The 40,918-nt window shown below is 70.7% G+C and carries 36 protein-coding genes, 3 tRNA genes and 1 pseudogene; 13 read left to right on the forward strand and 27 right to left on the reverse strand.

The window, feature by feature from the left end; all coding sequences use genetic code 11:
- The first annotated feature begins 446 nt into the window (after positions 1-446).
- Both ACFYXS_RS39025 and ACFYXS_RS39030 read left to right on the forward strand, forming a co-directional pair.
- Positions 447-728, forward strand: a complete 282-nt coding sequence (locus ACFYXS_RS39025) for a hypothetical protein (RefSeq protein ID WP_389256561.1) — start codon at positions 447-449, stop codon at positions 726-728.
- Positions 729-777: 49 nt separating this feature from the next.
- A complete protein-coding gene (locus tag ACFYXS_RS39030) occupies positions 778-1,314 on the forward strand; it encodes a hypothetical protein (protein ID WP_389256562.1) in 537 nt (178 codons plus the stop codon).
- A 12-nt stretch (positions 1,315-1,326) separates the two neighbouring features.
- Here ACFYXS_RS39030 and ACFYXS_RS39035 read toward each other — a convergent pair whose 3' ends face one another.
- The 3 genes from ACFYXS_RS39035 to ACFYXS_RS39045 form a co-directional block, all read right to left on the reverse strand.
- The gene (locus ACFYXS_RS39035) at positions 1,327-1,533 is read right to left on the reverse strand and encodes a hypothetical protein (RefSeq protein ID WP_389256563.1); all 207 of its coding nucleotides are present in this window, start codon (positions 1,531-1,533) and stop codon (positions 1,327-1,329) included.
- A gap of 2 nt (positions 1,534-1,535) precedes the next feature.
- Positions 1,536-1,712 carry a DUF4326 domain-containing protein gene (locus ACFYXS_RS39040; RefSeq protein WP_389256564.1) on the reverse strand — a complete coding sequence of 59 codons (177 nt, stop codon included), beginning with the start codon at positions 1,710-1,712 and terminating at the stop codon, positions 1,536-1,538.
- A 76-nt stretch (positions 1,713-1,788) separates the two neighbouring features.
- A complete protein-coding gene (locus ACFYXS_RS39045) occupies positions 1,789-4,254 on the reverse strand; it encodes a PA14 domain-containing protein (RefSeq protein WP_389256565.1) in 2,466 nt (821 codons plus the stop codon).
- Positions 4,255-4,695: 441 nt separating this feature from the next.
- Between ACFYXS_RS39045 and ACFYXS_RS39050 the strand changes: the two genes are divergently transcribed.
- Positions 4,696-5,241 (forward strand): hypothetical protein, encoded by a 546-nt coding sequence (locus ACFYXS_RS39050; RefSeq protein ID WP_389256566.1) that lies wholly within the window; start codon positions 4,696-4,698, stop codon positions 5,239-5,241.
- A gap of 314 nt (positions 5,242-5,555) precedes the next feature.
- Here the strand turns inward: ACFYXS_RS39050 and ACFYXS_RS39055 are convergent.
- Positions 5,556-5,639: transfer RNA gene (locus ACFYXS_RS39055), tRNA-Leu, on the reverse strand.
- A gap of 362 nt (positions 5,640-6,001) precedes the next feature.
- Here ACFYXS_RS39055 and ACFYXS_RS39060 point away from each other — a divergent pair.
- From ACFYXS_RS39060 to pknB, 6 genes are all read left to right on the forward strand, one after another.
- Positions 6,002-6,862, forward strand: a complete 861-nt coding sequence (locus tag ACFYXS_RS39060; protein ID WP_389256567.1) for an FhaA domain-containing protein — start codon at positions 6,002-6,004, stop codon at positions 6,860-6,862.
- Positions 6,863-6,872: 10 nt separating this feature from the next.
- Positions 6,873-7,394, forward strand: coding sequence for an FHA domain-containing protein (locus ACFYXS_RS39065; protein ID WP_319663319.1), 522 nt, complete (start codon positions 6,873-6,875; stop codon positions 7,392-7,394).
- 57 nt (positions 7,395-7,451) lie between these two features.
- Entirely contained in the window at positions 7,452-9,023 is a 1,572-nt protein-coding gene (locus ACFYXS_RS39070) for a PP2C family protein-serine/threonine phosphatase (protein ID WP_389256591.1), read from the forward strand.
- Positions 9,024-9,051: 28 nt separating this feature from the next.
- Entirely contained in the window at positions 9,052-10,440 is a 1,389-nt protein-coding gene (locus ACFYXS_RS39075; RefSeq protein ID WP_389256568.1) for an FtsW/RodA/SpoVE family cell cycle protein, read from the forward strand.
- A complete protein-coding gene (locus ACFYXS_RS39080) occupies positions 10,437-11,897 on the forward strand; it encodes a peptidoglycan D,D-transpeptidase FtsI family protein (RefSeq protein WP_389256569.1) in 1,461 nt (486 codons plus the stop codon). The genes ACFYXS_RS39075 and ACFYXS_RS39080 overlap by 4 nt, the downstream gene beginning before the upstream one ends.
- Positions 11,898-12,048: 151 nt before the next feature.
- Positions 12,049-14,043 carry a Stk1 family PASTA domain-containing Ser/Thr kinase gene (gene pknB, locus ACFYXS_RS39085; protein ID WP_389256570.1) on the forward strand — a complete coding sequence of 665 codons (1,995 nt, stop codon included), beginning with the start codon at positions 12,049-12,051 and terminating at the stop codon, positions 14,041-14,043.
- A gap of 78 nt (positions 14,044-14,121) precedes the next feature.
- On the opposite strand, the gene ACFYXS_RS39090 is transcribed toward pknB, so the two are convergent.
- Genes ACFYXS_RS39090 through ACFYXS_RS39115 form a run of 6 tightly spaced genes read right to left on the reverse strand, consistent with a single transcriptional unit; the run spans position 14,122 to position 18,671 of the window.
- Positions 14,122-14,850: a class E sortase gene (locus tag ACFYXS_RS39090; RefSeq protein ID WP_389256571.1), complete on the reverse strand. Its 729-nt coding sequence runs from the start codon at positions 14,848-14,850 to the stop codon at positions 14,122-14,124.
- Positions 14,851-14,881: 31 nt separating this feature from the next.
- Complete coding sequence (locus tag ACFYXS_RS39095; protein WP_389256572.1) at positions 14,882-16,339, reverse strand: class E sortase; 1,458 nt, start codon at positions 16,337-16,339, stop codon at positions 14,882-14,884.
- A 4-nt stretch (positions 16,340-16,343) separates the two neighbouring features.
- Positions 16,344-16,979, reverse strand: a complete 636-nt coding sequence (locus ACFYXS_RS39100; RefSeq protein WP_389256573.1) for an aminodeoxychorismate/anthranilate synthase component II — start codon at positions 16,977-16,979, stop codon at positions 16,344-16,346.
- On the reverse strand, positions 16,976-17,152 hold the full coding sequence (locus ACFYXS_RS39105) for a hypothetical protein (RefSeq protein WP_389256574.1): 177 nt from the start codon (positions 17,150-17,152) through the stop codon (positions 16,976-16,978). Before ACFYXS_RS39105 ends, ACFYXS_RS39100 begins: the two co-directional genes overlap by 4 nt.
- Before the next feature lie 41 nt (positions 17,153-17,193).
- Positions 17,194-17,904, reverse strand: a complete 711-nt coding sequence (locus tag ACFYXS_RS39110; protein WP_389256592.1) for a class E sortase — start codon at positions 17,902-17,904, stop codon at positions 17,194-17,196.
- On the reverse strand, positions 17,904-18,671 hold the full coding sequence (locus ACFYXS_RS39115) for a DUF881 domain-containing protein (RefSeq protein ID WP_389256575.1): 768 nt from the start codon (positions 18,669-18,671) through the stop codon (positions 17,904-17,906). The genes ACFYXS_RS39110 and ACFYXS_RS39115 overlap by 1 nt, the downstream gene beginning before the upstream one ends.
- A gap of 135 nt (positions 18,672-18,806) precedes the next feature.
- Here ACFYXS_RS39115 and crgA point away from each other — a divergent pair, with 135 nt between their 5' ends.
- Entirely contained in the window at positions 18,807-19,061 is a 255-nt protein-coding gene (gene crgA / locus ACFYXS_RS39120; protein WP_319663327.1) for a cell division protein CrgA, read from the forward strand.
- Positions 19,062-19,302: 241 nt separating this feature from the next.
- Here the strand turns inward: crgA and ACFYXS_RS39125 are convergent, their stop codons facing one another.
- Together ACFYXS_RS39125 and ACFYXS_RS39130 are read right to left on the reverse strand one after the other, a co-directional pair.
- Entirely contained in the window at positions 19,303-20,169 is an 867-nt protein-coding gene (locus ACFYXS_RS39125; RefSeq protein WP_389256576.1) for a rhomboid family intramembrane serine protease, read from the reverse strand.
- A gap of 73 nt (positions 20,170-20,242) precedes the next feature.
- Positions 20,243-20,770, reverse strand: coding sequence for a peptidylprolyl isomerase (locus tag ACFYXS_RS39130; RefSeq protein WP_389256577.1), 528 nt, complete (start codon positions 20,768-20,770; stop codon positions 20,243-20,245).
- A gap of 216 nt (positions 20,771-20,986) precedes the next feature.
- On the opposite strand from ACFYXS_RS39130, the gene ACFYXS_RS39135 reads away from it, so the two are divergent.
- On the forward strand, positions 20,987-21,754 hold the full coding sequence (locus ACFYXS_RS39135; protein WP_389256578.1) for a DUF5324 family protein: 768 nt from the start codon (positions 20,987-20,989) through the stop codon (positions 21,752-21,754).
- Positions 21,755-21,834: 80 nt separating this feature from the next.
- On the opposite strand, the gene ACFYXS_RS39140 is transcribed toward ACFYXS_RS39135, so the two are convergent.
- The 4 genes from ACFYXS_RS39140 to ACFYXS_RS39155 all read right to left on the reverse strand — a co-directional run bounded on the left by ACFYXS_RS39140 (position 21,835) and on the right by ACFYXS_RS39155 (position 27,385).
- On the reverse strand, positions 21,835-23,427 hold the full coding sequence (locus tag ACFYXS_RS39140) for an MFS transporter (protein ID WP_389256579.1): 1,593 nt from the start codon (positions 23,425-23,427) through the stop codon (positions 21,835-21,837).
- Between the two features lie 56 nt (positions 23,428-23,483).
- The gene (locus tag ACFYXS_RS39145) at positions 23,484-26,801 is read right to left on the reverse strand and encodes a BTAD domain-containing putative transcriptional regulator (RefSeq protein ID WP_389256580.1); all 3,318 of its coding nucleotides are present in this window, start codon (positions 26,799-26,801) and stop codon (positions 23,484-23,486) included.
- 35 nt (positions 26,802-26,836) lie between these two features.
- Entirely contained in the window at positions 26,837-27,211 is a 375-nt protein-coding gene (locus ACFYXS_RS39150) for a VOC family protein (RefSeq protein ID WP_389256581.1), read from the reverse strand.
- Positions 27,212-27,312: 101 nt separating this feature from the next.
- Positions 27,313-27,385: transfer RNA gene (locus ACFYXS_RS39155), tRNA-Ala, on the reverse strand.
- Between the two features lie 109 nt (positions 27,386-27,494).
- Between ACFYXS_RS39155 and ACFYXS_RS39160 the strand changes: the two genes are divergently transcribed.
- Positions 27,495-28,073, forward strand: coding sequence for a helix-turn-helix domain-containing protein (locus tag ACFYXS_RS39160; RefSeq protein WP_389256582.1), 579 nt, complete (start codon positions 27,495-27,497; stop codon positions 28,071-28,073).
- Positions 28,066-29,331, forward strand: a complete 1,266-nt coding sequence (locus ACFYXS_RS39165; protein ID WP_389256583.1) for a serine/threonine-protein kinase — start codon at positions 28,066-28,068, stop codon at positions 29,329-29,331. The genes ACFYXS_RS39160 and ACFYXS_RS39165 overlap by 8 nt, the downstream gene beginning before the upstream one ends.
- A gap of 24 nt (positions 29,332-29,355) precedes the next feature.
- Here ACFYXS_RS39165 and ACFYXS_RS39170 read toward each other — a convergent pair whose 3' ends face one another.
- The 11 genes and pseudogenes from ACFYXS_RS39170 to ACFYXS_RS39220 all read right to left on the reverse strand — a co-directional run.
- On the reverse strand, positions 29,356-30,582 hold the full coding sequence (locus ACFYXS_RS39170; RefSeq protein ID WP_389256584.1) for a hypothetical protein: 1,227 nt from the start codon (positions 30,580-30,582) through the stop codon (positions 29,356-29,358).
- Positions 30,579-32,060: a hypothetical protein gene (locus ACFYXS_RS39175; RefSeq protein WP_389256585.1), complete on the reverse strand. Its 1,482-nt coding sequence runs from the start codon at positions 32,058-32,060 to the stop codon at positions 30,579-30,581. The genes ACFYXS_RS39170 and ACFYXS_RS39175 overlap by 4 nt, the downstream gene beginning before the upstream one ends.
- Positions 32,061-32,216: 156 nt before the next feature.
- Positions 32,217-32,357 carry a DLW-39 family protein gene (locus tag ACFYXS_RS39180; RefSeq protein ID WP_319132034.1) on the reverse strand — a complete coding sequence of 47 codons (141 nt, stop codon included), beginning with the start codon at positions 32,355-32,357 and terminating at the stop codon, positions 32,217-32,219.
- 281 nt (positions 32,358-32,638) lie between these two features.
- Positions 32,639-33,067, reverse strand: a complete 429-nt coding sequence (locus ACFYXS_RS39185; RefSeq protein ID WP_389256586.1) for a hypothetical protein — start codon at positions 33,065-33,067, stop codon at positions 32,639-32,641.
- A gap of 230 nt (positions 33,068-33,297) precedes the next feature.
- Positions 33,298-33,374 (reverse strand) — tRNA-Ile (locus ACFYXS_RS39190).
- 53 nt (positions 33,375-33,427) lie between these two features.
- Positions 33,428-34,135: a DUF3566 domain-containing protein gene (locus tag ACFYXS_RS39195; protein ID WP_389256587.1), complete on the reverse strand. Its 708-nt coding sequence runs from the start codon at positions 34,133-34,135 to the stop codon at positions 33,428-33,430.
- Between the two features lie 6 nt (positions 34,136-34,141).
- Positions 34,142-36,721: a DNA gyrase subunit A gene (gene gyrA, locus ACFYXS_RS39200; RefSeq protein WP_389256588.1), complete on the reverse strand. Its 2,580-nt coding sequence runs from the start codon at positions 36,719-36,721 to the stop codon at positions 34,142-34,144.
- Between the two features lie 43 nt (positions 36,722-36,764).
- A complete protein-coding gene (gyrB, locus tag ACFYXS_RS39205; protein WP_389256589.1) occupies positions 36,765-38,807 on the reverse strand; it encodes a DNA topoisomerase (ATP-hydrolyzing) subunit B in 2,043 nt (680 codons plus the stop codon).
- 270 nt (positions 38,808-39,077) lie between these two features.
- Entirely contained in the window at positions 39,078-39,614 is a 537-nt protein-coding gene (locus tag ACFYXS_RS39210) for a DciA family protein (protein WP_319663344.1), read from the reverse strand.
- A complete protein-coding gene (gene recF, locus ACFYXS_RS39215; RefSeq protein ID WP_389256590.1) occupies positions 39,611-40,741 on the reverse strand; it encodes a DNA replication/repair protein RecF in 1,131 nt (376 codons plus the stop codon). The genes ACFYXS_RS39210 and recF overlap by 4 nt, the downstream gene beginning before the upstream one ends.
- Positions 40,742-40,807: 66 nt before the next feature.
- Positions 40,808-40,918, reverse strand: a pseudogene (locus ACFYXS_RS39220) (6-phosphogluconate dehydrogenase); the annotation flags it as partial.

Consider the following 40,918-nt stretch of genomic DNA (forward strand, 5'->3'; position numbering starts at 1 on the left):
CACCCCCCAGGTCATACCTACGACAGGGGGCAACAGTCATACCGGGCCCGGAGGCCAGCGGCCCCATTGCAGGACCGCGAAAAAGATAACGGGGCAACCCGCTGTGTGATGCCTGCCCAGAAGCAGATGGCGCTCTGGGGGCCGGGGGTGCACCTCGCGGGGCGCGGGTCGGTGGCGCCCGTCGACGGTTCCGAGCAGTAGAGCAGGCGGCCCCGTCCTGCGCCTTGACGGCGTGGGGCGGTCCTGAATGGCTAAGGGGCCGGGATGGGGGCCGTGGGGGCTGTAGCGGGGGGCCTTGGCTATCCGGTCGGTGCGCATGTAGAAGTCGGCGTCCGGACGGTCCATGCGGGCGAGGACGCACCAGGTTTCGGCGTGCTCGTCGTAGGCGATCTCTCCGGCGGTGCCGGCGCACCCAGGGAGCAGGTCGTCCTTGAACGGGGCCCCCCGTGGGCGCGGCGCTTCTCGGAGGGCTCGTCGCTGGTGATGACGATGCGGTCGCCGGGCCTGTAGTCGAGGCCGCGCTGCCTGATGGCCCGGTCGTGGACGGCACGGAGGATGCCGAGTTCGCGCCGGGCCTGGTCGACGCTGGCGCCCAGCGCTTCCATGCCGTCGAAGATCTGGTCCAGCTTGCTCATGTGGTGTGCCCGTTCGGTGTGAAGGGGGGTGGGGGGCACCCGTTCAGCTCAGCCAGAGTGCGCCATTGGGCGGCCACATCAATGCTGGCTTGAGCTGCCGTTGGCGGCTTTAAATCCTCCGGCTGGAGCGCTAGGAGCCCCTGTGCCCAAAGACATCCGCGTCCTTGCGAAGGACGTCACGAAAGCGAATCACCATTTCATTCCACACACGGATTTCAGCGGCCAGGCAGCCCTGACAATCGTTTATACCGGGATCATCCGGCTGGACTGGAACGTTGGAGACAAACTGGCCGGAGCAACGGTGACCTCCTTCGTGCCGTTCCGAAATGGGTCGGTACTGGACCTCGGGGCCTTCGCTTGGGAGGGGGTAGCCACGGCCTCCTTGTCTGGCTGGCACCTGTACCCGGAGAGTGACGCCCTACAAACGCTGGACACGGCGCAACTCGACGAGGCCTCTCAGCCGAAAATGAATACGACCGGGAAAACCCCGACGACGCTTGTACTGCGATTGGACCTCGGCGGTGTGCACGCTCGCACCCTCGCCATTCCGTACCAGGCAACCATCACACTTAAGGCCCATGAGTCCCCATCCCAGGGGACAGCAACCCAGCAGTTGCAAGACGTTATTAATGGCAAACACACGGCGTTTCCGCAGGACAACGAGCCGGAAGGTCCCTGACCGGGTGGCGATTCACCGAAAGCTGTTGCTCGTGTTGGTGCGGCACCAGTGGCGTCCGCAGCCGATCGGGTCGCGGTTGAGGTAGATGGTCAGGGAGCCGTAAGGCTCAGGGCTGAGAGGCATCCCGAGGGCTTCCTCCAGCTCCCGGATGCGGAGCGGGGAGGACCGGTCGTGGATGTCGCAGCGCCGGGCGATGCGGCGCAGGAGCGCGGTGTACACCGTCAGCGGGCGGGAGCGTTGGCGAGGTCGAGCAGCACCGCGGCGTGGCAGAGGCCGGGCTGTCCCGGCTCGGGGAGCGGGCAGGTGCAGGCGAGGTCTTGCCCGCGGAGGAGGTGGAGGTCGTCGAGGATGCGGCGCCGGTCGAAGGCTTGGTGAGCAACGTGACGGGGAAGCACCACCGAGGGCCGCGACCCTGGGGACGCGGCCCTCGGCTCGGGTGCGGGGGCGCTCAGCGGCGCGGGCGCCCGGGAGGGGTCACAATGCCCAGCTCATTGCTCCCCCGCCGTACGTCACGGCGGCGGTTGTGCCGTCGGCGCGGACTCCGGTGATCCGGAAGTACGTCGTCTTGCCGAAGGTCATCTGCACGTAAGCCTTGTAAAGGGGGCCCTTGGGGCGCGTGATCGTTTGGTGTCGCTCGTAAGCCTGGGTGGACGGGTTCCACTGGTCCAGGCGGTATTCGGTGATGCCGGCGCAGAGACTCGCGTCGTCACAGGTCCACTGCACGTATGCGAGATCGCCCACCTTGCCGGGGTCGACGATGGTGAGCGGCCCGGGGGTCTCGCCTCGGGCTTCGTCGGGCCTGTTGTCGGGTTCGGTGACAGTGATGGTGGCGCCAGTGGCCCAGGGGACGTGGTTGGTCCACTCGTCCATCGCCGCGACGAAGAAGGTCACCGTTTCGCCGTCCAGGGGTCCTGCGCACAGCAGTGCGTTCGGCACATCCCTTTCGGGTTCCAGGCGTCCGGCGTCGTGGCAGCCGCTGCCGTCGTAGTGGGTGCTGCCGTCGGGCCACTGGACAATGCGGCCGGCGACGTAGGTCAGGCCGCTCTCGGCCGGGGGGTTGTCCCAGCTCAGCACGAAGCCGTCCGCGCGTTGTGTCGCGGTCAGACCGGTGAGCGGCGGCGGGGGAACGTTGTCCGGGGTCACCGTGACCGGCCGTGACATCGGGGACACGTTGCCCGCGGCATCGGTGACGCCCGCGGCATAGGTGTATGTGGTGCCGTCGAACGCCGGCAGTTTGTCCACGTATGTGCCGCCCGACATCGGCAACGACTGCTCCGGAAGTGTCCCGATGGTTTCCGGGTGGTCGCCAAGTGTGGCGCCGGTGGATCGGTAGATGGTGACGGTGCCGCCGTAGCCCATCTCCGTCCGTGTCGCCCCGTCCAAGTCGATCCTCAGTGAGGTGGGCGTGTTGTCCATGTGGGACACCGCGATGACGGGCGCCGTCGGGACGACGGTGTCGGTCGGGGTCACCGTCAGCACGGGTGTGCTCTCCGAGAGGTTCCCGGCGCGGTCGGTGACGCGGACCATGTAATTGATCGGCCTGCCGTCACGGGGCAGTCCGGTGTTCGTCCAGGTCGTCTTGTCCGTCACGACCCTGGGAGCGCCCCAGTCACCCGAAGCGGTCTGCCGGTAGACCCAGTAGTAGGACCGGTCCATCTCCTTGCTGGGCGCCCAGGTGAGGGTGGCGGAGTCGGCGCTCTTGTTGTAGACGACCTTCGCCCCGGTGAGCGCGAGGGGGGCGACGTGGTCCACAGACGCTGATGTCAGGGGCGCGTAGGCGAACTTGACGGCCGCGGAGCCGGTCCAGTTGACGTAGTCGACACGCAGGGTGTGCGTGCCCTTGGGAATCGTCAGGTTGACCGTCTTGGAGACGGTGGAGGTCCCGTTCTTCCACAGGTCGACCTTGCGCACACCGTCGAGGTAGACGCGGATGCCGTCCTGGCCGGACGCGGAGAACGCGAAAGGACCCCCAGAGCCGAAGTCGCGGGTGATCTGCCAGCGCACGCCGAAGTTGTCCTTGCCGGCGCCGGACACGGCGGGCGCGTTCCCGCCCCAGTTCTCGCTGATCGCGGTGTCGGTGTCGGTGTACTTCGGGGTACCGGTGAGGCTGGTGTTGGCGAAGTACTGACGCAAGTACGCCGGGTTGCCGGCGACCGAGACGTCGGCCGTTCCCGCCGAGACGTTGCCCGACCTGTCGACCGCACGGACCTCGTACAGGTGGGTGGTCGTACCGACGGTGGTGTCAGTGAAGCCCGTACTGGTGACCGTGGCAATGGGGTTGCCGAAGGAGGCCTGGTCGGGCGTGCGGCGGTAGACGCGGTAACCGGCCACGTCCATCTCCTTGTTCGCCGACCAGCGCAGGACATTCCGCTTCGTGCCCGCGTCCCGGGCGATCGACAGCCCGGTCGGCGTGAGCGGCGCGACCCGGTCCACGGTGGCCCCGTTGCGCGGGGTGTAGGCGAACCTGACGGCGGCCGAGCCGGTCCAGTTGACGTAGTCGACGCGCAGGGTGTGCGTGCCCTTGGGTATGACCAGGTTGACCGTCTTGGAGACCGTGGAGGTGCCGTTCTTCCACAGGTCGACCTTGCGTGCTCCGTCGAGGTAGACGCGGATGCCGTCCTGGCCGGACGCGGAGAACGCGAAGGGACCGCCCGAGCCGAAGTCGCGCTTCACGCTCCACCGGACACCGAAGTTGTCCTTACCGACACCGGAGGCCCCGGGCGCGTTGCCGCCCCAGTTCTCGTTGATCGAGGTGTCGCAGTCCGTGCGCCTCGCCGCACCCGAGAAGCCGGTGTTAGCGAAGAACTGCCGGGTGTAGGTGTTCGTCGCGCACGACGTCGCCGCTGCCGCCTGCGAGGTGGCCACCGCGACGAGACCGCCTGTCAGCGCGACCACCACCGCGGTCCCGGCCGCCAACCGGGATCTACCGACACTGCTCACTGAGTCCCCTTTTGGACACAAGACCGCCCCACAGGCAGTCGTACGGGATATGTGATCAACGAGAGCCGCCCGAGGTTGTACGACCAGGGGATCTTCTTTCGCTTTCGACAACGGGGCGACAGGCAACTGCCTCACTGGCTGGTTGCGTCTTTGGGAGTGGTGCCTGGACGACGGCACACCCGATCCAGACGTCCTTCCTGCGCTCGTCCTCGGCCTCTGTCTGGACAAGCCCGGGGAGCGGCCTGATTACAACGGTCTGAAAACGATCTCCCGGCTCCGGGAGCGGGGTGACAAGCCCGGCTACCTCGCGCACGACCGCGCCTACAACAACTCGGGTCCCGCCGACTGGCAGCTGCCTGTGAGGGCCCTGGGCTACAAGCCGGTGTACGACTACCGCGTCGGCCACCTCGGGATCCAAGGCGGAGCTGAAGGGCAATCCTTGTGGAAGGCACCTGGAACTGCCTCTCGATGCCGCGAGCCCTCACCGACGCCACCAGCGACCTGGCCGCCGGACGCATCACCCGCGAGACGTGGACTTCACACATTGCTGCCCGCAAGCCCTACCGGCTCATGCCCAAGGAACGGCAAGACGCTGAGGGGCACCAGCGGATGATGTGCCCCGTCGAGGCCGGCAAGGTCCAGTGCCCTCTCAAACCGCGCTCACTCGGCCGCGGCATCCAGCTCCCGCTCGTCGACCCCCAGGTCAGCCCCACCGGCATCGTCAAGGTCTGCCGCCAGCGAGCCATCACGCTCGCGCCAGAAGAAGGGGCCAAGCACTGGCAGGCCCTGGACTACGGCGATGAACATTGGCAGAAGATCTACTTCCGCCTCCGCAACAGCGTCGAAGGCTTCAACGGCTTCGTCAAGAGCCCGCTCGCCGAGGTCATCGAGTCCTCACGGTCCCGGCCCCTCCGCGGCATCGCCGCCCAGACCATCCTTCTTGTGTTCCAGATCGCGCACGCCAACAGACGCAAGACCACAAGATGACTGGACAGCCTGGCGCTCAGCGGGGAACGACCCGTCAGGCGCACCAACCGCAGGCGCAAGACCAAGCCCCTGGGCACCTGGACCTCGATCGGCCATCTGACGTCCGCTATCCGAGTGAGACGCATCACATACAGGACGCATCCTTCGTGAAGGAGCCCCCTCGCCGGCCACTGACGGCCGACGAGGGGGCTCCGACGCGTGAGGGACACAACGATCAGCGAAGCCGACCTGCAGATCCCTTGATCAACGCGAGAAACGGGCCCCAGCAGCGACTTTCGTCACTACCGGAAGCCCGTTTCGTCGGTACTTCTCTGTGCGCGAGGGGGGAGTTGAACCCCCACGCCCTTTCGGGCACTGGAACCTGAATCCAGCGCGTCTGCCTATTCCGCCACCCGCGCATGGGTGCTGCCGTTAGATTCTGTCACACTCTGCGGGGCTTCCCGTTCGGTGCGTCAGCGCCTTCCGACATCCAGAACACTAGCACGCTGTTCAGGGTGGATTCACATCCGTTTCCGGGCCCCCCACGGGGCGGGAACCGTCCGCTGTTGCGGGACACTGGCTTGAGGCGCCTCTACCATCCCTGTGGGGAAGCGGCAGCGGCCCCTGTGAGCGTTGCCACCGGTCCCGCGGGGCCGATCGGGGAACCACCGGTTTTCCTGGTGCGTGGATACGATCAGTAAGCAGTACCGGAAGGATCGAAGGGGAAGGATCGCGGCGTGAGCCCGCGACAACCGCAGGGCCTTGAGGAAGGAGGTGCATCGTGGGAGTACTCAAGAAGTTCGAGCAGCGTCTCGAGGGCTTCGTGAACGGCACCTTCGCCAAGGTGTTCAAGTCCGAGGTCCAGCCCGTGGAGATCGCGGGCGCGCTGCAGCGCGAGTGCGACAACAACGCCACCATCTGGAACCGGGACCGCACGGTGGTCCCCAACGACTTCATCGTCGAGCTCAGCACCTCGGACTACGAGCGGCTGAGCCCGTACGCCATCCAGCTCGGCGACGAGCTGGCCGGCATGGTGCGCGACTACGCCAAGCAGCAGCGCTACACGTTCATGGGCCAGATCAAGGTCCATCTGGAGAAGGCCGACGACCTCGACACCGGTCTGTACCGGGTCCGCAGTCGCACGCTGGCCTCCAGCGAGTCGCAGCAGCAGCAGTTCCAGCAGGCCCCCGCACAGGACCGGAACGCGCCCCAGGGCCGCGGTGGCTACGGCTACCCCCCGCAGGCCCCGCAGCGCCCCGCAGGGGCGCCCCCGATGCCCGCCGCTCCGCCGCCCGGCGCGGCCGCCCCCGTGACCCGGCTCCCGGGCACCGGTACGGCCCCCGGTCCCGGTGCCGGCGTGAACGTACGCCGCTGGATCGAGATCAACGGCAGCCGCCACCAGATCTCCCGGCCCACGCTCGTCCTCGGGCGCAGCACCGAGGCCGACGTGCGGGTCGACGACCCCGGTGTGTCCCGCCGGCACTGCGAGATCAGGGTCGGGACGCCCTCGACGGTCGTGGACCTCGGGTCCACGAACGGCATCGTGGTGGACGGGCAGCACACCCAGCGCGCTACGCTCCGCGACGGTTCACGGATCGTCGTGGGCAGTACCACCATCGTGTACCGGCAAGCCGAAGGGTGAAGCGGGGGCAATGTCAGAGCTGACCCTGACGGTCATGCGGTTGGGTTTCCTCGCCGTGTTGTGGCTGTTCGTCATCGTGGCCGTGCAGGTCATCCGGAGCGACCTGTTCGGAACCCGGGTGACGCAACGCGCCGCCGGGCGCCGCGGCGACCAGACGCGACCACCGCAGCAGCGGCAACAGCAGCCACAGGCGGCGGCCCAGCGGCAGCAGCCGCAGAACAACCGGGCCCGTCGCGGGGCACCGACCAAGCTCGTGGTCGCCGAGGGCTCGCTGGCGGGAACCACCGTCGCGCTCCAGGGCCAGACCATCACGCTCGGCCGGGCCCACGACTCCACGATCGTGCTCGACGACGACTACGCGTCCAGCCGGCATGCCAGGATCTACCCGGACCGGGACGGCAACTGGATCGTCGAGGACCTGGGATCCACCAACGGGACCTACTTGGAACGGAACCGGCTGACCACGCCGACTCCGATTCCGCTCGGTGCCCCGATCCGCATCGGCAAGACCGTCATCGAGCTGCGGAAGTAGTCGCACAATGGGCGAGCACAGCCAGCGAGCGCGAGCGAGAGGGTGGGCAGCGTGCGGATGTACCCGGAGCCGACGGGCGAGGTGCGCATGACTCTGTCGCTGCGCTTCGCCGCCGGCTCGCACAAGGGAATGATCCGGGAGGGCAACGAGGACTCCGGCTACGCCGGCCCGCGGCTGCTCGCCATTGCCGACGGCATGGGCGGCCAGGCCGCCGGTGAGGTCGCCTCGTCCGAGGTGATCTCCACCCTCGTCACGCTCGACGACGACGTCCCCGGCTCGGACATCCTCACCTCGCTCGCCACCGCCGTGCAGCGGGCCAACGACCAGCTGCGCGTCATGGTCGAGGAGGACCCCCAGCTGGAGGGCATGGGCACCACGCTCACCGCCCTGCTCTGGACCGGCCAGCGGCTCGGTCTGGTGCACGTCGGCGACTCGCGCGCGTACCTGCTGCGCGACGGCGTGCTCACCCAGATCACCCAGGACCACACCTGGGTGCAGCGGCTGGTGGACGAGGGCCGGATCACCGAGGAGGAGGCCGGCACGCACCCGCAGCGCTCGCTGCTGATGCGCGCGCTCGACGGCCGCGGCCAGGTCGAGCCCGACCTGTCCATCCGCGAGGTCCGGGCAGGCGACCGGTACCTGATCTGCTCGGACGGTCTGTCCGGCGTCGTCAGCCACCAGACGCTCGAGGACACCCTCGCCGGGTACCAGGCGCCCGCCGAGACCGTGCAGGAGCTGATCCAGCTCGCCCTGCGCGGCGGCGGCCCCGACAACATCACCTGCATCGTCGCCGACGTCCTGGACATCGACGACGGGGACACCCTGGCCGTGCAGCTGCACGACACCCCGGTCGTCGTGGGCGCCGTCGCCGACAGCCGGCACCACATCCCGGTGACCGACCCGCGCCACCTGCAGACCCCGGCCGGCCGCGCCTCCGAGCTCGGCCGCCCGCCGGCCCCGGAGGGCTCCTTCGGCCCGCCCGGCAGCGCCGACCCCGCGGGCGGCGCGCCCATGGGCAGCTTCGGCGCCTTCGAGGGCGAGGAACTCGACAAGCCGGTGAAGTCGCGCCGGTGGCTCAAGCGGTCCCTCGTGCTGCTGGTCGCGCTCGGCGTCGTCGGCGGTGGCCTGTACGGCGCGTACCGTTGGACGCAGACGCAGTACTACGTCGGGGTCAAGGGCGACCACGCGGCGATCTACCAGGGCATCGAGCAGAAGCTGGCCTGGGTCAACCTGTCGAAGGTCCACGAGGACCGCCCTGGCATCGAACTCAAGTACCTACCGCAGAACCAGCGGAAGTACGTGACGGCCACCATCGCCGCCGGCGACCTGGTCGACGCCCGCAAGACCGCCGACGAGCTGGAGCACCAGGCCAAGGTCTGCCAGACCAAGGAGTCCCTGGACAAGGCCCGCGCCGACGCGGCCGACAAGGCCAGGAAGAACCAGCAGAAGGGCGCGGGCACCGCCTCCGGCAAGGCCACGGGCAACCCCTCGGGCTCCCCGACCTCCGGCGGCACCGCGACACCGCCCCCCAGCAGCCCTTCCCCGGGCACGACCACCAGTCCGTCGACCAGCCCCACCCTCACCGCCGAGGACCAGGCGCTGGCCGAGCAGTGCCCCACGGGCAGCTAGCAGTCTGCAGGAGGGCCGTCAGTCCAGCATGAGCGTTGTCACGAACACCACGACCATCACATCCGTCGGCGCGCCGAGCCGTCGCAACACAGAGCTCGCGCTTCTCGCCTTCGCGGTGCTGATCCCGGTCTTCGCGTACGCGAACGTGGGCCTGGCGAAGAACGGCTCGCTGCCCGCGGGCATGCTCGCCTACGGGCTCGGCCTGGGCGCGATCGCCGTCGTCGCGCACCTTGTGGTGCGCAAGTTCGCGCCGTACGCCGACCCCCTGATGCTGCCGATCGCCACGCTGCTCAACGGTCTGGGCCTGGTCTTCATCTGGCGCCTGGACCAGGAGCCGTCGCTGCCCGGCGGGTCCTCCGCCCCCACGCAGCTGATGTGGTCGACGCTGGGGGTCGCGTTCTTCCTGGGCGTGCTGATCTTCCTCAAGGACCACCGCATCCTGCAGCGATACACCTACATCTCGATGGTGGTCGCGCTCGTCCTGCTGGTCCTCCCCGTCTTCTTCCCGGCCGTCTACGGCGCCCGGATCTGGATCACCATCGGCGGCATGTCCATCCAGCCCGGCGAGTTCGTGAAGATCATCATCGCGGTGTTCTTCGCCGGCTACCTGATGGTCAAGCGGGACGCGCTCGCGCTCGCCAGCCGCCGCTTCATGGGCATGTACCTGCCGCGCGGTCGCGACCTCGGCCCGATCCTGGTGATCTGGGCCCTCAGCATCCTGATCCTGGTCTTCGAGACCGACCTGGGCACCTCGCTGCTCTTCTTCGGCCTCTTCGTGATCATGCTGTACGTCGCCACCGAGCGCACCAGCTGGATCGTGTTCGGTCTGCTGCTGTCCGTGGGCGGCGCCGTGGTGGTCGCCAGCTTCGAGCCGCACGTCCACAGCCGGGTGCAGGACTGGCTCAACCCGTTCCGCACCCTCGAGGCGGGCCTCGGCCCCAGCCAGCCCGCCCAGGCCATGTGGGCCTTCGGCTCCGGCGGCCTGTTCGGCTCCGGTCTCGGCCAGGGGTACTCACGCCTCATCGGCTTCGCGGCCAAGAGCGACTACATCTTCGCCACCGTCGGCGAGGAACTGGGCCTGGCGGGCCTCATGGCGATACTCCTGCTCTACGCACTCCTGGTGGAGCGCGGCGCCCGCACCGCCCTCGCCGCCCGCGACCCCTTCGGCAAGCTGCTGGCGATCGGCCTGTCCGGCGCCTTCGCGCTCCAGGTGTTCGTCGTGGCCGGCGGTGTCACCGGGCTCATCCCGCTGACCGGTATGACCATGCCGTTCCTGGCCCAGGGTGGTTCCTCCGTGATCGCCAACTGGGCGCTGGTGGCGATCCTGCTCAGAATCAGCGACACCGCGCGCCGCCCGGCGCCGACCCCCGCCTCGTCCCCCGATGCCGAGCCGACCCAGGTGGTGCGCGTCCAGTGAACAAGCCCCTGCGACGAGTGGCCATCTTCTGCGGACTGCTCGTACTCGCCCTCCTGATCAGGGTGAACTACGTCCAGTTCGTGAAGGCCGACGAACTCAGGACCGACACCAACAACCGCCGGGTGGCGATCAACCAGTACGCCACCCCGCGCGGCGACATACTCGTCGACGGCAAGGCCGTGACCGGCCACGCCGAGACCAACGGCAGCGACTTCCAGTACAAGGCGACCTTCAAGGACGGCCCCCTGTGGGCGCCGGTCACCGGCTACGCGTCCCAGGCCTACGGTTCCACCCAGCTGGAGTCGATCTACGACTCGATCCTCACCGGCGACGACGACCGGCTCTTCTTCAAGCGCACCGTCGACATCCTGTCCGGCAAGCAGAAGCAGGGCGGCGACGTCGTCACGACGCTGAACGCCAAGGCCCAGAAGGCCGCCTTCGAGGGCCTGGGCAAGAAGAAGGGCGCGGTCGCCGCGATCGACCCGCGGACCGGCGCGATCCTGGCGCTGGCCAGCACGCCGTCGTACGACCCTTCCTCCTTCGCCGGCAACTCGAAGAAGGACGAGAAGGCCTGGTCCTCGCTGCTGAAGGCGAACAACCCGGACGAGCCGACGCTGAACCGGGCACTGCGCCAGACCTACCCCCCGGGCTCGACCTTCAAGGTGGTCACGGCCGCTGCGGCGTTGGAGAACGGGCTGTACAGCAACATCGACGACCCGACGGACTCGCCGGTGCCTTACACGCTGCCCAACACCCAGACGGAGCTGAAGAACGAGGGGCCCATCCCCTGCAAGAACGCCACGCTCCGGGTGGCCCTGCAGTACTCCTGCAACACGGTCTTCGGCAAGATCGGCGCCGACCTCGGCCGCGACAAGATGCTCGACGAGACCCAGAAGTTCGGCTTCAACCAGGAGCTCTTCATCCCGGTCCGCACCGCGGCGAGCAACTTCTCCAAGACGATGGACAAGCCGCAGACGGCGCTGTCCTCCATCGGCCAGTTCGAGACCGCCGCCACCCCGCTGCAGATGGCGATGGTGGCCTCCGCGATCGCCAACGACGGCACGCTGATGACGCCCTACATGGTGAGCGAGCTGCGGGCTCCGAGCAACGCCGTGGTCGAGCACACCAAGCCGAAGGAGTTCTCCCAGCCGCTGAGCCCGGAGAACGCCCAGAAACTCCAGCAGATGATGGAGACCGTCGTCAGCGACGGAACCGGCAAGAACGCACAGATCTCCGGCGTCACCGTGGGTGGCAAGACCGGTACCGCTCAGCACGGCGTCGACAACAGTGAGAGCCCCTACGCGTGGTTCATCTCATACGCCAAGACGGACTCCGGTTCGCCGGTGGCGGTCGCCGTCGTCGTCGAGGACGCGAGCGCGAACCGCGGCGACATCTCCGGTGGAGGTTTCGCGGCCCCGATCGCCAAGAGCGTCATGGAGGCCGTGCTGAACAAGTGATGCCGGTCACGCCGTATCTCTGAATGTGCACCAAAACGCACGTCGCGATACCGGTCGTATATCGGCTACCGGCCAGGGCCGGGATCGGTACGCGGCGGCGGGTACGGTATGCCCGAGCAGCCACACGGACGGTTTAGGAAGGGCAAGCGCTATGGAAGAGCCGCGTCGCCTCGGCGGCCGGTACGAGCTGGGCTCGGTGCTCGGCCGCGGTGGCATGGCCGAGGTGTACATCGCCCATGACACCCGGCTCGGCCGCACCGTCGCCGTGAAGACGCTCCGGGTGGATCTCGCCCGCGACCCGTCCTTCCAAGCCCGGTTCCGCCGTGAGGCCCAATCGGCCGCCTCGCTGAACCACCCGTCGATCGTCGCGGTGTACGACACCGGCGAGGACTACGTCGACGGGGTCTCGATCCCGTACATCGTCATGGAGTACGTGGACGGATCCACCCTGCGTGAGCTGCTGCACTCCGGCCGCAAACTGCTGCCCGAGCGCTCGCTCGAGATGACGGTGGGCATCCTGCAGGCGCTGGAGTACAGCCACCGCTCCGGCATCGTGCACCGCGACATCAAGCCCGCGAACGTCATGCTGACGCGCCAGGGCCAGGTCAAGGTCATGGACTTCGGCATCGCCCGCGCCATGGGCGACTCCGGCATGACGATGACGCAGACCGCGGCCGTCATCGGCACCGCGCAGTACCTCTCGCCGGAGCAGGCCAAGGGCGAGACCGTCGACGCGCGCTCCGACCTGTACTCCGCCGGCTGCCTGCTGTACGAGCTGCTGACCGTGCGGCCGCCCTTCGTGGGCGACTCCCCGGTCGCGGTGGCGTACCAGCACGTCCGGGAGGAGCCGCAACCCCCGAGCGTCTACGACCCCGAGGTCAGCCCCGAGATGGACGCCATCGTCCTCAAGGCGCTCACCAAGGACCCGGACTACCGCTACCAGTCCGCCGACGAGATGCGCGCCGACATCGAGGCCTGCCTCGACGGCCAGCCCGTCGGCGCCACGGTCGCCCTCGGCGCCGTGGGCTACGGCGGCGGTTACGGCGGGTACGGGCACGACGCCGCCACCACGGCCATGCCCCCTCAGCACGACGCGGGCACCTCGATGCTGCCGCCCATGCGCGACGACGACGGCGGCTTCGGCTACGACCAGCAGCAGCCCGGCGGCGGTGGCCGGCGCAAGCCCAAGAAGAGCAACACCTCGACCATCCTGCTCGTCGTCGCGGCCGTCCTGGTCCTCATCGGCGCGATCTTCATGGGCAAGGCGCTCTTCTCCGGGAACGGCAGCGGGGGCGACACGGTCGCCGTTCCGGCGTTCGTCGGCGTGACCAAGGCCGAGGCCGAGACCAAGGCGAAGAACGCGAACCTCACGATCGCCTTCGGCGAGACCGTCTTCTGCGACGACCAGCCCAAGGGCAAGGTCTGCAAGCAGTCGGACGAGCCCAACACGGAGATCCCCAAGGACCAGACGGTCACCTTGAACCTCTCCAAGGGCGCCGAGAAGATCGACGTCCCCGACGTCACCGGGGACAAGTACGAGGACGCCCAGCAGGAGCTCAAGCAAGCGGGCTTCGAGGTCGACAAGCAGTCCCAGACCTCCGACAAGGAGGAGGGAACGGTCCTCAAGCAGGACCCGAACGGCGGCGAGCAGCGCGCCAAGGGCGCGACGATCACGCTGACCGTGGCGGTGGCTCCCGAAGAGGTCACGATCAAGGACGTGAGCAACAAGTCCAAGGACGAGGCCACCCAGACCCTCGAGGCGGACGGTCTCAAGGTCAACCCCGTCGAGGAGGAGTCCGCCGACCACGCCGCGGGCACGGTCATCAGGACGGATCCGGGGGCCGGAAGCACGGTGAAGGCAGGCGACACGGTCACCCTGGTCATCGCGAAGCCGCCGTCCACCTCGAACATGCCCGATCTGAAGGGGCAGACGGTGGCCGCCGCGAAGGCTGCGGCTGCGGAACTGCAGATGCAGTTCGGGTTCCTGCCCAACAGCCCTTCGCAGGACGACAACGCCATCGTGCAGTTCCAGAATCCTCAGGCGGGCACCCCGGTGAAGCCCGGTGACACCTTGACGGTCTACGCCACGGACCCGAATGGCGGGAACGGCGGCGGAGGCTTCTTCAACGGAGGCAACGGCGGCTGACGCTCGCCAGAGACGCAGACGAAGGGGCCCCGGACATCGTGTCCGGGGCCCCTTCGTCGTTCCGCGCGGCGCGTGGGATCAGCCGCCGAGCTCCGCCGGGGGCGTCCGCTTCGCGTTGACCTTCTGGGTGCGGACGAGTTCGGCCCAGACGATGTAGCGGTAGCGGGAGGTGTAGACGGGGGTGCAGGTCGTGAGCGTGATGTAGCGACCGGCCTTCGTCCTGCCGCTCTCACGGGGGATCTGGTCGATCACCTCGACGTTGTACTTCGAGGTCTGGGGGAGGACGGCGAAGACCTTGTAGACGAACCAGGTGTCGCGGTCCTCGAAGACGACCGGGTCGCCCTTCTTGATCTTGTCGATGTTGTGGAACTTGGCACCGTGGCCGTCGCGGTGGGCGGCGAGCGTGAAGTTGCCCTGCTTGTCCCAGGGCATCGCCGACTTCACGGGGTCGGTGTAGTAGCCGGCGACGCCCTCGTTGAGGACGTCCGTGCCGGTGCCCTTGCGGACCAGGACCTCGAAGCCCTTGCCCATGGCGGGGACATGGAGGAAGCCGATGCCGTTCTTGGTGTCGAGCTTGCCCGGCTGCTCGACGGCCCACTGGCGGCGGACGGCGTCACCGTCGTGCTGGGCCTGGCGGTCGGCCAGGACGTTGGTCCACCACAGGGAGTAGACGACGAAGAGACCGAGCACCAGGCCGGCGGTGATCAGGAGTTCACCGATCAGGCTGACGACGGCGGCGACGCCGCCGCGGGTGCGCCGCGGGTAGGGCGCGGTTTCCCGGTGGTGGTCCTGCTGGGTGGTCGTCACCGCTGCCCCGATCTGTGCGTACGTACCCGGCCTACTCGACCAACGCGTCCGGCTTGCCCTTGTCACGCGGCCGTTCCTCGACCATCTTGCCCCAGACGATCAACCGGTACTTGCTCGTGAACTCCGGTGTGCAGGTGGTCAAGGTGATGTACCGGCCCGGCTTGGTGAAGCCGGATCCGTCGGGGACCGGCTTGATGACGGAGGTGTTGGACGGCGGGGTCGAGGCGAGCATGCTCGTGACCTCGTACGTGTAGTACGTCGACTCCGTCTCGACGACGACCTTGTCCCCGTCCACCAGCTTGTTGATGTAGCGGAACGGTTCGCCGTGGGTGTTGCGGTGGGCGGCGAGCGCGAAGTTGCCCTGCTTGTCCCAGGGCATCGCCGTCTCCAACTGGCCGTCGTAGTGCCCGATCATGCCCTTGTCGAGCACCTTGTGCTTGTCGGTGCCCTCGGCGATGGGGGCCTTCACGTCCAGCTTGGGGATGTACATGATCGCGAAGCCCTGGCCGGGTGAGAACGCTCCGGGGTCGCGGGGCGTCGCCTTCTCGCCCTCCCACTGCTTCTGGAGGTTGTTGGCGGCCCCGCCGGCCTGCTGGTGGGCGAGGACGTTGGTCCACCACAACTGGTAGGTGACGAACAGCAGCATCAGCACGCCGAAGGTGATGAAGACCTCGCCGACGACGCGGCTGGCGATCACCCCGGGGCTGTCCTTGGCCGCGCGGGCGGCACGCCGCGCCTCCAGACGGGAGCGGGGGGCCGAGGCCATTGCCGGAGTGGACGCGTCCGGGGCCGTGAGCGCCCCTGTGGCGTCCTGGGCCGCCGGGTTGGCACCGGAACGCCTGCGGCCTCTCCCGCCGCGGCGTGCGGCCTCCTGGGCGGCCTTGCGACGGGCGGCGCGCCCGCCGACCGCGGGGACGCCGTCGTCCTCGCGCTCGGGGCGCGGCGGTTCGGGTCTCTCCTCCGGCCCGTCCCCGGTGCCGGGACCGGTGACCGTCTCCGTGGAGCGGCGCGGGAGGATGCCGGGGTCGTCCACGACGGGCATCGCCATCGTGTCGCCCGGGGCGCCGGCCGCCCTGCGCCGGGCGGTGGCCCGCTCCTCCTCGGTGGGCCGGCGGCGTACGACGCGGGGGCCTTCGGGCGCCTGCGGCGCCGGGTCCTCCCACGGCGGGACGGAGACCGGGGCGGACGGAGTCGGGGCTGCCGGGGTCGGGGTCGGGGTCGGGGCCTGTGCCGGGGCCGCCGGCTCGTACTCGGACGGCTGCGCGTGCCGCGGGGCCGGGGGCGTGTACTGACCCGGCGTGAACGCAGGGGTCTCCTCCGCTGTCCGTCGCGGCTCCCGGGCAGGCGGCTCCTGCTCCTGGTCCGGGGACTCCCCGGACCGGTCCGCATGCCGCGAGGCGCTCGGCAGCGGGTCGTTGAGCGGGTCGGCCAACTGCTCCACCGCGGCGGCGAATTCGGCGGTGTCACCGAAGTGCCGATGCGCGGTCACGCAATCACGCCCTGGTTCCGACCACAGGCGCGAGGCCCGCGGAACGCTCGACGGCGCCCTGGTCGCCGCACTCGACCAGCCAGTTGGCGAGCATTCGGTGTCCCCATTCGGTGAGAACCGACTCCGGGTGGAACTGGACGCCCTCCACCCGGGCGGTGCGGTGCCGCAGGCCCATCACGATGCCGTTCTCCGTCCAGGAGGTGACGTCCAACTCCTCGGGCAGGGTGTCACGTTCGACCGCCAGGGAGTGGTACCGGGTGGCGGTGAAAGGCGACGGCAGCCCGGCGAAGACGCCGCGCCCCTCGTGGAACACCGGGGAGGTCTTGCCGTGCAGCAGCTCGGGGGCCCGGTCCACGACGCCGCCGTAGGCGACCGCCATGGACTGCAGGCCGAGGCACACACCGAAGACCGGGACATCGGTGGCCGCGCAGTGCCGCACCATGTCGACGCAGATCCCGGCCTCCTCGGGGGTGCCGGGCCCCGGCGAGAGCAGGACGCCGTCGAAGCCGTCCTGCGCGTGGGCGAGGGCGACCTGGTCGTTGCGGAGCACCTCGCACTCGGCACCCAGCTGGTAGAGGTACTGGACCAGGTTGAAGACGAAGCTGTCGTAGTTGTCGACGACGAGGATGCGGGCGCTCACCTGACGGCCGCCATCCCCTGGTCGACGGTCACGTCGTTGAAGGGGAGCAGTGGCTCCGCCCAAGGGAAGATGTACTGGAAGAGGACGTACACAACGGCGAGGACGAGGACGAGCGAGATCGCCGCCTTCACCCACGCGTTGCCCGGCAGGTGCCTCCAGATGAAGCCGTACATGCGCTGCCTTCCTGCTCCCTGCTCCCCGTGCCACGCCAAGATTAGCCCGCCATTCCCTTCGGCATGCCGTCCTCCACGGGCTGTGTGGATTCCAGGTGCCCCCAGGTGACGAGGCGGTGGCTGTGACCCCACTCGGGATCGCAGGTGGTCAGGGTCAGATAGCGCCCGGGAACGGTGTATCCGGACTTCACCGGCACGGGATCGACGACCGCGACGTCGGTGGGCACCGTGCGGTAAGGTGCGCGGTCGATCTCGTACGTGTACCAGGTGCGGCCGTCGGTGAGGACGACCTCGTCGCCCTTGCGCAGCCGCGGGAAGTCCTTGAACGGGTCGCCGTAGGTGCGCCGGTGGCCGGCGACGGCGAAGTTGCCCACCCCGCCGAGGCGGGCGGTGTCCGCGTAGTGGCCCAGGCCCCGCTTGAGGGTGTCCGTCCCGGTCCCCTGCAGTACCGGTTTGTGCCAGGCGCGCCCGAGCCGGGGGACGTACATGACGGCGAACGCCTTGCCCTGCGGATACGGCGTCACCTCGGGAGCGGGTCGCGCGGAATCCGGCACCTTGTGCGGGGTGGACGGCCGCACGGTGGCGACCGGTTGCGTCGCCCAGCTGTCCTGGAGCCGGTGGATCTCGCCGTCCATGGCGCTGTCGGCCCGTAAGCCGGTCCAGAAGAGCACGTAGACCACGAAGAGCACCATCAGCGCGCCCACGGTGACGCACAACTCGCTCAGCGTCCGCACCAGCAGGCGCACCGCGATCACCCCACAGGCTTGGCGTAGTGCAGATCCACTGTGCCGGAGTAGCCGGGCAACGTCACCCGCTTGTCGTCCTCGACTTTCCATCCGAGTCCGTAGGCGTTGACGTACTGCAGGTAGTTCTGGATCGCGGGGCTCCGGTCGATCGCCTTATGGAGCTTGCCGGGGTCGCCCACCGCCGTGATCTTGTAGGGCGGTGAGTAGACGCGCCCCTGCAGGATCAGGGTGTTGCCGACGCAGCGCACCGCGCTGGTGGAGATCAGCCGCTGGTCCATGACCTTGATGCCCGAGGCACCGCCCGCCCACAGGGCGTTGACGACGGCCTGCAGGTCCTGCTGGTGGATCACGAGGTCGTTGGGCTGCGGGTCGGGCACACCGGGGATGAGCGGCGTGGCGTCCGGCGGAGCGTCGTTGAGGGTGACCGAGACGGCGCGGCCGCTCAGCTTGCTCGTGCCCGCCTCGGCCGACAGCCGGTCGAGCATGTCGCGGGTGGCGTCGCTGACCCCGCTGTCGGCGTGGGCGAGGGAGTCGACGTCCTTGCGCACCCCGGAGAGCTCGTTGTCGAGGTCCTCGTTCTGCCGGCTCTTCTCCTGGACCCGGTCCGACAGCCGCAGCAGGGGCTCGTCGGTGCGGATGTCCACACCCTTGGCAGTGTCGAAACTCACCCAGAACAGCAGCCCGGCGAGGGCGAAGACAGCCGCGCTGAGCAGGCGAAGCACCACAGACCGGGCAGAACGGTGGGTGGGGGAGGCGTGGATCGGAGTGCTCACCGTAGCCTTATCTCCTTCCAACCCTTGGAAGCACTACGCTAACGGACGCCCGGCGGCTGGTTTCCCCTGCCGCCCGCCAGAACACACCACACGTCACACGCGCGGTCACGCAGCGCATCGACAGGAGAGTCCCTCGTGCCGAAGTCACGGATCCGCAAGAAGGCAGACTTCACCCCGCCGCCGGCGAAGACCGCCGCCATAAAGCTCAGCACCGGCAGGGGCTGGGTCGCGCCGCTGATGCTGGCGCTCTTCCTGGTCGGCCTGGCGTGGATCGTCATCTTCTATGTGACGCAGGGCAGCTGGCCCGTGGAGCAGCTGGGCAACTGGAACATCGCCGTGGGCTTCGGCTTCATCGCGGGTGGCTTCGTCGTCTCCACGCAGTGGAAGTAGTCGATCGCACAGTTATCCACAACCGTCATCCACAGTGTTGAAAAGGTCGCATGATCTGTGGATAACCACTACCGGGTTGACGCCGGTGTGACCGGTGGTCCGATGTACGGGCCACCGGTCTTTCATTGATCTTGCAGGTCAGACACGGTCTGTGCGGGCTCGTGCACGGCTTGCCCACAGGATGCACAGGATGGCTGTCCTTCTCTGTGGATAACGTCAGATCAACAGAGCGGGTTACGGCCTAGCCGGTGATTCTTGAGACGGCCGCCCAGGTGACGACCAGCACCACGAGCAGCATCGCCGCGGCCGTCCCCCACTGCACGAGCGCGCGTCGCTCACGCGGTGCGTAGGCCATCCCGACGGCCACCAGGGCGCCGGTGACCAGCCCGCCGATGTGGGCCTGCCAGCTGATGCCCGCCCACAGGAACGTGAAGGCCAGGTTCAGCGCCAGCAGGATCAGGACCGGGCGCATCTCGTAGCGCAGCCGCCGCATGAAGACCGCCGTCGCGCCGAACAGTCCGAAGATCGCGCCCGACGCACCGAGCGTCGCGCCGTTGGGCGCCGCCAGCAGCAGGACCAGCGCGCCTCCGCCCAGGCCCGACAGCAGGTAGAGGACGAGATAGCGGGTCCGGCCGAGCAGCCCTTCCAGGGGGGCGCCGATCCACCACAGCGACAGCATGTTGAAGCCGATGTGCCACAGCTCCTGGTGCAGGAACATCGAACTGAGCAACCGGTACCACTGGTCCGCGCCCAGGGCGACGCCGAAGCAGCCGGAACGGTCGCAGGCCGCCCCGACCAGCGCCAGGTCGGTCACCACCCGGTCGCCGAGCCGGTCGCCGAGCGCCTGCACGAGCAGGAAGACCGCGAGGTTCAGCCCGATGAGGATCTTGGTCACCAGCCGCGGGTCGCCCGCCACGCTGCCGCCCGCCACCGTGCGCGGTCCGGTGGCCTGCGCCTCCCGGCGCGCGTCGCGCACGCACTCGGGGCAGTGGAAGCCGACCGAGGCGTTGACCATGCACTCCGGGCAGATGGGCCGCTCGCAGCGCGAGCACCGGATGCCGGTCTCCCGGTCCGGGTGCCGGTAGCAGCGGACCGCCTGGTCGGTCATCTCTCAGCCCTTCACCGCGGAATCGCCCCGCACATCAGACGGACGGGCGGGGTGGTTGAGTTCCCGGCAGGCCCTACCGGCGCTCGATGACCACGCTCTCGATGACGACGTCCTCCACCGGGCGGTCGGTGCGCGGGTTGGTCGGGGTCGTCGCGATGGCGTCCACGACCTTCTGGCTGGCCGGGTCCACGACCTCGCCGAAGATGGTGTGCTTGTGGGTCAGCCAGGTCGTGGGGGACACGGTGATGAAGAACTGCGAGCCGTTGGTCGCCGGCCCGGCGTTCGCCATGGCCAGCAGGTACGGCCTGGTGAAGGCCAGCTCGGGGTGGAACTCGTCGCCGAACTGGTAGCCCGGGTCGCCGGTGCCGTTGCCCAGCGGGTCGCCGCCCTGGATCATGAAACCGGAGATGACGCGGTGGAAGACCGTGCCGTCGTAGAGGTGCTCCGTGGAGGGGCGGCCGGTCCGCGGGTCGGTCCACTCGCGGGTGCCCTCGGCGAGCTCGACGAAGTTCTTGACGGTCTTCGGCGCGTGGTCCGGCAGCAGCCGGACGGTGATGTCCCCGTGGTTGGTCCTCAGGGTGGCGTGGAGCTGCTCGGCCACGGGTCTACCTTCCATCAGTCCTCGACGACAGGGACAAATCCTCGCACGTCGGGGCTTCTCCCGCGCCCCGTCGCGGACCGGCCCCGCGGCGGTACCCCGGGCGGACGCCGGCTTGACCCGGATGCCCGTACGCACATGCCGTTCCCGGTCGTCACGGGCATGATTTCAAACCGGGTGGAAAGGCGAAAACGTAACGCCACCGAGGAGGAGGTTCTCGTGACCCGCATCGACAGCGTGCGCGACGCAGCCGGAAGGACGAAGGACAGCGTGCGACACGCCGCGGACGTGGTGGCGCCGTACGCCGACACAGCGAAGGGCAGCGCCGCGCACTACGCGGACGAGGCGCGGCTGTATCTGGCACCCAGGGTGTCGTCGGCCGCCCTGCAGGCCCGTGACGCGGCCCGCCTGCAGTACGACGCCCACCTGGCGTCGCGCGTCGACCAGGCCCTGGCGGCGGTGCCACCGGGAGTGCAGCAGGCCGTCGGCACCGCCGCCCAGCGGACCCGCAGGACGGCCCGGCAGGCGGCGGACTACACCGCCCCGCGCATGGAGCAGGCGGTCAGCACCGTCCGGTCGGTCGCCCAGCCGGCAGCGGAGGAGGCCGCGGTCCGTGCGGCCGCCGCGGTCGCCGTGCTGCGCAGCCATGTCACGGCCGCCGACATCCGCAAACTGGAGCGCCGCAAGGTGCGCCGCGCCCGTACCGGGCGCTTCGCCAGGGGCTTCCTCCTGGTGGGCCTGGTCGCGGGCGGCGGATTCGCGGCCTGGAAGTGGTGGAGCAAGCAGACCAATCCCGACTGGCTGGTGGAGCCCGCGCCCGCCACCGAGGTCGCCGACCGGGCCTCGCTCAACGGCGGGGTCGGCTCCGACGCCGCGTTCGGCAAGGTCGACGGCTCCCCGGTCGACGCCCTCGACCCCGAGGTGCAGGCCAAGCAGGCCGAGGCCGACTCCAAGGACCGGCCCGGCAACGGGGAGACGTATCCCTGAGACAGCCCCGGAGCACGACGTCATGACGCGGGAGGGCGGCGGACCATGCGGTCCGCCGCCCTCCCGCTGTACGTGCCGGCTCACCGCCGCGCGGGCACCGGAAGGTCGGTGACCTCCGGATCCGCCTCGGGGTCGCGGATCTCCGCGGGCACCGCGCGCAGGGCCCAGCGGACGACGACCGCGCCGCAGGCGATGAGCAGCGCGCCGGCCAGCGTCGTGACCTGGATGCTGTGGCAGAACGCGTCCTTGGCGGAGTCCGTCAGCGCGGCCCCCGCCGCGCCCTGGATCCGGGCACCGGTCTCCACCGCCCCGCCGACCGACTCACGCGCGGCCCGTGCCGCGCTGTCGGGCAGCCCGGCGGGCAGGACCAGGGCGTCGCGGTAGACCGATCCGAGGACGGAGCCGAGAACGGCGATTCCCAGTGAGCCGCCCATCTCCATCGCCGTCTCCGAGACGGCGGCGGCCGCGCCGGTGCGGTGCTTGGGGGCGCTCGCCAGGATCGTGTCGTTGGTGACCGAGACGATCAGCATGATGCCCATGCCGTTGGCGACCAGCGGCGCCAGCAACTGTCCGTAGGGCGTGCCCGGGTCGGACAGCTGCCCGAGGACCGCGGTGCTCGCCGCCACCAGGACGAGGCCCAGGGCCACGACCCTGGCCCGCCCGAGACGCGGGATCAGCGCGGTGGCGAGCGGCGCGGCGAAGGCGGCGGCGAGCGGGCCGGGCAGCAGTGCCAGGCCCGCGCTGAACGGCGACCAGCCGCGGACGGTCTGGAAGTACATCGCGAAGGCCAGCGACAGCGTGGACGAGGCGAAGATCATCACCAGGTTGGCGCCGACCGCGCCGCTGAAGGCGGGGTTGCGGAACAGCCGCAGGTCGATCAGCGGTTCCTCGACCCGGACCTGGCGGCGGACGAAGAACAGCAGTGCCGCGACTCCCACCGCCGCCGCGATCCACACCGGCGCGTGGCCCGCGCCGTCCCGGAACCCGGTCTTGATCGCGTAGATGGTGCCCAGCACCCCGACCACCGACAGCGGGACCCCGGGCCAGTCCAGCCGCCCCGGGCGCGGGTTGCGCGACTCGGGCAGCACCAGTGCCCCAGCCACCAGGACGACGGCCATCAGCGGGACGTTGACCAGGAAGACCGAGCCCCACCAGAAGTGGTCCAGCAGCAGCCCGCCGACCACCGGGCCGAGCGCGAAGCTCGCGGCGCCGATACCGCTGCCGATGCCGATCGCGGTGGTGCGTTCCTTGGGGTCGGTGAAGGCGTGGCGCAGCAGGGACAGGGTCGACGGCACCATCATCGCGCCGGCCACGCCCAGCAGGGCCCGCCCGGCGATGAGCAGCCCCGGGCCGGGGGCGTACGCGGTGAGGAACGAGGCGACACCGAAGGCGGCGGCACCGAGGAGCATCAGCCGCTTGCGGCCGAGGCGGTCGCCCAGATTGCCCATGACGACCAGCAGGCTGCCCATGGCGAAGCCGTAGACGTCGGAGATCCACAGGATCTGGGTGCCGCTCGGGTGCATGTCCCTGAGCAGGGACGGGATGGCGTAGTTGAGGACGCTGTTGTCGATGCCGAGGAGCATGGCGCCCAGGCAGCAGATGGCCAGCGCGGCCCACCGGTGGCGGGCGGGGCCGGGGGCCCGCGGGGTCGGAACGGTGCGTGTCGTCGTCATGGGCGCAACGGTGGCCGGGCGCGCTGACCGGCCGCGCACCACGCGCTGACCGGTGGTTACGCGCCGGCGGAGGACCTGGTCAGCGCCCGCAGGGCCCGGTCCGCGGAAAGCCCCGCCCCACGTGCGTACGCCGTCTCGTACCCGGCGGCCCCCAGCGCGGTGCGTACGGCGGCGTCGGTGCGGTCGGACTCGGGGAGCGCGGGCACCGACGGACCGCGCAGGGCGCGGGCGACACCGAGGAGTTCGGCGGCCGCGGCAGGGTCGCCCTCGGCGAGCGAGAGGTCCGCCCGGGCCTCGGCGAGGGCTGCCGCCAGGGGCAGGTTCCGGGCGCCGTGCGCGGGGTCGGCCGCCTCGAGGAAGCAGACACGGGCCTGCTCGGGACGGCCTTCCGCCAGGGCGATCCGGCCCAGCGCGATGAGCGTCTCGGCACGCGCGCCCTCGCCGGTGTACCAGCCGGTCAGACACTCCGACAGAGCCAGTTCGCACAGCCGGCGCGCCTCGGCGAGGTCGCCCTCCAGCCGCGCGCACTGGCCGAGACCGAGGTGGGCACCGGCGAGCATCTCCCGGGCGCCGCTCCTGCGGGCGAGCTCCAGGCAGGCGGTGAAGTCGGCCCGGGCCCGGTCGGCACGGCCGGCACGGACAGCGCTCTTGCCGCGCTCGCCGAGCAGTTCCGCGACGTTCTCCGTGGCACCGATCTCCCGGGCGACGGTCAGTGCCTCGTCCACGAGGCGCGCGGCGCGCGGCAGATCGCCGCGGGCCCCGGAGAGCCAGGCCAGCTGGGTGAGGGCCATGGTGGCGCCCCAGCGGTCGCCGAGTGTGCGGAAGGCCGTGAGCGCGGCGGTGAACTCCACCTCCGCCGCCTCGATGTCGCCCTCCACCATCCACCGCTGGAATCCCGAGCCGATGTGCATGAGCGCGGTCTGCCAGGGCTCCTCGGCCATCGCGGCCAGCTCCCGCTGGTACACCGCGTACGTCTCGGTGTCGGGGACGCCGGAGAAGGGCGCCCACAGCAGATTGAGCACGGGGAAGCGGCGGGGCAGGCCGCCGAGCCGGCGCACGACCTCGCCCACGGAGGCGAAGTGCTCGGCGAGTTCACTCTGGTCGGCGGTGCCGGCGGCGGCCGTCATCACGCACAGCGCGTACTCCTCGTCCAGCCCCTGCGGCGGGCCCGTCCCGGTCGCCCGGAGCAGTTCGACGGCGGGCTGGGCGCCTTCGTAGCGCATGCCGCGGAGCATCCAGTACGTGCACAGGGCGGCGAGCAGCCGCAGGGCGACGGCGGTGTCCCCCGCGCCGACCGCGCCGCGCAGGGCGGAGTGCAGGTTGTCGTGGTCGGCGGCCAGGCGGTCCAGCCAGTCGAGCTGTTCGGCGCGCCGCAGATGGGGGTCCGCGGTCAGCGCCAGGTCGAGGAAGCAGGCGGCGTGCGCACGGCGCAGCCGCTCGGTCTCCCCGGCCTCCGCCGCACGGTCGGCGGCGTAGGCGCGGATGGTCTGCAGCAGCCGGTAGCGGGTCCCCCGGGCGGCGCCGCCCTCGGGACGCCGGACGACCACCAGTGATTTGTCGGCGAGCGAGGCGAGCAGGTCCAGCACGTCGTCGGCGTCGATCCCCGGGGCGCCCGGCACACCCTCCGCCGGTCCGGCGCAGACCGCCTCGGCCGCGGCGAGGGTCCAGCCGCCGGCGAAGACGGACGCCCGGCGCAGGACGGTCCGCTCCTCCTCCGACAGCAGCTCCCAGCTCCAGTCGACGACCCCGCGCAGGGTGCGCTGGCGCGGCTGCGCGGTACGGCTGCCGCGGGACAGCAGCCGGAAGCGGTCCCCGGCGCCGACGGCCCCGGGGAGGGCGTCGAGCCGGTCGGCGATCTCGGCGGCGGAGAGCGAGCGCAGCCGGGCGGCGGCCAGCTCGATGGCGAGCGGCATACCGTCCAGGGCCCGGCAGATACGGGCGGCTGCCCCGGGGTCCGGCAGGCTCTCCGCGGATCCGGCCGCCGCGGCCCGGTCGACGAGCAGCCGGACGGCGGGGGAGGCGAGCACGGCGGCGTCGTCCGCCCCGTCCTCGGGCAGCGGGAGCGGCGCGAGCGGGGACAGCGCCTCCCCGGTGATCCCCAGCGCCTCGCGGCTGGTCGCCAGGACGCGCAGACCGGCACAGGCGGACAGCAGGCCGTGGGTGAGACGCGCCACGTCGTCGATCAGGTGCTCGCAGTTGTCCAGCACCAGCAGCAGGTCGCGATCGGTGAGCGCGGCCGTGAGCCGCGCGAGGGGACCGGGCGCCCCCGCCTCCCGGCCGGCGGAGGACAGCGGGCCCGCCTCGCGCAGCCCCAGCGCCCCGGCGACCGTCTGGGGCACCGCCGTTCCGTGGGTGAGGCCGGACAGGTCGACGAAGCACGCCTCCCCGCCGTACCGGCCCGCCGCCTCGACGGCGAGCCGGGTCTTTCCCGCACCTCCCGGCCCGACCAGGGTGACCAGCCGCGCACCGGCCAGCAGCGACCCGATCCGCTCCAGCTCCTCCTCACGGCCGACGAAGCTGGTGAGCGGGGCCGGCAGCGCGTGCAGCGGAGGCGGTGACCCGACGGGCCGGGCGGTGGCAGATGTTTCACGTGAAACACCCGAAGCGCGGGAAACGGGCACCGTACGGACCACCGGAGCCGGGTCGCCGCGCAGCACCGCCAGATGCGTCCCGGCGAGCTCCGGGCCGGGGTCGGCGCCCAGGTTGTCGGCCAGCTCGCGGCGCGCGTCCTCGTACACCGCCAGCGCCTCGGACTGGCGCCCGCAGCTGTACAGCGCCCGCATCAACTGGGCTCGCAGCCGTTCGCGGAGCGGATAAGCGGCCACCAGTTCGCGCAGTTCGGCCGCCAGCTCGCCGTGCCGGTGGGCGTCGAGTGTGAGGTCCGCGGCGATCCGGTCCTCCAGCGTCGCGACGCGCAGTTCTTCCAGCCGGGTGATCTGCGGCCCGGCGAAGGGCGCGTCGCCCACGTCCGACAGCGCGGACCCCCGCCACAGCCCGAGCGCCTCACGGAGCAGCCCGGCCGCCCGCTCGGTACCGCCGGCGGCCAGTGCCTCGCGGCCCTCGGCGGCGAGCCGCTCGAAGCGGTGGACGTCGACCTCGTCCCGGGGTACCGCGAGCCGGTAGCCGCCCGGGTGGCTCTCCACGGGTGCCCCGATCGCCGAGCGCAGCCGGGAGACCTGCGACTGGAGGGCGTTGCCCACGCCGGCCGGCGGCTCCTCGCCGTACAGGCCGTCGATCAGTCGCTCGGTGCTGACGATCCGCCCGGTCTCCAGCAGCAGCATCGCGAGCAGCGCGCGGCGGCCTGGCCCGCCCGCCGAAGCGGTCTCCCCGTCGGGCCGCAGGGCCCGCGTCTCCCCCAGAATCCCGAACCGCACGCCGCCGATTGTGCCGCACCGTCCGCCCGAACGGATCAGTCCTGCTGGAGGACGGCGAGGATGTTGCCCGCAGGATCGGTGAACCAGGCGATGGGCGGGCCGCCGGTGGCACGGGCGATGCCCTTCTCGTCGTGGTCGATGCCGGGGTAGCGCTCGAAGGTGACGCCGCGCCGGATCAGCTGCTCGACCGCCCCGTCGATGTCCTCGACGGGGAAGTTCAGGACGGTGAACGAGGCCGGGGTGTGGCCCGGCTTCGGGTACACCAGCACCCGGGTGCCGCCCTCGATCCGCAGGGTCAGCAGTCCGTGCTCCTCGCAGACGTCCAGCCCCAGCGTGTCCCCGTAGAACTCCCTGGCCCTCTCGATGTCGTCCACGGCGAAGCCGCTGAACGCCCTCGTTTTTCCGAACATGGCTCCAGCATGCCCAAGCGCCGGGCGGGCCGCCCTCCGAACGGGGCGGAAAGGACGACGGGCCGGCACCTCGATGAGGTTCCGGCCCGGTCGGGGGACTGTGGAGCCTAGGGGAGTCGAACCCCTGACATCCGCCATGCAAAGACGGCGCTCTACCAACTGAGCTAAGGCCCCGTGCCGCAGACCAGCGTACCGGCTGCCGCGACGATCACCGACCGAGTATCCGTGTCCGTAGGATGACGGGCAAGTTCGCGGCCGCAAAGGTCCCCCGTCAGGAGCCCGTATGGACACCTCGCAGCAGGACGCCACCGCTCGCGCCCGGGAGATGCAGCGCACCTGGTACGGCGAGCCGCTCGGGGCGCTCTTCCGGCGGCTGATGGCCGATCTGGGGCTCAACCAGGCCCGTCTGGCAGGGGTCCTGGGGCTCTCGGCGCCGATGCTGTCGCAGCTGATGAGCGGGCAGCGAGCCAAGATCGGCAATCCCTCGGTCGTGCAACGGCTCCAGGCGCTGCGGGAACTCGGCGCGGAGGCCGCCGACGGAATCGTCACCCCCGTGGAGGCGGCCGGACGGATGGAGGAGATCCGCCGGTCCGAAGGATCCTCGGTGCTGGGCACGACACAGAGCTCGTCCGCCGGGCAGCCGCTGCCGCCCGCGCGCCGCGTCGTCCACGAGCTGCGCACGCTGCTGCGCGCGACGGCGCCGGCCGGCGAGATCGCCGAAGCCGCCGACTCCCTCGCCCCGGACCACCCCCAACTGGCAGAGTTCCTCCGTGTGTACGGCGCCGGACCCGCCGAGGACGCGGTGCGGCACTACGAGGCGCACCAGCAGCGGTCACAGGGGGCGGACGCAGGGCATGGGTGAGGTCTTCGCGGGCCGGTACGAGCTGGTCGACCCGGTCGGGCGCGGCGGTGCGGGCACGGTGTGGCGGGCCTGGGACCGGCGGCGCGGCCGCTATGTGGCGGCCAAGGTGCTGCAGCAGAGCGACGCCCACGCGCTGCTGCGCTTCGTCCGCGAGCAGGCGATGCGCATCGACCACCCTCACGTCCTCGCCCCCGCGAGCTGGGCCGCCGACGACGACAAGGTGCTGTTCACCATGGAACTGGTGCGCGGCGGTTCGCTGGCGCACCTCATCGGCGACTACGGCCCGCTGCCCCCGCGCTATGTGTGCGCCCTGCTGGACCAGTTGCTGTCCGGGCTGACCGCGGTGCACGCCGAGGGCGTGGTGCACCGCGACATCAAACCGGCGAACCTCCTGATGGAGGCGACCGGCACCGGCCGCCCGCATCTGCGGCTGTCGGACTTCGGCATCGCGATGCGCAAGGGCGAGCCCCGCCTCACCGCCGCCGACTACGTGGTCGGCACGCCCGGTTACTTCGCACCCGAGCAGATGATGGGCGCCGACCCGGACTTCCCCGCCGACCTGTACGCCGCCGGGCTGGTGGCGCTCTACCTGCTGAGCGGCGCCAAGCCGGACGCCGAGGCGGTCGCCGTCCAGTACGTGCACGGAATGCCGCGGGCGCCCCTCGGCGTCCCCGGGCCGTTGTGGGAGGTCGTCGGGACGCTGCTGCAGCCCGACCCCGAGGCCCGCTTCCGCACCGCGTCCGGCGCCCGCAAGGCGCTGGCCGCCGCCGTGGAACTGCTGCCCGCAGCGGATCCCGGCGAGGAACCGGTGGAGGTCTTCGACCAGATCGGCCCGCTGCCCGAGGGCTTCTCCCCCGACGGCCCGGTGCATCGGGCGCCGGGGGCGCGGGAGTCGGAGCACACCGGGGGCACGGACGACACGGACGACACGGAGGACCCTGCCGACACCGGCAGCTTCCGTCTGCCGCCGCCGTTGCCCTCGGTGCCGGCGGTCCTCGTTACCCCGATGACCCCGTTGGCCCCGTTTCCCCCGACCCCGCCGGCCCCGCCGACGCGGCCCCCCGCCGCCCCGGCACCCACGCGCCCGTACACGGCGGGCGGCGGGGGAGCGGGCACACCGCCGGTTCCCGCGCACCAGCCCGCCGGAGCCGTCAGGACGCGCCGTCCGGGCCCTCCCGCCACGGTGGTCGTGCCCGTGCTACTGGTGGCCGCCCTGTGCTTCGCCTTCGGCATCTGGGCGTTGTCGGCGTCCTCCTGAGGCCGTACCGCACCGCCCGCCGGATCACGCCCCGGTTCGCCGCCGGGCGGACGCCACCCACACCGCCAGCGACAGCAGCAGTACGGTCCCCGCGCCCAGGGAGGCGAACCCGGCCGGCCGCAGGGCCGATTCACCCCCGGAGCTCTCCTCCCCCGGCAGGCCGAGGTCCGCGTCGGGGTCGCCGTCGTACCGCGGAGCGGCCTGCGCATCGCCCTCCAGGCCGATCCTCAGCGTGACGGGAATCGCGCCGCGCACAAAGCCCGCGACATCCCGGTGTACGGTGACCGCCACGTAGTACGGGCCGGCGAAGCGCGCCGCGGAGACCTTGTCTTCGGGCTCCCAGCGGTTGGCGTAGGCGACCCTTCCGGTGGTCGCCGTGACGGAGGTCTGCTTCCCGGAGTACGAGCCGCCGGCCCCGCCGACAAAGCCCCAGCGCGGGTTGTAGAGCTCCACCCGCACGCCCGAGGCCGCGAAGCCGCCCGCCCTCGTCACCTGCGCGTTGGCGAACTCGGCGTCGATCCAGGCCTGTCGCCCCCAGTCCACCGGCACCTCGTAGAAACGGGTCTGCCCTGGCGGCACCTCGTCCCTCCACACGCCCGCGCCGAGTTCCGCCGCTCCGGCGAAGTCGGCGCCGCCCGCCGCCCCGCGCGCGGTGCCGGCCGCGGGCGCGGGGGTCTGCGTGCCCGCGCTCGCGGCGGGCCCCGGTGTGGCGCCGGAGGCGAGCGGCGGCTCGGTCGTGAGGCGTATCCGGAGCGGCCACGGCGCCGGGTCGGAGGTGCCCGCGGACTTGCGGGTCACGGACAGGATGTAGGCGTGCGCCTCCTGGCACGGCTCGTCCGCGCCGATCGTGCGCGTGACCCAGGTGCCCAGCGGCCGGGCGGCGCCGTCGGCGGAGAAGGTGCGGTAGCCGCTGTCGCAGCGGGTGCCGTCGGTGCTCTCCAGGCTCAGGTCGAGACCGTCCCCGAACGCCACCTCGCTGCCCGGCTCGGGGAGCGCGAAGACGGCGAGGTAGGCCGAGTTCTTCGCGTCGAGCCGGACGGCGTAGTGCCGCGCGTCCTCACCCGGGGGCAGGGTGTCCCGGTACAGCACACCGGCCGTCAGCTGAGGCGCATCGGCGGTGCTCGGCTCACCCCGCACCACCTCGCCGCGCGGCTGCCGGCCCGGCGCGGCCGAATCGGCGAAGGCCGCCCCCGCCGGCCCGGCGGGCAGCAGAAACGCGGCCACCACGACCGCCACCATCCTGCGGATCACGTCTGGTCCCTCCGCCGCCGGCTCAGCGCGGCCACCGCCGCGACCCCGACGAGCGCCACAGCGCCGCCCGCACCCGCCGCGATCACGTCGTCCGCGGTCATGAATCCTCCCCCGTGCGCACCGCCGCCCGCGGCACCCGCCGCGATGTGCGTCCCGCCTGCCTGGGACGGCGAACCACCGTCCCGCGCGGCCGCCTTGTACTGCGGACCGGCCAGCTCCGTCCCCGTCACGTCCATGCGCAGGACGACCCCCACCGCCGCGTCGCGGGCGAGGCGCGCCGCACCCGGCCCCAGCGACACGGCGACGTAGTAGTCACCACTGGCGCGGGCGCCCGGCGCCGCGCCTCCGGCGACCCAGCGGTTGGTCCAGGACACCGGCACCGTACCGAGTCCCACCGACACGGGGCGCCCCGTGTAGACACGCCGCTGCGGGACCCCGGAGGCGTCCTCGACGGGCTGCCGGTCCGGCCCGTAGGCCGCGGTCGCCACGAAGGACGGCGCCGTGGGCCCGTCCCCTCCCGGCACGGGCGCATTGGCGAACTCAGCGGCGTACACGAGCCGTTGTCCCCAGCCCACCCGCACCTTGTAGAAGCGGGTCCGCCCGGGCAGCAGCGCGTCCCGCCACACGCCCCTGCGCAGCCGCGGCGCGTCGTTGAAGCCGGTGCCGCCCTCGACGTCCCGGGGCGTCCCGGCCGGCGCCGCGGGCGCCTCCCCGAACCGCGTCGCGGCGGGCGCCGGGGTGGTCCCGGCGGGGAGCGGTGCCTCGGTGCCGTAGCGCAGTTCGACCGGCCAACGTGCCCGGTCCGAGCGGGCGTCGGTGGTGCGGTGCACGGACAGCGCGTAGCGCCCCGCCGTGTCGCAGCCTCCGTGCCCGTCGGCGGACGGGACGCGGCCGACGGCGCCGCTGAGCACCATGGCACCCTCGTCCTGCCCGAAGTGCGCGACGTCCGTTCCGCAGGCCGGGGAGTACGGGCCCGGGGCGCCGAGGCGCAGTTCGATCCCGTCGCCATGGGCGACCTCGGCGCCTGTGCGCGGCGCCGCGGTGACCGCCAGGTCGGCGGTGGCGGCGGCGTCGAGGTCGACCGCGTACCAGCGCGTCTCACCGGGCCCGATGGTGTCGGTGTACTGACCTGGCATCAGGACCGGTGCCGTCCTGGCGCTGCCGCCCCCGCCCACCCGCTTGCCCCGCAGGCGGTACGCGTCCGGGTCCACGTCCGCGGTGAGCGTCGAGGCGCTGGTCAACTGCCGTGCGAGCGCCGCCGGATCGGACGTCTCGTGGTGGGTGCCGTGCCCGACGACGGCACCGCACCCCGCCGCGTGCACGGGCTGCAGCAGGCGGGTGCCGTCGCAGCCGGCGGGCTCTCCCTCGGCCGCCGCCGGGACGGCTCCGGCCGCGAGCAGCGCCACGCCCACGGCGCACACCAGCGGCGCCGTGCGCGGTGCGTACCCGTGCGCCGGCAGCGCCTTTCCTCGTCGCATGTGCCGTTCCCCCTCGCACATCGTCGGCTGCGGTGACGCTATTGATTTGCGAGAGCAAATTCAAGGGGATCCCGTCACGGTCACGCAACGACGAAGCCCCGGCCACATCGTGGCCGGGGCTTCGGGAATCCTTGTGCGACGCGGGCCTTGCCCGCCTCAGACGCTCGCGCCGGAACCGGCGGGAACGGAGTCGGTCGCCTCCGTCCACAGGTCCTGCTCGGCGCGGTCCGCCTGGATCTGGCGGTACACGAGAAGACCGCCGATGGCGGCCAGTGCGACCAGGAGCAACTTCTTCACCGCGCGACCTCGTCCTTCTTGCGTTGGGGGGTCCTCCGACCAGCCCGACTATACACACCGGTCGATATCGAACGGTGATCTGTCTATCCACCCCAACGGTAGTACGTGAGGTGAGGAAACGGTCCGTCCGGATGAAAGCCGAGGCCCGCCCAGCGCGTACCGGGCGGGGCGTCGAACGCGTCGTCTCCCGCCTCACCGGGTCGGTTCCACGTGAAACCGGTTCCGGCAGCGCCCCACCGGCCCCAGCCGTACCTCCCCGCACCTCCCCGCACCCGCCGACGTCAGTGGGGGCCGCGCCTCGGCGGACGCAACAGGGCCCACGCGGCGAGTTCTTGGAACGCCTCCGCGAACCGTCCGGCGAGCCGCTCCACGGTGGAACGCCGCAGCGTGCACAGCCACACGTAAGCGCACAGGGACACGCAGAGGCATCCCCAGCTCTGCGCCCACAGGGCCTGCATCGACGGCTCACGCCCCGCGCAGAGATACAGCGCCCAGGTCACCGCCGTGGCGAGACCCAGCGCGGCCGGCCCGGCCCTGAGCACCTGACCGCGGGCCGCCCACCGGGAGGCAAGGAGGCCTGCGGGAATCTGGAGAACGACGTGGACCATCAGCAGCCACGCCATCAGCCCGGCCGTCTGGCCGTACGTCACCGCGGACACGGCCGGGATCCAGAAGAAGCCGACGGCCAGCACCACGCCGCTCACGTGCATGGCGGCGATGTTCAACCGAACATGCCATGCCCCGCTCCAGTGGCGCTCGCTCCCGCTCGCAGGCACCACGCCCCCCGGGGCGCATGCGCCGCCCCGCCGTTGCTGCCGAGCAATGTACATACGCGGCCGCCGGCAGAGAGCCGTGAGGCGCGTCACGGTCCGCCGCGCCCCGGCCGATATCACCCGGGAATGCCGAAGGACCCCGGGGAATTTCCCGGGGCCCTTCACGCTGGTGGGGCTAACAGGACTTGAACCTGTGGCCTCTTCCTTATCAGGGAAGCGCTCTAACCGTCTGAGCTATAGCCCCGCGCTGCGTCGCGTTGAAAGATTAGCGCACGCGGGGCCATGTCCCAAAATCGGTTACTCGTCCTCCGCCAGGGTCAGCTCGACGCCGCCGACCATGCCCGCCGACATGTTGTAGATGAAGGCGCCGAGCGTGGCCAGGGCGGTGGCCAGCACCACGTCGATGACGGCGATGACCGACGTGAAGGTCAGCACCCGCGAGAGCGACAGGAAGGACACCAGGTCGAAGCCGCCGTCCGAGCCGGACGAGGTGGCCTCGCTGAGGGTGCCGCCGACCGTGCTGAAGACGCCGATGGTGTCGAGCACCATCCACAGGACGGCGACCGCCACGATCGTGCAGACACCCAGGGCGATGGAGAGCAGGAAGCTGACCTTCATCACCGACCACGGGTCGGCCTTGGCCACCCGCAGCCGGGCCTTGCGGGTCCGCGGGACCTGCCGGGCCGCCGGACGGGGCTGGCGGACGCCTGCGGTGGCCGGGGGCCCCGCCGGGGGCGCGTACGCCTGCGGCGGCTGGTGCGGGCCCTGGGGGGCCTGCTGGGGCTGCTCGGGGGCGCCGGGCACGGCCCCGTAGGTCTGCGTCTGCTGTCGCACCGCGTGCTGGTGGTGCGGCGGACGGGTGTCAGTCACGGTGGTTCCCCCCTGATGCGGGCCGCTGTCCGTACGTGAGCCAGGGGCACCACCGATCGCGTCCGGAGCCGCAGCCGGCATCGGCTGCGCCCCTTCCGCGCCCGTCCCACCCGCGGCGCCCTCGGCTCCACTCACGGCTACTTACTCCTCCGACTCGGCGGCCGCGGGCTGCTCGCCCTCGGCCTCTTCGGCGGCGACGACCTCTTCGGCCTCCGCCCCCGCCTCGGCATTGCGTGCGACGCCCACAACGGCATCCCTCTTACCGAGGTTGATCAGTTGGACGCCCATGGTGTCACGCCCGGTCTCGCGGATCTCGTTGACGCGGGTGCGGATCACTCCGCCGCCGAGTGTGATGGCCAGGATCTCATCCGTTTCCTCGACCACCAGCGCCCCGACCAGTGAACCCCGGTCCTCGACGATCTTCGCCGCCTTGATGCCGAGTCCGCCGCGGCCCTGGACGCGGTACTCGTCCACACTGGTCCGCTTGGCGTACCCGCCATCGGTGGCGGTGAAGACGAACGTACCCGGTCGGACGACATTCATCGAGAGCAGTTCGTCCCCTTCGCGGAAGCTCATGCCCTTGACGCCCGATGTCGCCCGGCCCATCGGCCGCAGCGCGTCGTCCGTCGCCGTGAAGCGGATGGACTGCGCCTTGCGGCTCACCAGGAGCAGATCGTCGGCCGGGCCGACCAGTTCCGCACCGATCAGCAGGTCCTCGCCGCCGTCCTCGGTCTCGCGCAGATTGATCGCGATGACACCGCCCGCACGGGGCGAGTCGTAGTCCTTGAGCGAGGTCTTCTTCACCAGGCCCGAACGGGTGGCGAGCACCAGGTAGGGCGCCGCGTTGTAGTCGCGGATGGCCAGCACCTGGGCGATCTGCTCGTCCGGCTGGAAGGCCAGCAGGTTGGCCACGTGCTGCCCGCGGGCGTCGCGGCCGGCGTCCGGCAGCTCGTAGGCCTTGGCGCGGTAGACCCGGCCCTTGTTGGTGAAGAACAGCAGCCAGTGGTGCGTGGTGGTGACGAAGAAGTGGTCGACGATGTCGTCTTCCTTCAGCTTCGTACCGCGCACGCCCTTGCCGCCGCGCTTCTGGGAGCGGTAGTCGTCCGTCTTGGTGCGCTTGACGTAACCGCCGCGGGAGATCGTGATGACGATGTCCTCCTCGGCGATCAGGTCCTCGATGGACATGTCGCCGTCGAAGGGCACCAGTGCCGAGCGCCGGTCGTCGCCGAACTTCTCGACGATCGCCGTCAGCTCCGTGCTGATGATGCCGCGCTGCATCTCGGGCGAGGCCAGGATGCGGTTGTACTCGTTGATCTTCGCCTGGAGCTCGTCGTGCTCCTGGACGATCTTCTGCCGCTCCAGGGCCGCCAGGCGGCGGAGCTGCATCTCCAGGATCGCGTTGGCCTGGATCTCGTCGATCTCCAGCAGGCCCATCAGGCCTTCGCGCGCGACGTCGACCGTCGCGCTGCGCCGGATCAGGGCGATGACCTCGTCGATCGCGTCCAGGGCCTTGAGCAGACCGCGCAGGATGTGGGCGCGCTCCTCGGCCTTGCGCAGCCGGAAGCGGGTCCGGCGGACGATGACCTCGATCTGGTGGGTCACCCACTGCTTGATGAACTGGTCGAGCGAGAGCGTGCGCGGCACGCCGTCGACCAGCGCCAGCATGTTGGCGCCGAAGTTCGTCTGCAGGTCCGTGTGCTTGTAGAGGTTGTTCAGCACGACCTTGGCGACGGCGTCGCGCTTGAGCACGATCACCAGGCGCTGGCCGGTGCGCGACGAGGTCTCGTCGCGGACGTCGGCGATGCCGCCGACGCGGCCGTCCTTCACCAGGTCGGCGATCTTCTGGGCCAGGTTGTCCGGGTTCACCTGGTACGGCAGCTCGGTGACGACCAGGCACTGCCGGCCCTGGATCTCCTCGACCTCGACGACCGCGCGCATCGTGATGGAGCCGCGGCCGGTGCGGTAGGCCTCCTCGATGCCCCTGCGGCCCACCACCAGGGCGCCGGTCGGGAAGTCGGGGCCCTTGATGCGCTCGATGAGGGCTTCCAGCAGCTCCTCGCTCGACGCGTCGGGGTTGGCCAGGCACCACTGGGCGCCCTCGGCGACCTCGCGCAGGTTGTGCGGCGGGATGTTGGTCGCCATGCCGACCGCGATACCGGCGGAGCCGTTGATCAGCAGGTTCGGGAAGCGCGACGGCAGGACCGTCGGCTCCTGGTTGCGGCCGTCGTAGTTGTCCTGGAAGTCGACGGTCTCCTCGTCGATGTCCCGGACCATCTCCATGGACAGCGGCGCCATCTTGCACTCGGTGTACCGCATGGCGGCCGCCGGGTCGTTGCCCGGGGAACCGAAGTTGCCGTTGCTGTCGACCAGCGGCATGCGCATCGACCACGGCTGCGCGAGACGGACCAGCGCGTCGTAGATCGAGGAGTCGCCGTGCGGGTGGTACGTGCCCATGACGTCGCCGACGACGCGGGCGCACTTGTAGAAGCCGCGCTCGGGGCGGTAACCGCCGTCGTACATCGCGTACAGCACGCGGCGGTGGACCGGCTTGAGTCCGTCACGGACGTCCGGCAGCGCGCGGGAGACGATGACGGACATCGCGTAGTCGAGGTAACTGCGCTGCATCTCCGTCTCGAGCCCCACGGGCTCGATCCGCATGATGCCCGTCGCGGCGGCGCCCTCGGGGCCCTCGGGCGTGACGGGAGTGTTGTCGTCGGCCATTGCTGGTCAAAGTCCTTTCGAGCTGCGGCTGATGGGGGCCGACTCAGATGTCGAGGAAGCGGACATCCTTGGCGTTGCGCTGGATGAAGGAGCGCCGGGCCTCGACGTCCTCGCCCATCAGCACCGAGAAGAGGTCGTCGGCGAGGGCCGCGTCGTCCAGGGTGACCTGGCCCAGCACCCGGTGGTCGACGTCCATGGTGGTGACCCGCAGCTCCTCGGCGTTCATCTCACCGAGGCCCTTGAAGCGCTGGATCGAGTCCTCGCGCACGCGCTTGCCGTTCTGCCGCCCCAGCTCGATCAGGGCGTCGCGCTCGGAGTCGGAGTACGCGTACTCGAAGTCGTCCCGGCCCCACTTGATCTTGTAGAGCGGGGGACGGGAGAGGTACACGTGACCGGCCTCGACCAGCGGACGCATGAAGCGGAACAGGAAGGTCAGCAGCAGGGTGTTGATGTGCTGGCCGTCGACGTCGGCGTCCGCCATCAGAATGATCTTGTGATACCGCAGCCGGGAGATGTCGAAGTCCTCGTGCACACCGGTGCCGAAGGCCGAGATCAGCGCCTGGATCTCCGTGTTCTGCAGGATCTTGTCGATCCGCGACTTCTCCACGTTGAGGATCTTGCCGCGGATCGGGAGGATCGCCTGGTACTGCGGGTTGCGGCCGGATTTGGCCGAACCGCCGGCGGAGTCACCCTCGACGATGAAGATCTCGCACTTGCTGGGGTCGTTGGACTGGCAGTCGCTCAGCTTGCCCGGCAGGGACGCCGTCTCCAGCAGCCCCTTGCGGCGCGTCAGGTCGCGTGCCTTGCGGGCGGCGACGCGGGCGGTGGCCGCCTGGATCGACTTGCGGATGATGTCCGCGGCCTCGTTGGGGTTGCGGTCCAGCCAGTCCGTCAGGTGCTCGTGCACGACCTTCTGGACGAAGGTCTTCGCCTCGGTGTTGCCCAGCTTGGTCTTGGTCTGGCCCTCGAACTGCGGCTCGCCGAGCTTGATCGAGATGATCGCCGTCAGACCCTCGCGGATGTCCTCGCCCGTGAGGTTGTCGTCCTTCTCGCGGAGGAACTTCTTCTCGCGCGCGTACTTGTTGACCAGCGTGGTCAACGCGGCGCGGAAGCCCTCCTCATGAGTGCCGCCCTCATGGGTGTGGATGGTGTTCGCGAAGCTGTAGACACCCTCGCTGTACTGGGTGTTCCACTGCATCGCGACCTCGAGCGAGAGCAGGCGCCCCTTGTCCTCCGCCTCGATGTCGATCACCGAGGGGTGGACCGTCTCGCCCTTGCGCGAGTTGAGGTACTTCACGAAGTCGACGATGCCGCCCTCGTAGTGGTACGAGACCGTGCGGGGCTGGCCCTCGTTCTCGATGTCCGCGTGCTCGGGGCGCTCGTCGGTCAGCGAGATCGTCAGGCCCTTGTTGAGGAAGGCCATCTCCTGGAAACGCCGCGACAGCGTCTCGAAGGAGTACTCGGTGGTCTCGAAGATGTCGCCGTCGGCCCAGAAGGTCACGCTCGTACCGGTCTCGGAGACCGGCTCGTTCTTCTGCAGCGGAGCGGTGGGGACACCGAGCTTGTAGTCCTGGGTCCAGCGGAAGCCCTCACGCTTGACCTCGACCGAGACCCGGTTCGACAGGGCGTTCACCACGGAGACGCCGACGCCGTGCAGACCGCCGGAGACGGCGTAGCCGCCGCCGCCGAACTTGCCGCCCGCGTGCAGCACGGTGAGCACGACCTCGACGGCCGGCTTGCCCTCCGACGGCACGATGTCCACCGGGATGCCGCGGCCGTTGTCGATCACGCGCACGCCGCCGTCGGCGAGGATCGTGACCAGGATGGTGTCCGCGTGACCGGCCAGCGCCTCATCGACGGAGTTGTCGACGACCTCGTACACCAGGTGGTGCAGGCCGCGCTCGCCCGTCGAGCCGATGTACATGCCCGGGCGCTTGCGAACCGCGTCCAGGCCCTCGAGGACGGTGATCGCGCTGGCGTCGTACGCGCCCCCGTGCGGGGGCGCGGCGGAGCCGTCGGCTGCGGACGTATTGATCTCGTTGGGGTTGCCGGAATCGGCCACGAAGCGCCCTTTCTGGCACAGCACGAGCCGGAGCCCGCGGAGCGGGTTCGGCTGCATCACTTCGACATCGATCGACGGGTCCCGCTGGGATCCCCCAGTGCCGGAGGCCAGGGGCGGGCGTCTTGCCACCAGTCTACCGGTAGCGCCGACATAGATGGGGCTTTGGCGGTACCTGAGTTCCCGTGTACCCGACGGAAGTGCCTCCTGCCGACTCCCTACACGCGCACCGGGTCTCAAAACCGCTCACGCGGGCGCACAGGGCTTCGACCTGATTACGCACAGCAGGTTTGCGGCCTATCCGTACGTATCGCCCGGCCCACGGCTCCCGGGAGCCCTCAGACGACCGTAGGAACGCACCGGTCCCCCCGGTCCCAGGACTTTGATCAGCTTGACCGTGCCGTGACCGAGATCGGCATTGAGCCTGGCCACCAGGGTCGGGGCGAGCAGCCGCAGCTGGGTCGCCCAGGCCGTGGAGTCGCACTGGACGGTGAGGACCCGCTCCTCCTCGTCGTACCGCTGCGGCTGGCAGTGCAGCGCCACGTCGTCACCGACCAATTGCGGCCAGCGGCCCATCACCCCGCCGACGGCGGCGGGAGCCTCCCAGCCGCGCTCGGTGATCAGGCGGCTGATCGCCGCGCCGAGCGGCAGCGGATCGCGGCCGTCGGCCCGGGCACCACTGCGCAGCCCGCCGCGGCGGGCCTGCTTCTTCTGCTGGGCCGCGGCGCCCTTGGCCCGCGCCTGCTCCTTGGCCGCGCGCAGGGCCACCCGCGCCAGGTCGACGCCGGACAGCGGTTTGTCCTGCGCGGGAGGTTGTGCCTGCTGCTCGCTCATACCCGCTCCACGCCGCCGCTCTCCACCGCGTAACGGGCGCCGACCAGCACGCCCGGCACGTCGTCGTCCACGGCCGCCGTCACGAGCACCTGCTCGCCGGGGGCCACCAGTTCCGCCAGGCGATCGCGGCGCCGGGCGTCCAGCTCGGCGAAGACGTCGTCGAGCACCAGCACCGGCTCACCTCCGTCGGCGCACAGCAGGTCGTACGAGGCCAGCCGCAGGGCCAGGGCGTACGACCAGGACTCCCCGTGGCTCGCGTACCCCTTGGCGGGAAGCCGGCCCAGGTTGAGGGACAGGTCGTCGCGGTGCGGGCCGACGAGGGTGACCCCGCGCTCGATCTCCTGCTTGCGGACCTCCCCGAGTGCCTCCAGCAGCAGCCCGTACAGCTCCTCGCGGCCGGACGCCCCGGCGATGCGCTCGCCGACCGAGCTGCGGTACTCCAGTGCGACCGGCCCGCCGCCCGGTGCCAGCTGCTCGTACGCCTTGTCGGCCAGCGGCTGCAGCGCGTGCGTCAGGTCCAGGCGCTGGGCCAGCAGCTCGGCGCCGGCCCGGGCCAGGTGCTGGTCCCACACGTCGAGGGTGGACAGGTCGGCGCCGCGGCCGCCGTGCCGGCGGGCCATGGCCGCCGACTTGAGCAGGGTGTTGCGCTGCTTGAGCACGCGTTCGTAGTCACTGCGCACGCCCGCCATCCGGGGCGCGCGGGCGGTCAGCAGCTCGTCGAGGAAACGCCGGCGCTCCCCGGGATCACCCTTGACCAGGGCCAGGTCCTCGGGGGCGAACAGCACGGTCCTGACGATGCCCAGCAGATCGCGTGGGCGGACCTGGGAGGAGCGGTTGAGCCGGGCGCGGTTGGCACGACCCGGGTTGATCTCCAGCTCCACCAGTTGCTGGCGCTCACCCTGGACCACGGCAGCCCGCACGATCGCGCGGTCCGCGCCCATGCGCACCAGCGGCGCGTCACTGGCGACCCGGTGGCTGGCGAGGGTGGCCAGATAGCCGACCGCCTCGACCAGATTGGTCTTGCCCTGGCCGTTGGGCCCGACGAAAGCGGTGACGCCCGGGTCGAGCGGGACCTCGACCCGGGCGTAGGAGCGGAAGTCGGCGAGCGACAGATGCGCGACGTGCATGGCTGTGCGACGCCTCCTTCCCTCGTGGGCGCGGTGGGCACCCGGTGGACATGGCTGCTTGCGCGGCTACTTCTTGGTCTCCACGGCGTGGCCGCCGAACTGGTTGCGCAGCGCGGCGATCATCTTCATCTGCGGGGAGTCGTCCTGGCGGGAGGCGAAGCGCGCGAAGAGCGACGC

The sequence above is a fragment of the Streptomyces sp. NPDC002574 genome (genome assembly GCF_042889545.1).
Taxonomy (GTDB): domain Bacteria; phylum Actinomycetota; class Actinomycetes; order Streptomycetales; family Streptomycetaceae; genus Actinacidiphila.

Coding starts and splice junctions, on each gene's coding strand:
- ACFYXS_RS39185 (WP_389256586.1), bottom strand. CDS start 33,067: ATGCACGTGAGCGGCGTGGTGCTGGCCGTCGGCTTCTTCTGGATCCCG.
- gyrA (WP_389256588.1), bottom strand. CDS start 36,721: ATGGCCGACGACAACACTCCCGTCACGCCCGAGGGCCCCGAGGGCGCC.
- ACFYXS_RS39070 (WP_389256591.1), top strand. CDS start 7,452: ATGTACCCGGAGCCGACGGGCGAGGTGCGCATGACTCTGTCGCTGCGC.
- ACFYXS_RS39210 (WP_319663344.1), bottom strand. CDS start 39,614: ATGAGCGAGCAGCAGGCACAACCTCCCGCGCAGGACAAACCGCTGTCC.
- ACFYXS_RS39150 (WP_389256581.1), bottom strand. CDS start 27,211: ATGTTCGGAAAAACGAGGGCGTTCAGCGGCTTCGCCGTGGACGACATC.
- recF (WP_389256590.1), bottom strand. CDS start 40,741: ATGCACGTCGCGCATCTGTCGCTCGCCGACTTCCGCTCCTACGCCCGG.
- ACFYXS_RS39160 (WP_389256582.1), top strand. CDS start 27,495: ATGGACACCTCGCAGCAGGACGCCACCGCTCGCGCCCGGGAGATGCAG.
- ACFYXS_RS39140 (WP_389256579.1), bottom strand. CDS start 23,427: ATGACGACGACACGCACCGTTCCGACCCCGCGGGCCCCCGGCCCCGCC.
- pknB (WP_389256570.1), top strand. CDS start 12,049: ATGGAAGAGCCGCGTCGCCTCGGCGGCCGGTACGAGCTGGGCTCGGTG.
- ACFYXS_RS39105 (WP_389256574.1), bottom strand. CDS start 17,152: ATGTACGGCTTCATCTGGAGGCACCTGCCGGGCAACGCGTGGGTGAAG.
- ACFYXS_RS39065 (WP_319663319.1), top strand. CDS start 6,873: ATGTCAGAGCTGACCCTGACGGTCATGCGGTTGGGTTTCCTCGCCGTG.
- ACFYXS_RS39125 (WP_389256576.1), bottom strand. CDS start 20,169: ATGACCGACCAGGCGGTCCGCTGCTACCGGCACCCGGACCGGGAGACC.
- ACFYXS_RS39165 (WP_389256583.1), top strand. CDS start 28,066: ATGGGTGAGGTCTTCGCGGGCCGGTACGAGCTGGTCGACCCGGTCGGG.
- ACFYXS_RS39175 (WP_389256585.1), bottom strand. CDS start 32,060: ATGCGACGAGGAAAGGCGCTGCCGGCGCACGGGTACGCACCGCGCACG.
- ACFYXS_RS39075 (WP_389256568.1), top strand. CDS start 9,052: ATGAGCGTTGTCACGAACACCACGACCATCACATCCGTCGGCGCGCCG.